The organism is Mucilaginibacter sp. CAU 1740 (assembly GCF_039839285.1).
GTDB lineage: Bacteria > Bacteroidota > Bacteroidia > Sphingobacteriales > Sphingobacteriaceae > Mucilaginibacter.
The window spans coordinates 519,042-576,712 of the sequence record NZ_JBDOQS010000002.1 but is presented as its reverse complement, the minus strand read 5'-3'; the positions used below and the strand labels follow the sequence as shown (position 1 = coordinate 576,712).

Sequence of the window (57,671 nt, the reverse complement as noted above, 5' to 3'; positions counted from 1 at the left end):
TTCGATGCAAAAACTTTACACCCTAAACTTCCGGAAGGCCTTTATTGCTGTTGTAACTATCCTGGCTACAACGCAGTTAGCTAAGGCGCAATCAGTTTATTTGCCAAACTCATACCAGTTATATCAAAAATTCAACAGCGATATTTATTCAGTAAAGAGCTCGACACATACTTCACTGAGGCCTTTTTTAATTGATAGTACTATTATCCATACTTACGATTCGGTGATGAACGTGGGTGTAAAAGAGCGTAAAACATGGGGCGGGCGCAAACTGTTCAATGAACATCTTTTTGATGTTAAAGATAAAGGTTACACATTTTATGCCGACTACATTACAGACGTACAGGTGGGCAGAGATTTTAATAATAGCAAAACTACCAACTTAAATACCCGCGGTTTTCAGATTGGAGGTACTGTTGGCGATAAGTTTTCTTTTTATACCAGCGGCTTTGAAAACTCGGCCAAATTTGCGTCTTACTACAACGACTACGTAAATGCCAATGTTTTTGTGCCTGGTCAGGCTTATGCAAGGCATTATAATGGCCAGCCTCAAAACTCGCAAGATTGGTCGTACGTTACGGCGATCCTGTCTTACTCCTTTAATAAAAACCTTAACATTACCCTGGGCGAAGATAAAATGTTTATTGGCGATGGTTACCGTTCGGTACTATTATCTGATTTTGCAGCTAATATGCCCTTACTCAGACTGACCGCAGATTTAGGACCAGTGCGTTATATGATAGCCTGGGCTTACATTGAAGACACGCAACAACCTAAATTTGATTTTTTTGGAAGTAACCGTCGCAAATGGGCATTATTTCACTACGTTGACTGGAATGTGACTAAACGTTTATCCTTTGGTATGTTCAATGCGCTTATCGCTCCCGAAGCCGACGCGCAAGGAAACAGAAGTGGATTTGATGCTAATTTTGTAAACCCTATATTATTTACAAGTTCGTTGGGGCCAAATGGGGTACAAAAAGACAATGTTTTTTTAGGTTTTACAGCTAAATATAAGGTATTTGATAAATCAGCGCTGTATGGGCAAATTATGTTCGACAGATTTAAAGCCAATAGTTTCTTTTCGGGCAACACTACCGATAATACCAATGGCTGGCAATTGGGTATCCGCGGTGCTGATATTTTTAAAGTTAAAAGATTAAATTATCTGTTTGAATTTAATACCGTTAAACCTTACACTTATACTGCCTCAAAATCAATAAGCAGCTATACGTTTTATGGAGATCCGTTAGCACATCCCTATGGCGCCAATTTCATGGAAGTTTTGGGTATTCTGAATTATTCTATCGGAAGGTTCGATTTTCAGGGACAAATTAATTATGCTAAATATGGTCTTGATGCAAATAGTTCCGATAATAACGGTAAGGCTATAATTAAGCCGTTTGTACCTTCTGCTGATAAAACAACTACTGTAGGGCAAGGGATCAGCACGCAACTATATTACGGTGAAGGAACTGTAGCTTATATACTCAACCCTAAATATAACTTACGCTTTGAACTTGGCGCGCTTTACCGTCAGGAAAAAAACGATCAAAAAAATTCGAAAAACGCATTGATCACATTCGGTTTAAGAAGTTCGTTCAGAAATCTATATCACGATTTTTAATGGCTGATGTTATAAGAACTTTCAACTATTTTAATACACAAAAAAGGGTTTCACGACGCTTTTTTGTGTATTAAACTTTAACTCTTTTCCTTCTTTCTTGAACCAAGCGACAACCCCATAGCTACACCAATAGCTACGCCCACCGCCAGGCTGTGCAAGGCTACTCCAATTGCAACACCTATAGCCAAGCCGCCTGCAAAATATTTCGAATCGATCCTGTTCATAACTCATTAAAACAACACCCAAATTAAAACATTTTTTTCTACGTATAAATAGCTTTCACACCTATAAACATCACTGTTTTCAACAAAAGCCTTATTTAAAATAAAAAGCGAGGCAAAAAGTTGATCAGATTATTTTTGTGCATCTTCGGAAACTTTAACATACTTTAACTTATTTATAAAGCTTGATTTTTTATTTTTAACCATGTTTCGTTCCGCCTTAGTACTCATATTATTATTTATAGCATCATTTGCTTACGCGCAGCATACCCAGGAAGGTATTGTTTATGAAATTAAAACGCACATCGCCCTCTCGGGGATCAAAGTAGAAAACCTGAACGGTAAGTTTAAAACCCAAACCGATAAGCAGGGGCATTTTTCTGTTCCGGCCAAGGGTGGCGATCTTTTGGTTTTTAGCGGGATGGCCTATAGAACAGATACGGTAGTAGTTACCAGCCTGGATGCCCGCTATTTTTACCTTACCCCATCGCAACAACAACTGAACGAGGTGGTGATTAACGGTAAAGGTGCTGCCGCGGTAAACCAATCGGCCTTTAACCAGCGGATAGACCCCCTGTTTCATAACCAAACCATGACCTATCAGCGTAATACCGATGGCCCTTATGGTGATGGTTCGGTAAAAGGCGGCGTAAGTTTGCGCGTATGGTCAAACAAATCAACTGAAAACAATGCGAGGAAGCAGGCCCAGTTAGAGGAACGGGATAGGAACATCACCAAAATTCAGCAAACCTTTAGCGATGACAACATTGGTAAATATGTACCCTTAAAAAACCAGGAGTTGCACGCCTTCACGGTACGATATACGCCGGATATTAAAACATTTACTGCCAAAGAATTTAACCTGGCCACATACCTCAGCAAATGTTACGAGGAGTTTCAGAAGCTTTCGCCGGAAGAAAAACTCAAAGTGCCCGTTTTTGAACACAAAGACGACTCGACATCTAACTGATTTATAAGCAGAAATTCATATTTCCCCCTATCCTGTTACCAACAACCAAAGTTTTGTAGTTTTAAGCAGATAACGGAAATATCATGACACCCAATAAATAAATGTTTAAACATTTATTTATTATCTTTGCTTATACTATTCACACATAAAAACTTATGAAAAAGATAGGATTTTTATCATTTGGACATTGGTCTGATCATCCGGCTTATCAAACCCGCACAGGTGGCGATACGCTGTTGCAATCAATTGACCTGGCTGTAGCCGCCGAAGAGCTTGGCATAGATGGTGCTTACTTTAGGGTGCATCATTTCGCGGCACAGTTGGCATCGCCATTTCCGTTGTTATCAGCTATCGGCGCTAAAACAAGTAAAATAGAAATTGGTACGGGCGTAATTGATATGCGTTACGAAAACCCGCTATACATGGTAGAAGATGCAGGCGCAGCCGACCTGATCTCGGGCGGGCGGTTACAATTAGGCATAAGCCGAGGTTCGCCGGAACAGGTTATTGATGGCTGGCGCTATTTTGGATATGAACCGGCTGAGGGAGAAACCGATGCAGAGATGGGCCGTAACAAAGCTTTACAATTTTTGCAGAGATTGGATGGAGAGGGCTTTGCAGAACCTAACCCATACCCTATGTTTCCTAATCCACCGGGCTTGTTACGTTTAGAGCCATACTCGGAAGGTTTGCGTGAGCGGATCTGGTGGGGTGCCGCATCAAACGCAACAGCTGTTTGGGCTGCCGAAAATGGCATGCACCTGCAAAGTTCTACGCTTAAATTTGACGAAAACGGCAAACCGTTCCATATCCAGCAAGCTGAGCAGATCAGGCTATATAAAGAAGCCTGGAAAAAAGCCGGACACACACGTGAGCCACGGGTGTCGGTAAGCCGTTCAATTTTTGCATTAGTGAACGAGCAAGACAGGTACCTGTTTGGACGCGAAGCGAAGCAAGCCGATAAAATTGGCTATATAGAAGCCGATAAACGAGCCATATTTGGCAGAAGCTACGCCGCCGAACCTGATCAATTGATCAAAGAGCTGGCGCAAGATGAAGCTATACAGGAAGCAGATACCCTGCTTTTAACCATCCCCAATACATTGGGCGTTGATTACAATGTACACGTGCTTGAATCTATTTTAAAACATATTGCGCCAGGTTTAGGTTGGCGTTAATATTATCCTTCTGCTTTGCCTGTTTTGGGCAAGGCAGAAGGATTCTCCAAATACTACCTCAGGAAACTACTGCCTGAAATTCCTTTTCAAAATCCCGCTCATAAATGGATTTGTAGGTTCTGCTAAAATTTTCGAAGGTATGCTTTGCCAGCGAGTGTTTACCTAAGGCCGAAAAAGCTTTGCACTTCAGCATCATCGCATCTTCGTTAACCGCATCGAAGTAAAAAATAAAATTGGCCAGCTCTATCAAAAACTCCGGATCGTGGCTAAACTCGGCCGAATGGGCGTGATAGAGATATGTATTGATCACCTCATTCGAGATCTCGGACTTGAAGCTTTCCAACCAATCGTAATCGCTATTGGAAAGGAACTGGCCGCGTTGCGTGATGCCCGATAATTCTTTGATTTTTTCTTTATTGAGCTTGCGCTTGTTTTTCACGAGGCTTAAATAGTTCCTGTAATCCACATATACCAGATCCGGGTCAAGGTTGATGGTCCAGGTTCCGGTTTCTTTAGATAGCTGGCAATGATCCATTCGCTCCAACAGCGTTTTCAGTTTTACGATACTTACCGAACGGTTATTCCTGGCGCTTTTTTCAGATTTATCTATCCAAAACATTTCGTTCAACCGTTCTGAGCTTATCCCCCGGCCAAGCCTGATGGTGTTTAACAATATCAGTAAAAACATCTCCTTAATAAGAGGCGTAAACAGCCTGGTCATCTCTATCCCCTGGGCATCAAATATCTGCAGGTCTCCAAACAGCAGGATAGCATTTTTTAAGGGTTGTTGATCTACAGATGCTGCTTCCGGTTCATCTTCCATTACTATTTCCGGATGATAACTGATTTGCTGTGTTTGTGCCACTGAAGGTTCAACTACCATAGATGGCGCTTCGGCAGGCACTGATGTAGTTATTTTCGCTCCTTTTCTGCGGATCAAATAAACAGCTCCACCGGCCGTCATTATAACAGCGGCTATTATCCAAACCATCGAAGCTCGATTGGCGCCCAACCCTGCAGGTTGCGTAACCTGAAAAAGCGGCGGCCCCAGTAAGGTGTACACGGCAATTTGTGTTTGCCCGGCGTCGCTCCGTAAAAGTGTTACCGCTATAAATTTATTTGACCGGGGTGCAAAGTACAGATCGGCAAAGGAATGTACATCATGAAACCTGTAAGGTATCCCGCTTTCAAGCACCTCGTAAGCCGGACTATTAAGTGAGCCGCGAATTAATTTTAATGTTGAATTATAAATATGCCGCGGAAAGATCAACCCATAATAGCTTTTACTGCCCTGATCAATAACAAGCGAGTTGGCAAAAGTAAAACCATCAGTACCGTGCGGCGCTATGTCGAATAACTTTTTAAATGTACGATCGCTTACCGTATAGCGCATCATATCGTACATATATTTGGGAGTGAGGATCTGCTTTCCGCTGGCATTGCCGTAACCGCCCAGGATGTAAGCGGTATCACCTTTTGCGGTAGCCCCAGTCGCAGCGAGGTAGCGGGGCATATAAAAATCCCCTTTATAAATAATGCTATCCCACTTATTGGTGTTAAAATGGTATTGAAGCACCTCGTTATGGTAAACCAAATAACCATATCCACCAAAAACATACATCGATGAATCGCGCTGCGAAATGATCTTATTAAGATGCCAGTAACGCGTTACCTGTCCCGGTTTAAAATTACTCGACCATGCGTTGGTATTAAAATCAAATTTCTCAGCCTGCTTGGCGTCGGTATAAAAGCTATATAAATTTTTATCGAGGGGATTAAATATGGCCCGATTACCCTGAACAAGATTAAGTTTTGTGGTAGCTGCATTTTTTTTGATGATACCACTGTTGATATCATAGGTATAAACGGTATCGCTTCCAATCACCAGCAAAGCTTCCTTATCTGCATCAAAACTTACACTGGCCATACCGTTAGCAGTGAAAGCCTGCGCCTTGCTCCAATTTTGGTGCATAGATGATACCCATATGGGGTTAATTATGGTGGCATCCTTGTGTTTTACCTGCTCATGCGCAATAGTTCCGTTGGTTTCGTTCAGTGGCCAGTTGTATTGAGTTGTACCACCCTGTTCAACCCGGATATCCCTGATCTTCATGGGCGGCACGTCGGTAGTTTCAAATTCGCCATGGTTATTGGTGCCAAACGTAATATGGTAACAGGCATTTTTATTTAGGGCGATGTTTTGTTGGGTATAGGTTTTTCCGGCAGAGATAACCTGTAAACGATTATGGCCGGCATCAAACAGTACCCTCACCCTGTTCCATTTATTATAGAGGTTATTTTGATCGATAGCGAAGCTGATCTGAGGCTCCTTATCGCCGGTTACCAACTCGAAATGGTTTTTGGCTGTGTTATAAACCAGGTCGAAATTGTGTTTATCATCAGAGATGATCCTCACCACATAGCCGAAGTAAACATTATAAGCCGGAAAAAAGGAAGCATCAAAAGAGAGTTCGAAGTTATCATTAAAGCAAAAACCTTTTTCGGGACTAAGCTCAAGCGATGTTCTTTTATCCTGCACCACCTCATGGCTCGCAAACCTTAAGCCATAGTTTTGCGCAAGACCATCGAGGCCCAAAAGACAAAAAAATATTACAAAAACAACTTTACTGTAAAGCAAATAAAACTTCCCCATGCTTGTCCCAAACAATTATCTGTTAATTGGCAATGCTGCAACTGCGCTTAAAATTGGCGGCCATAGGTAAATGGCATGGGTAAATTTAAATTAAAAACACGATGCTGCATAGCAAATTCATGCAAGGGGAAAAGAATTTCAATTTTCGTAAAAAAGGGGATAGTTAGGTTAAAAATGTATCAGCACTATAATTTAATGTAATAAAAATATCTATCACGGCATTACGAGTAAGCAAAAGCCGGTACCGAGAATATGTAGTTAGGCGGGCCTGTCACTCTGAGCCTGTCGAAGAGTCGCGCGCAGAGGCCCTGCCCACCATGCTTCGACAGGCTCAGCATGACACCAATTTTAATTACGTTCTCTAAGTGTAAGTCCTTCTACGGCTTTTGCACTGCCGAACCCAGCGTTTTAATAAACTCCGGCTGATTGGATGTTAGCTTACCTGCAAACTGCCAGTTGCTACCATTACGCACAAGTTTGATTAAAAAGTGGTTCCAGCCCCGCTTTAACTTAAGTTCTTTGGCTTCACCGCCGGTCTCCGTATCAAGTATTTGTTTTCCGTTCAGAAACACCGTCAAGCCTCCGCCTGCTTTAACCTGCAAATTTACAACCGGTAAATTTGGCTCGGCAAGCAGATCTTCGAGCGAACGTTGGCTTGATAACCAAAAACTTAAATACGCCACCTGCTGCCTGCCATTGACCGCACCACCATCCAACGCAGAAAGATCAAAAATTTCTTTATCAGCATGAAGTGAAGTCCAGATTTTACGATGTACTTCCATGCCATCCTTCATCTCGTCGGCAGCTCCTGGATCAATAAAATTTCTCGTTTTAGCTTCCTCTGTCGATCTCGCCATAAAGTTGCCAGCGTATAAGGCACCGGTAATGTTTCCATTGGCGTTCAGCACGCCAGCATCAACACCTTCGGACAAGGCCACTCCAGCATTACTGAGTAATTGCCTGATAAGCCTGATCCCTTTTAACAGTTTAGGGTTGGCAGGTAAAGTGGTAATAACCAGCCTGCCTGCACCTTTTTCATAAACTATCATTGTAGCCCCTGCCGGTTTAGCCTCAAATTCGGAACGTACCACCATAGCGGTTTTGGCATATTCAGGTTGCTTATTCCATTTTTGCCAATCGGTGTTGTTTGCGGTTAGCAATATTTTACTCTGTTTAACCAGCTCGCCATCCAAACCACTGCTAACTATATCTGCGGGGTTAAGTTCTGAGAAATACATATCGGCTGCGCCTATGCCGTTGGTTATGCCATCGGCAGACACCGGCAATAATGATGAACTTTTACGTTCTGTAACTGCTATCGTGGCGGGCAACAAACTGTTCAACGTCTCGGTTCCTGTATTGTTTATTCCCCAAACCAGTACGGTACCGCCGTTCGCCAGCATTTTATCAATAGTTGATTTACTTTGTACAGATGGCGGGGCATTGCCATCTATAAATAAAATACGTGGAGTAGATTTGCCACTTTGTTCAATTACCCCCAGCTTCTTCAAATCGGCGGCTAAGGTGCTACCAGCTCCTCCTATAATTGTTGCAGGCGAACTTTTACCTGAAGCCGTAGATTTAGCATCGTGGTTTACAATCGGTTTACCAACCTCATAAGGTTTATTTTCGGCAGCGGCTTTAATGGCATCAAACAATGACCAGGCTTGGTAAAGTGGTAGTGCAGGATCATAACCCGGATTTAGCGTGGTGCTGTAAGGGCCAAGCCTTTCGGGCTGGATTCCTGGGCTATCCTCCTTGTAATTTGTAAAATACACCCCATCTTCAAGCGTTGGTGTTTTGGTTTTATCTTTAAGCCCGATTGGCAGTGGTTTTAAGCCGTACCAAACCAGGTTAAATACGCTGTTATAGATCGATTCCCGATCACGCTGCTGCATCAGGTTTTGGTAGGATGATTGGGCAACGCCTTCCATCCGGCCTAAAAAAGATTCGTAAGCGCGGTTACCATTGGTTTCGGCTACCTGTTCGGGAGTACCATAGTAGGCGTTGCCGGCTTCGCCTACGCCCCAGGGTTTGCCACTTTTGCGCGCACGGTCCATGGTTCCCTGATCGCCATAATGTATAATGTAAGTAGGCAGTTTGCCTTCAGCATCATCCTCACCATCGGCCGAGATCCACGCGCGGGTTGGATCAAGTTTTCGGCAGATATCGGCCCAGATGCCATAATAGTTTATCAAAGTGTCTTTTATGCCGGTTGGGTTACGCATTACATTTACCACTACGGGCATTACTTCGTTGGATACACTCCAACCGAAAACCGATGGATGGTTACGATCACGCAATACCAGTTCGGCTACGTGGTGTTTGGTATCCTTCCAATATGCAGGATCATCCACTTTGGGGCCGCCATCGCTGGCCCAGATGGCTGTTTCATCTAACACCATGATACCCATTTCGTCGGCAACATCTATATAAAAGGAAGGATATGGCTGGGCATGGAGCCGAACAGTGTTCAACCCAGCATCGCGCATGGCTTTAAACCAGGCCACGGCATAACGCCGCGTCATTTGCGGGACACCCAGAAAGTGCCACGAATCGCCGCGCATAATTACTGGTTTACCATTCATCAACACCTGTCCGCCATTTATGCTAACTGTGCGCCAGCCAAAGCGGGTGTAATGCGTATCAACCTGTTGCTTGCCAGTGTTGATACGTGCCAGCAAAGCATATAAATTGGGGCTTTCCGGCGACCAGCGCGCAAGCTTGTCACCCACCTGTGTATTTAACGTAACAACCTTTTCAGTATGAGCCGGAAGTTTAATTTTCACAGCCGGTACATCCAACGCAGAAGCCGCTGCAAGCTTACCCGCTGGTTCAGCGGCATCGGTGGGATTATCGGCCTGCCATTTATAAGCTCCGGCATCTACGGTGAGGTTTGCTTCCCGGTCACCATCGTTTTTTATGGTGATCTCGGCCGCAAGATGATCACCCTGTACATCCGGCTTTACAAAAACATCTTTAATATAAATCTGCGGAACTGCTATCAAAGCAACATCCTGCCAGATCCCTGCGATATGCTGCCCCCAGAATGAACCCGCCTGGTAAGTGCGCCTGCCGTAATTACCATTTTTATCAAACAATGATGCCTTGCGAACGCCCACCGCTATTTCATTTTCGGCACTGGGTTTTATTAACGCGGTAACATCTAAATCAAACGGAAGAAATATACCGAAATGCTCACCGGCGGGTTTGCCGTTCACCAATATCCGGGCATCACCAGCAAGCGCCTCAAAATGCAACAATAAACGTTTACCGTTCCAATTGGCGGGTACGGTAAACTTGCGGCGCATCCAGCCCATTTTTATATGCTCCCATTCTTTAGGGTATGATGGGAAAGTACGAAAATCGCCGCCCTGCCCGTGCTCGTCGGCAAAGCTATTTACATTCCATGGGGATGGGATGCGGATGTGGGTTTTATCCCATTGATCAGGCTGCATGGCCGGTAACGCAGGCGCGGGATCGTTGCCCTCATGAAAACCGGCAGGCAATTCTATCGGCTGAAATTGCCAGGAGCCACTCAGGCTGAGTTCCTGGCGGTAAGGTTTTTCGGCATCTTTTACAAAGCCGGCAGAGGGGGCAAATATACCTGTGTATTGTAACCGCTGACTAAAAGTTTGCAGCGCGGTTGTGGTGAACAGGGTTAGCAGTAATAGTTTCTTTTTCATAGTGTGATCAATCCGCATGGGCGGGTTGAATTTTTTTGGGGAAAGCGGTTGAGGTAAAACGTCATTGTAACTAATAAAAGGCGGAGGCTCCTAACGAATAAAGATTTTGTCATCCTGAGGAACGAAGGATCTTCTTCGCCCTGTATAGCCGCTTTGCATGTTGTAGAAGATGCTTCGTTCCTCAGCATGACAAACGTTTATCCAGACTTACGAAGTTTTAAAAAACTTCGTAAGTCTTAGCTTGCAGTTTAGTGCACTGTAGCCTTAACCACCGGACTATAATTGTAGGTTGAGTTAGGCGAGTTGGCGGCCCTTGCCCCCATCCTGAAATAATACTCGCCTTTAGGCAGCCTTGTATCCGCCCAGTGGAAAGTAAAAGTTTGCGGTTTGTCAACTATTGATGCATCTGGTGTGCCATCGGTGGGTACCTTCCATAAATTAGCATAATATGTACCCGGCCCGGCTACATTCGAGCTTACGGCTTCGTTCACTACCGGATCTTTACTCACCATAAATATCAGTTCTATCAACTTCGAATTATTTTCGGGAGCTCTGTTTACCGTGTAGCTGAATGTGCTATCGGCTACAGCCGCGGTTATGCGGTAAAAAGGAACCACCTTAAAATCGAGTTGTGTTTTCTGGTTATGGTTTAGCACTACACCAACCGAATCGCCAGCATAAATAAACGGGCCGTTCAACGGGAAAGCTTTATAATTATCGGCGAAAAACTGTGTAGCCGAATACGAGCCATCGGCCTTAATAGATATATCAATAGGCTGCGGACTTGGGTATTTGGTTTTGTTATTTTGCAAAAACCGGATATCGCCACCACCGGGCTGCTTGGTTTCAATGCCACCGCCGGTTCCGGCATCTATTACTTTGCCGTACACGCCCGCATCGGGGGCCGCGTAATTATCGTATTTTTTGCATCCCGCGTAAAAAAGCAGCATGCAAGGGATTAAGGTATATATTATGGATGATCTCATGATTTCAATATTTTTTAGTAGCCAGGGTTATCAATAAGTGCAGTATTCAAGGAACGTTCGCCGCCCGGGATCTGTGAGTAGTAGTTGCGGGCCTGGTAAGTTTTGCCGCCGCCTACAGGTACTTTTTTAAATACGTAGTCTTTAGCGTTTACATCATAATAAATGTCCAGGCCGTACTCCTGCCTGATATTAAACTCGGTGGTAAGGGTGCGCCACCTAATGTAATCCCAAAATGTGCGGTTCTCGAACGATAGCTCAACCATACGCTCGTGCCTGATCTTTTCGCGGCTGATGGATGTAAGCGATGCCACTCCAGCCCTTACACGCAATTGGTTTACAGCGCCCAGGGCTTCGGATGGGTCTTTGCCTAATTCGAAAGATGCTTCGGCATAGTTCAATAGCACCTCGCCATAACGCAGATCGAGCCATGAGGTGCGCGATGAATAATCGTACAGTAGGTTACGATCTGTAACCGGATCGGTCCATTTTTTAAGCCAGAAGGTAAGCGAGTTGGAGTTGGAGTTACCTGTACCTACCACATTGGTTGGTGTTAAGGTGAACGATAACGTATTCACATCAAAATACTGAAGCACCTGGTTACCGGTATACTCTTTATTATTATAAATAACCCCACGCTGCCCGGTAATAGTTGCGCCGCGGAAGGATGTACCGGTAACCACCACAGTACCCATCAGCCTCGGGTCTTTATTTTCGAAAGGACCGCTTAGGGTTGGATAATGTACGTAGCTGGCAGGGGTGCCTATATTTAATGGTTCATTGGCACCGGCGGTACTTGTTTTCGATTCAAATTTCTCCACCAGATCGAGCGTTGGCTCCAGGCGGTTATCATAGCCTATGGGCGAGCGGATGTAATCGGGCAGTACCATCAGATCCTGCGAGTGGGTACGTTGCGTAGCCGCGTAATCATATCCCTTGCAAAATATGGCTTCGGTGTTCGAGTCGCCGGGTTTGCACTCGTAAAACAGGTATTGGAAGTTTTTGGATAGATCTGTAGGGTATTTATTAAATAGGCTGTACTTGCCGTCAGTAATTATGGTTTTAGCCGAGTTATAGGCCGCCGTTAAATACTCCGTAGCCTTTGCCGGGCTTACCCCTACTACGCCACCCAATTGCACGGTACCAAATTTACCTATCGAACCTGCGTGCAGCATCGCGCGTGATTCCAGCGCGAGGGCGGCATATTTATTAGCACGGCCGTAATCGCTGGTTTCCGGCAGATCAGCCGCCGCCTGTTCCAGGTCGTTTTTGATCAGGTCCCAAACTTCCTCTTCTTTGTTACGTGGTTGTTTGAGCAAAGCGTTTGGATCGGTTGGTGGTTCGGTAAGGATAGGTACCCCCCCGTAATATTTCACCAGCCCGAAATAATAGTAAGCCCTTACAAAATGCGCTTCAGCCGAGTAGCGTTTTTTGGTTGGCGCGTCAACATTGGTTACGGTAGCTATCTCCTGTATAAAAGTATTTACGTTGCGGATGGCCTTGTACAGGTTGCCCCAGTTCTCTTCGTTAATACCTGCGTTGTTGGAATTAAAAGCCTCGTCGCTCCAGTTGGCGGTGTATTGATGCCCATCGCCGGGAAACTGACCGAAACGGCCGTTGCAAAACGAATACTCCTCGATAGGCATATCTTTATACAGGGAAGCGAAGTAGGCCGTTACCCCGGCCGGGCTTCCGTAAATCTGGTCTTTGGTGAGCAGCGTGGTTGGCTGCACGTCGAGCAGGTTTTTGCGGCAGGCACTTAATCCCGCCAGCACAAAAATCGCGATGATATATTTATAGTTTTTCATGATATCGGGTTTAAAAAGTTGCCTGTACACCTGCGTTAACATTAAGGGTGATAGGATAGCTATAACTGTAAAGGCGTGTGCCCGACGATTCGGGATCGATAAAGTCAAGCCCCTTGCCTGTAAAGGTGTACAGGTTGTAAGCATTGGCAAATACCCTAAACCGACTGATACCTATTTTACTTAACAGCGTTTTACTAAAGGTGTAGCCCAGTTCAATGCTTTTGATCCGAACGTAGCTGGCATCAAAAGTGCTGAACGAGTTTGGCACGCCATCTTTATAATTTTGGCGCTGACCGGTTGAAGGGAACCTGCCAGGCACCCATGGGCTATTAGGATCAAATATGTCCTGACGGTGCCACCTATCAGCATAAATGGAAACCGGGTTGGCATACTGAAAATAAAAAGGCCGGGAAAGCTGATCGAGGTATGAAACGGAGTACATAGTAGCACCCTGTACCAGCATCGAAAAATCGAAACCTTTGTATCCCAACTCAAAATTGGCACCGAAGTAAATGGCCGGTTTACCGCCGTTGCGGGCAATAACGGTTTGGTCTTTACCGTCGATGATACCATCGCCGTTAAGGTCAACATAGTTTAAGTCGCCGGGAAGCAGGCTGCGGTTGCCTGCACCGTCCTGGATAGGTGCGGAATAGATCTGCTGGAAATTTTGGAACTGGCCAGCAACTTTGTAGCCCCATACAATATCATTATAACGGTATGCGTTTTTGTTGCGGTAGTTATCAGCATCACTGCTGGCAGGTGTTTGTTCAACATACCGGTTTTGCGTACGTGCGTACGACATATTGCCCGACACCGAAAAATCAACCGCGCCTATTTTACTGCGATGGCCTAATACAATCTCGAAGCCTTGGGTACGGTCACCATTTAGGTTTACCTGTGGCAGGTTAACACCGTAAGTACCGGGGATATTAGAGATTGGCGAACCTAACAGTCCGCTACGTTCTCTGCGGAAAACATCGCCCTCAAAAGTAAGCTTACCATTCCACAGTGAGAAATCCAGACCGATATCGGTTTGGGTAGAAGTGTACCAGGTAATATTGGCATTAGCAGCGTTTTTAAAATCGACACCTTTTACAAATCCCGGCCCGAATACCGAACCCGCCAACGAACCCGAGCCTGAGCTTGGATAAATGTAACCTGTCAAATAAGCAAAAGTATTAGCAGCTGCCTGGTCGTCACCTTCTTTACCGTAAGTAGCACGTAGTTTGATATTATCTACAAACTTCAGTTTATCCTTAATAAACGATTCTTCAGAGATACGCCAGCCTACTGATCCGTAAGGGAAAAATCCCCAGCGGCTTTTAGATGGAAAGTACGATGACCCATCTTCCCTGAAACCAAATTCAGCAAGATATTTACCGGCATAATCATAGTTAAACTTACCGGCATAGCTGCGGTTACCACTTTGGCTGTAGCCAGAGCCAACCACGTCGGTAGCGCGGTTACCTGCCGAAAGCTGGTCGATCGCATCGATCACGAATTGCGTTTGGGCGTTATTGCTGTTGCCCTGGCGATAAATTTGTTCATAGATCAACAACCCGGATACATTGCTTTTGCCGAAGCGATGATTATAATTTAGCGAAAGTTGGAGATCATTGGTGATCCCCTGACCAAAATACTCGTTCAATTGCGATGGCCCCTGGTGCGAGAATGCAGTTTGCAATTGCGTGGTGTTATCATACTGGTACTGGTAAAACTGCTTGCGGAAACTGCGGTTAAAGCTGTAGCTGTTATCGTAAGCAAAAAGGCCTTTTACGCTCAGTCCTTCAACAAAAGGCAGCTCATAATTTAAAGTGAATGTTGAGGTAAGCGCTTTATCGTTGGTTTTATTGTACCCGGCCAGATCTTCGCTGATCTGCCCCAATGGGTTATCATTAGGCTGATTGTAAAACTGGTTCAGGTAGCGGGTATCACCATTAGAGTAAAGCGATTGCGTAGGGCTGATTGACCACGCGTTTTTCATGAGCGACCATACAGCAACGTTAGGACTCTTACTCATTACATTGTTAAGGCCCAGGTTAATGCCAAAAGTCAAACCTTTACCCAACTGCCCGTCGATAGCTGTACGGAAGTTGTATTTTTTACCGTATTCAATATTGGTTTTCAGTAAGCCACCCTCGTCAAAATAACCACCCGATACAAAAAACCTTAATTTTTCGCTACCGCCGCTAACTGTGATGTTATGTTGCTGCTGCGAGGTGCTGTTATCAAGAATAGCTTTCAGGAAATCCGTACTTGGCGTTTTACCTGTACGAAAATCTTCAATTTGCTGCGGAGTGAACTGCGGCGGCGTTATTTGCTGGTTACCACTGATAAAATTGTTGATCTGTTGTTCATCAAACAACGTAGCGTATTGGTAAGCGCTCGATAGCTCAGGGTATTTGGTGATGAACTGCTTACCGAGGTGCATGGTGTATGATACCTGCGTAGTGCCTTGCTTACCTTTTTTGGTAGTTACCAAAATAACACCATTGGCCGCTTTAACACCATAGATGGCGGCGGTTGCATCTTTCAAAACACTCACGCTTTCAATCTCATTTGGGTCGAGGTGATCAAAGCCGGATTTATCGCGCTGTACCCCATCAATGATAAATAGCGGGCCACCCTGCTGCGTACCTTCCACGTTGTTAGGATCCACGTAGCTAAACCCACGGATATCGATCTGGCTGTCAAACTTACCCGGCTGGCTTGATAGCTGTGCCACCCTTACACCTGGTGCCCTTCCGGTTAGCGTATTGGTAACATCGTTATTGGAGTTTTTAACAATGTCTTTAGCCACAACGGTTGATACCGCACCCGTTAGGTTTGCCCGCTTTTGCGTACCATAGGCCACAACAACCACCTCCTCGAGGCTGCCTTGTTGCGCCGTTAGGGTTATGGTAATGGTTCGGTTGTTTTTCAGGTCTACGTCGGTAGTGTTATACCCGATGTAGCTCACCGTAAGCGTGGCTTTGGGATCACTCACTTTTAGCGCGAAGGCTCCCTTAGTATCGGTAACCACGCCCTGGCTACCTCCCTTTACTTTTACAGACGCTCCGATCAATGGCTCGCCCGATTGATCAATGACCTTACCGGTTATCGGTATGTCTTGCGCAAACAATGGCACCGAGAGGCACCATGCCAATAGCATTAATAAAATTTTCTTCATAGTACATAATTTTGGTTAACTGGTTATAGTTGATTATGAACCCAAAGAAATTTGCAGTAATTAATAAAAAGTTAATATTGAATTAGTTGGAATAATTTTATTCAACCCATCACAAACAACTCATTTACAGATCTATACAAAATACAAAAACAGATTATTTTGCAATTAATTAATCAATAAGGTGAAATTAACAGGCATTTTATGGCGGTTTCAGGCTGATATTAATGGAGGTTAAGCAAGGCAACCTATTTATTTCCCCGGTTAATGTGGCATTAATCAATTATTAATGGTCCCGGATAATTTTAGTTAACCAAGCATAAAAACCATTATGAACACTTTAACTAAAATCAAACCAGCCGTTTTAAATCCAGCGAGATTATTTAGCCTACTCCTCTCCTTACTCATTACAACGAGTATCCGTAGCGTAGCTTTCGCCGAAACAGGTAAACTGATGGCCGGTACCGCCAGGATCAACATCACCCCAAAAACAACCGAACCGCTGCATGATTCTGTTTATGCCCGAAGCCTGATTTTAGATGTAAAGGGAAAACGCCTTGCATTTGTATCAGTAGATCTTGCCATTTTTACCAGCGACCGGATCGAAAAGATCTGCAAAGAAAAATACAAGCTTGAAAAAGTAATTATCAGCTCGTCACACACCCACTCCGAACCGCAGACCAATGGCAAAATGGCCTTCCAGGGGAATCCTTTTGTAGCTTTTTATGAAGATCAGATCATTAAAGCAATAGGCATGGCGGCAGATCACATGTTTGAAGCACGGATAGCCGCCTGGCAAAGCACTTTTCCGCAATTAGGTTTTAACCGCCTTATTGTTCGCGAGAATGGGCATGCCAAAGAATCGTGGGTGGGCGATGCACATTACAAACCCGAAAACCCGGAGCGCATCCCCTTCGGCCCGGTTGATCCGGAACTCGGTGTAATTAAAATTGAAGATTTACAAGGAAACCCGCGGGCCATTATCATGAACTATGCTATGCATGCTGATATCGTGTGTTTCAACTATGCCATATCTGCCGATTATCCTGGCGTGGCCAGCCGTAAGGTTGAGGAAGCTTTCGGCAATAAAATAAATTGCCTTTTTATACAAGGCGCAGGTGGCAATATTGAATCGTTGCAGATAAGTCCACGCAGGTCTGGCCCTAACGATACGGTGAAAACCAATTACGCACCTATGGAACGCACCGGCGAACTTTTGGCCTGGGAAGTTATTAAACTGGCAAAAAGTATCAACCCGCCAACCGGTAATGAAACGGATATCAAGTTCATGACCGATTCAATGCGCTTTACCGGCAGGTACGATAAAAAGCTAACCTATAACCTAAACCTGGTAACTATCCTGCTAAACAACAAAATAGCGATAGCCGTATGCCCTGGCGAACTGTTTGTTCAGTTTCAATTGGATTGGAAGAAGAAAATGGAGCTGGCCTCTGCAACCGGATTTTTGTTTGGTTACTCGTGGAGTGGCGGCCATTGGCCCGGGTACATAGCCGATGTACGGTCGGCAGCTTTGGGTGGTTATGGTGCCGATGAAAGCGGAAGGTTAATAGAAGTAGGTGCCGGAGAGGCTATTATGACCCGGCAGCTTGAAAATTATTATAAGCTTACCGGGTTAATGCGCAAGGATCCGCCTAAGTAACATTAGGCGAAAGCATCTTTACATATTTAGCTGCTTAAACATAAACACATACTGATCGGCATGGGTATAATCCATCGATTCGTAAAAATCATATACGGGCAGGTATTTATTGGTCATCAATACCATCAGCTCAATTTGGTTGGTATTAGCGTACTCTTCGCTAAACTGAAGCAGTTTTTTGCCGTACCCTTTTTTCTGGAAAGCGGGCGAAACAAACAATTCATCTATCATCAATTGGTTGTTTGTCCACCATGTTTTTCTGTGGCCTAAGATTGCCCCGGCTGGCTGGTTATCGTTATAGATCATAAAGCCAACAAAGTCTTTATGATCAATTAGTTCGGATATGTATTGTTGAGCTTTTTCGCTTGTCCACTGGCAATTCCAGGGCGGGGCATTGTAGGCATCTATCATTACGGCGGCACAGTGGGCCAGGTGAGTTTCGTTAATAGCGATAATTTCCATTAATATTATTTTAGTTGACCGAGCGGTTCCTGCGCAAATACAACTTCTTCGCCGTATGCGGCGGAGAGTTGTTTATGCAAAGCTTTTTCATCGTAAACCTGCTCATAATACAAAGTCGCGGCTTCGGTTATCTTTTGTCGGTCGGTATGTTCCAGGTTCCGTATCTTTTGCATCAAGGCCACGGGATCATCATTATCAAAACTGATGCTGGTTACACCATCTACCATCAACTCCTTAAAGAATGGAATATCCGAAACCAGCGACGGCACTTTGAAATAATAAGGAATTGATAAAATTCCCGATTGCGTACCAGATATATAAGGAAAAACCACACAAAAGGCATTTTCAAACAGTAACCTTATCTCTTCGTCATCAATGTAACGGTTAACAAAAGTTACGTTGGCTTCTTTTTGCAGATCGCGCTCAAAGTAAATAAAACCCTTGCCCGCTATTACCAATGGCCTTTTTTCGGCTGTATTGTTGATATAGGCGTTGTACAATTTCTCAACCCCTTTATATTGCTCTACCTGGCCAAAAAATAAAATGTATTGATCAATGCCGGCCAGCTCGGGTACCGGTTTGTTCCCGGATTTGATAACATCGGTAACCAAGGTGGGGAAATTATGGTAATAAACGTTTTTGTTTATAAACTCCCGCTTCATCCAATCGTACTGATAACGGCTTGAGGTTATCAGGTTATCGGTGTGTTTTATCAGATAAGTTACCCGTTTTTTAACCAGCACCGTACGCAAAAGCCAGCTAATAGCGTTTTTATAGGCCTTTTCATGAAAAAAGAGATCATGTACAGTATAATATACTTTAGCCAGTTTTTTAAGCTGATGGATGTGCAGCGCGAGTGATGAATCCTCGGTTAAAAGATGGATCACCTCGATATTATGCTTTTTGCAAACATCAGCTATAGCCTTTAATAAAGGGCGCGGGTAAATGTTGTGCTTCAGGCCCGCTATCCTACCCGCCGGAAAATCTAAAAACAAGTAGTTGTCTCCATTGGGTACAAGCGCTTTGCGGTAATCGCATTTATTGGTACACATAAATATACCGTAGCTATCATCGCCGCGCATAGCGTTCACTATGGTAGCGGCAAATGGCAACAACCCCGCGTAAAATTCCGAACAAACAAATAATTTCTTCATCAAAAATAGATATCAGCTGATTGTTCAGGCCGAAACGGCTTCGGTTTTATAATACGCGCTATCATACTCGTACCCGTAGCCAGTTCTTTTAACATCTACCCCGTTAAACACAAATTGCATATTAGGCAGCCTGTTTTCTTTAAGCAAGGTTTTAATAAACGGCAGTTCGCTTTTTTGTGTTACACCTTGCCTTACCACATATAAAGTAACATCGCTAAGGCGGGCAATTACATAAGCATCAGCCACTAAGTGCACCGGCGGACTATCAATAATGATATCACTGTAAATATTTTTGAGTTCGGCGATAAGCTCAGCAAGTTTACCGTTCTCCAACAATTCAGTCGGGTTTGAAACCGCCGAACCGCTGCTAATGATATCAAGCGTAGGGTTAACACCCGATGGCTGGATAATTTTTGAAAGTGTAGCATTACCCCTCAAATAATCAGAAATACCGACTTGCTTTTTTGAAAGCTTGAAGATGTCTTTAATGGCCGATCTCCTCAGATCAAGCTCCAGTATCACTGTTTTTTTACCGGTATTGGCCAGTGTGTTGCCAATATTGCCCGCTATAAAACTTTTACCCTCGCTGGATACACTGGAGGTGATCAGCGTAACATTTGATGCACGGGTATCGCCGTGAAGATCGTACAGTTGAGTTCTCAAATTCCTGAGCTGCTCTACCACCAATCCGCCTTTGGCCAAACCCGCGGCGGGTGCAGCAGCTATCTCGCCAAATACAGGCATTTCTGTAGCATTTTCAACTTCGGCGGGATCTAAAACAACACCTTTAAACAGCTGCTTTAAATAAATGCCGATGGCAGGCAGAATAATGCCCAACAACAAAGCTGCCGGGAAAATGATCTTTTTGCTTGGCCATTTTGATGGCAAACTGTGTGCGGCATCTAATATTTTATAGTTTGATACCGTAGTGGCGTAGCTTAATGAAACCTCCTCGCGTTTTTGCAGCAAATACACATACAGGTTTTCTTTAATAGATTGCTGACGTTTTATGCTGATAAACTTTTGCTCCTGGCCAGGTAGGTTAGCAATAGAAGATTCGGACGACGAACTTTGCGATTGTAACTTGCTTTGCGCGTTTAATAACGACGACTTGATGTTCCTAACGTTATCTTTTATCGTTGCTTTAGTTGTTTTGATCTGCGCGTTGATCTCCTCAAAATCCGGGTTGGTTTCGGGAGTTGTGGCCGCTAACTGGTCACGTTTCAATTGTAATTCAGAAAGCTTTTCTACCGAGCTTACCAACGACGGATCATTGATACCGATAACAGCCGGAGCTTTATCAGCAGTATGCGGCGAGTTTACAAATGATTCGATCCCACTGATCACGCTTAACTGCACATTGATCTCGCTTAAACGGCTATCGTTGGTTTGTAGTTTCTCCAACTCAAATTTGGCATCTGATGTAATATCGGTAAGCCTGTTGGAGCTTTTGAAATCAGAGATGCTTTTTTCAACGCCCGATAACTCGCCGGTTAATGATGCCAGGCGCTGATCGATAAAATTTATCGTATTCTGTGTTTCTTTATTCTTATCAGCTATTTCATCATCATTATATACTTTGATAAGCTGATTGATCACATCTTTACCTTTTTGCTTATCGGTTGTATTCATAGATAGATCAACTGCGGTAGCGAGCTTATCTTCTAAACTGGCATCTATATTTTTTTGGTAATAATCTGTCAGCTTATCGGCATCTAATAAAGATACCCTGATAGGTTCACCTGCAAACGAAGCAGCATTAGCGGTAGGGATCAGTTTCCATGTTCCCCAGTCGGTGTGCATTACGTCATTAACCGGATATTGCTTTTCGCCATCATCTGTTTTTAGCACAAACGATTTGCTATCTTTTAACTGGATAAATACCTTCGCTTTAGGATCGGCATCGGGGTTATGTTTTATAAACAGGATCTTGAAGGGCCTTGTAGCATAAAGGTCTTTATACGTCAATCCGTTTTTTTTCTCATAGCTCAACTCCAATTGAAGATCGCTGATAACCTGGTTAATTAATTTGGCCGATTTTAGTTTAGCTATCTCGTTCTCAACCGCATCGGCAGATTTTGGCAGGTCTATCTTATCTAATACCGATTGATTGGCATCAGGTTTATCCGCATCTTTAGGTGTGTTTACCAATAAAGTAGCTTTAACCTGGTAAACCGGATCGGCAATTTGCGTGTAGGCAAAGGCGATGATCAGCATAACAACTATGGTTGCTACAATAACGCGCCAGTTATATAAGTATTTAGCAAAAAGCGACTTTAAACTTACTGTTGAGTTTTTCTCCTTTTCGGTAGCGAAAGTTAAAAACTGTAGGGGATTTGTACTCATTACGCTATTAATTACGTGTTAACAATATGGCAACTACCGATAAGGCCGAGATCACTATACCCAAAACAGGCAGCCCGTTGGCTGTAAGTTTTGACCGGCCCGGTGTTACATATATTTCATCGTTATTTTTTAAATAGAAATAAGGCGACTGGAAAAGGTTTTTCGAGGTCAGGTCGAGCGGGATAAATTTGCGCTCGCCATCTTGTGTTCTGATCAATACCACTTTTTTACGCAACCCTGTGATGTTCAGGTCACCAGCCATAGTTAGTGCCTGGGTAACGGTTGGATGCTCATCCGTAATGTTATAAACATTAGGGCGGGCCACATCGCCGTAAACATAAACCTTAAAATTCACTACCCGCACGTTAACTACGGGATCTTTTAAGTAGGTAAGCAGATCTTTACCAAGTTTTTCGGTGATCTGCTGGGTAGTTAAACCCGAAACTTTGATCTGTCCGGCCAATGGCAGGTGGATGTTTCCACTTTCATCTACGCGATAACCAATAACCGGGTTGTCGGGAGTAGTATTATAGGCGTTGCCGTTTACGCGGGCAAGGTTATAATTAAATACCGCTGCCGATTCGGGGTTACGGCTTGTAATGTTAATACCCAAAATATCGCCGGTATGCACTACGTAATCGGTGCTATTGGTTACCTCTTCGGTCACTATACCGGTTTTATCAAGGTCTTTATAGTAAGGAACATTTTTATAAGTTTGGCATGAGGACAATGCAAAAACCGTAACTAACAGCGCGAGGAAGGCTTTTTGTATCTTAGAGGTTACCATTGATTTTTTTCTGGTGATGTTTTTAAATTAATGTTTTTGTTATTTTTTGGTGATGTTGGAGTTAACCGCCCCTTCTGAGTTTATCAGCATTACATCGCCTAAGTTTCTGCCCTTAAGAATATTGTGCCTGGCAGTAACCTTTTTGTATTTATAAAACACTATACCGTTGCCGGGGATAGATGATCTTATATAATTACTATCGATAACAACATTTTCCAACCCGGTTGTATTGCGGGCATCAGAAACGTTTATTGCCGGTGTACTAACATGAAGTACACCTTTAAGGTTTTCAAAATTGTTAATTATAGTATTCCTGGTAATTGTAACGTTTAAATGGCCAAAGCAATCAATCTGGCCCTGGTATATAGTGTTGTTATAAATTTTATGATGCCCGCTCAATGAATCGGCAGCGCCATTTTGGTAGCCATCGTAAAAATATCCAATGGTTATGGCGCGCCTGTATTTCAGGATCCGGCCACGTTCAATAGGGCCATAGCCATCTCTAAAATCAAAGGTATTGTCATGTACGGCTACATTTAACACAGTTTCGTTGGCGCTGTGGCGCTCAATATCAACACCGCCAACCAGGTAACCGTTGCCGTGTACCCAGTTATTATAAAATGCCGCGCCGTTTACAGCGCAAAACATAGTGCCCTCGCGGTATATATCAACAAATTCGCAATGGTGCACTTTTACATTCAGTACCATGCGGGCATTCAGGCTTGCCTCGAATGTGTCGCCAAAAAGCAAGCCATCGCCCCTAAAGCTTTGAAATTTACAGTTTTTAACTTCGATGTTTTTACCGTTGTTGATGCTTAGCGCATGGCAAAACTGGTATTTGGCTTCAAAAGTTTGCTTGCTTAGGTTACCATCAAAATCAATGCCCTGAATGGTAATATTATCAACTGATGGCTCCTCCCTCCACTCCTGGTAAAAGATAGAAACCGGGTTAAACCTTCCGCCAGATAAAACAATATGGGTTTTGGCAGGCCCGTCGCCAATAAGGCTCACGCCGTTGGCTAATTTGATAATACCGGGCTTGGTACCAGCCCCTCCTATCATGTAATGGCCTTCAGGAAAATACACGGTAGCAATTCCATTAGCTTTGGCAACGGCTATAGCATCTTTAATGGCTTCGGTATCATCTGTCAGACCATCACCTTTAGCCCCATTGGTTTTAACATTTACCAGATCGGGAAGGTTATCGTCAGCATGGCCAGTAGCTTTTACAGAACGCACATTGGCCTCTTTAGCAAATAGCTTTTGCTGTAGAGGCTTAATGAACAACGCGTTAAGCATAACCATAATTAATAATAGCTTCCGGATCAATTTGTAGCGCGTTAAGTTTAATCTGTTACAGTGTAGCTGTAGCTGGCTGTACTGCCCGAACCACTGGTTTTTACCTGAACCGGATTAAGATAATTGCCTTTATACAATGCAGATGCCTTGATCTGGCCATTTTCGCTTTGGATATTAAATGTTATTTTATGGCCAATTACCGGGGTAAAGCCGTAATCAAACTGGGTTGTTTGATCAGCATTTATAGTATTGTAAGGAGTTGTTCCGTCACTATTATACTCAATAATAACCAGTTTAAAAACGGCCGACGAACTTGCCTTTACCCTGAAAATTTGGTTATTGGCATCGTAGTTAGGGTCATTGTTGCCCGGTGCAACCTCATCTTTTGCTGCTAATTTTTTACATGATGCGAAGGCCACCATCACCATAAGTAGTATAAAAGAGATCTTTTTCATATTGTATGTTTTTATAGATAGATTTTAGTATTTATTATCTCAACTTTTGATCAAACATGTGCAAACCTGTAGGCAATAACCCATTTTTACAATATTTATGCCTTTACCATGCCAAAGCAGCTAAAACAACTTGCGGTTGTTTCAATGTCGCTTAAGTAAAGTCCAATATCCATTTCAGTTAATTTTTTGTCGTTTCATCAATATTCTTTTGTAAAACTGCGCCCAACTCGGTTACATTAGGCGTTTGCAGCATAGAAAAGTGGTCACCCGGAATCTCGAAAAGTTCAACGCCCTGCTTAGCATACTTTTCCCAACCCAGGTACTTACCATACTCAATATAATGCACGCTTATTTTTGCGCGGTATAGATACAGCTTGCCATCAAACTGCTCAAGTGGATAATTTCTGAAGGCTGTGATGTGTTTGTTTTTAATTTTTTGGATGAGCTTATAAAACTCTTTCGAATCTTTCTTCTTCTCTACAATCAACTCAGGCTGACTCGACTTGCCTTTAAACCACTGACTGATAGATAGCCTGATGGCCTGGATCATCCTTGGCAAATGGCGCTTAGCCTTTTTAGGCAACAGTGAGTACCAATCCTTATATTCGGTTTTTTCGGCATCAGTATCAAAAATGATCAGCATTTTCACCTCCCGGCCCTGGGCTACCATCTGCTTCCTTATTTCCATCGCCACATAACCTCCTGACGAATAGCCGGCCAATAAATATGGTCCACGCGGGTTATGCTTGATGATCTCCTGCATATAATGATAAGCGATAACCGGCAAGCTATCTATAGGCTCATCAATACCGTTAAGGCCGAGGGCCTGCAAACCATAAACCGGCTGATCTTTACTTACATGATCTGCCAGTTTGCTAAAATTGAGTACGTTCAGCCCATCGCCATGAATAATATAAAGCGGATTTTTTGAACCCGATGGCTTTATAGCTACCAACGATTTAAAATTGTAATCCTCAGTTTCTTTATCAATAAAATGGGCAAGCAACCTCACACTTGGATATTTATAAAAAACCGAGATAGGCAAATTTTTACCTGTTAGCTTTTTAAGCTTAGATAAGATCTGGACAGCCATTAGCGAATGACCTCCGATATCAAAAAAATTGCTCAGCACATCAATATTATTGTTCCTGAACCCTTCTTTCCATAGGTTTATTAATGTACGCTCGGTTTCAGTTTCCGGTTCAACTTGCGGGCGCTCGGCTTCGCGTTGCTCGTTAACATCGGGTAGCCCGTTCCTGTCTATCTTTCCATTCGCAGTTAGTGGGAGCCTGTCTAACTCAACCCAAACAGCGGGAACCATATATGCAGGTAAAAATTTGTGCAGATATGATTTCAGCTCTTCAATATTATTATCGCCGTTTTTACCGACCACGTAGGCTATTAAACGCTTATTTCCATCGCTATCTGGTTTGGCTAAAACTACAGCGGCGCTAACCTGCTCGTTACCGTTCAATACGCTTTCAATTTCACCCAGTTCAACCCTAAAGCCCTGTATTTTAACCTGATTGTCTTTACGGCCAATAAACTCCATTTTGTAGTCGGGCATCATCCGGCCCAAATCGCCGGTGCGGTACATCATCCCTCCGCTATTTGGATGGAATGGATCCGGAACGAATGAGCGCGCTGTTTTTTCGCTATCGTTAGCATACCCCCTGGCCACACCTACGCCGCCAATGTACAGATCGCCAACAGTGCCAACCGGTACCGGCTGCAGATATTCGTTCAGGATATAGAAAAAATTATTGTCGATAGGTTTTCCATATGGAATACTATTCCAGCTTTTTTCGGTTTTATCAACCACAAAATAGTTAGACCAAACAGTGCCTTCAGTAGCACCGCCTAAGCTGACCACCTGCGTTTCGGGGAAAAAAGTTTTGATCCTATCAGGTAGGCTTACCGGGATCCAGTCGCCGCTCATGAAAACTGTTTTTAAACCAGCGTAGTTATAGGCAGGGTTTTCAGTCTCGAGGGTTTTTACCAAAAAATCGAGTGTTGTTGGTACCGAATCCCAAAATGTTACCCGGTGCTTTACCAGCATATCGGCCAGTATCTGAACATTTTGGATCTCATTTTTTTCGGCAATAACAATGGCCGCGCCGGCAGATAGCATGCCGAAAATATCATACACTGATAGATCGAAGCACATGGAGGTGATGAACAACAACCTATCGGCAGCAGTAATATTGAAGCGTTTGTTTACCCATGCTACCAAATTCACTGCCGAATAATGTGCAATCATCACTCCTTTAGGTTTCCCGGTAGAACCTGACGTATAAATAGTGTACGCCAACTGCTCGCTATCTATTTTTAAAGCGGGATTGGTATCTGCAGTTTGCTCCAGTTGCTGCTGATTGATCACTTTAAAATTATCAGCGCCAATTATCACCTTTAAAGGATAGTCATGATCGGCAACTACCGTTTTTAAAGCGGATTGTGTGTAGATATATTCCTGCCTTTCCAGTGGGTAATCCGGATCGACCGGCACATACGCCCCTCCTGCTTTTAATATACCCAGCATGCCTATGATCATGTCAAAATCGCGGTTGGTGAGGAGGCCTACGTTATCGCCTGGCTTTACGCCTTCGGCAATAAGATAATTGGCCAGTCGGTTGGCCTGCCTGTTCAGGGCTTCGTAGCTCAGTGCCTTATCTCCTTTAACTAAGGCAACGGCGTCGGGCTTATTGGCCGCGTGCTGTTCAAAAAGTTCAAAAATGGTTTGCTGGTAAGCGTATGGAGTAACGGTATCATTAAATTTATTGATCAGTTCATGGTATTCCGCGTTGCCTAATACATTGTACTCGCCCAGTTTTAATGAATAATTGTTGGCGGCAGCTTGTAGTAAAACAAGCAAACGTTCGGCAAAAACCTCGAAAAAAGCATTGTTGAATTTAGCGGGGGCATAAAAAAACGACAAGTGGAGGTCACTATCCTGTTCATTAATATATAAGCCGAAATGAAAATCATCCAACTGCTTTATCAAAGTTTCAATAAGCGCAGGCTTATCAACCTCGCCATCTGTTGATGAAATAAAGAACACCTGGAACAGTGCTTTATTTACATGCGCACTGGACAGGTTGAGATCGGCGTTCAATTCTACGTTGTCGGTTGTGCCGGTTATGTTAGTGTTGATCTGTCGGCATACATCGGCAAACAAACTTTCGCTGTTAAACTCGTTCCATAGCTCGGCAATTTGTAAGCTCTCGCCTCCGGCCTTTACAAAGGCCTGTCCTAATAGCACATTGTGCTGGCCCGAATACCTTTGTAAAACCGCGTTCAGGGCCGTTATTAAAAAGGCACTGAACCCTACGTTATTATCAGCCGCTGCTTCCAATATAGTTTCTTTTAAACCAACAGGGACGTTAAAATCAAAAGAGGCAAAGGTTTCAGGGGCCTTACCATGAGTTGACTGCTTACTGCCATTTACAGAGTTACTTTTATGTAGCGAGGTGAGATTAAATTGTTCGGTTTCGGTAGATAATAAAATGGACATGCTTTATAGTGATTATTAAGGTTGTATGTATGCTGTTGGGTATTCAGTGCATTTTTTGCTATTCATTTTGTTCACACCCGTAAACCGGGAGAAAAAGATGCCAAAAATGTTTTCTGCGCAAAAAGAAACAGGACTGTTACACTATCAGACTGATAACACCCATATATATCCAGAAAAACGATTTAGTAATAAACCTTTTATTTTCAAGCAATTAAAGTCAAATAGTCAAAAAACGTAGTATCTCTTTATTGAACTAAGCTTTAGGTAAAACTATTTTACTCCAAAAATTCATACTCCTAAAAGGAATAGCGAGAAAATTTCACAATAAAAGTCCATCTAACAGTAGATTTTGTACCTTTTTTGTAACAATTGGTGTATAAAATTTTAGAACAACAATTAAAATATTTTCCCCTGTCGATATGATTGGTAATTATTAGATAACAAAAACGTGACAATCTTCAATAATCGCACTCCTTAAAGTTTTAAGTCACTTCCTGGTGCTATAATTTATATTGGGGCAGCTATAAAGCCACTTATAGCAAATTTGAAACTGGCGTTGTGTTTGCGAGGCTATGAACAAAATGAATAGAATAACTAACGCAACTAAAATTTTCACCCCTACAATAAAATCATAATGGATATCTATAATATTTTCACCTCCAAAATACCCCGCTCCATTGAAGATTTTGATCCGAGGAACAGGAAACTCATCACGTTTTTAAATCCACACTCATATACACTGGCTGTAAAAGAAGCCGACTCATTTGAAGCTTTCGACTTCATAGCTCCGGACGGCATACTGGTTGTAACCGTATTGAACTGGTTAAAAGCTGCCTCGTTTAAAATCAAACGTTTTTCGTGCGATATGACATCGGTTGTGCCCTACGTATTTGACATAGCTATCAAAAATAAACTAAGCGCATTTTTTTTGGGTACAGATGCCAGCGGCATCAAAGAATCGGTAAGCGTATTCAGAACAAACTTTCCCGAACTGAAAATATCAGGTTTTAGAAACGGTTATTTTTCGGGCGATAATGACAGGAATGAGGCCATACAATCAATAGTTGAATTAAGGCCCGACATGATATTTATTGGTATGGGTGCCGTTTTGCAGGAAGCCATGGCGCTTGATTTACGAAAGGCCGGCTATGCCGGAGCGGTTTACACATGCGGAGGATTTTTACACCAAACCAAACGCGAGATCAATTTTTATCCAGCGTTTATTGATAAAATGAACCTTAGATTTTTTTACCGCATTTTTAAAGAAGAAGGTATCCTGAAAAGATCTGTAAAAACATACCCTAAATTTGTTTACCTCATGTTCCGCAGGTTGTTTACAAGCAATGCCAAGAACATGGCTAACGACGAAATGCAAATAAACGCAGCCCGCAAAAACCTTAAGATCGTATCAAAAAACGAGTCGTTTATCGAACTGAAAAAAAAGATCGTTTAGCTAATAATTCAAATTAAGCTGTTACCTGTAAATGAATTTGATTTAGATTGATATAAGCTATTAACGGAACTATAAGGCGATTTTTTTAGGACCTTCAGTAGCAGCAGGATGTTGTACAACTTTAGAAGAATGACTTGTGTCATTCTTCTTTTTTTTGAAACTTATTTTAACCCCGTTCTTCCAATACTTCTCCAGCGATATAATACTCAAAACGTTAATCACCTTGAGTAATGTCTTAAACTTTTTATCATTCATGCTCAAAATTGGTTAATACCAATACATCCTTTATACGGGATACTGTGCTATAAAGTTCGCTTATCGGCTGCTAAATGAAATAGTATGGATGATTCCTGGTATGCGAGGCTTAAAGCTATCAAAAAGTCTGAACTACAGCAAGTTAATTTATCATATTTAAAAACAGAAACAACTACTTAAAAAGTGCATTCGTTTCAATCTCAAATAAAAATAAATTAATAATAATATAAGGCAATAAGTTGGTTTGCAACGGCAGGCTTATTAACGCCATTTGTTCAGCTATTACCCAGGAAATGGCTTGCTTGTTTACGCCGCGCTCATAGCAACAATATTAACAGGCCTTGAGGAAAGGCTGTACTTATTAAAGAAATACGTAAATAGAAGGAATAACGGAAAGGTAGAGTGCGAAACCGGTGCCCAGTCAGTACAACCATAAATTATGTAAATGGTTATCAAAGCTATCTGGGTGAGCGATAGTATAGTATTTACGTTTTGAGCTATATTGCTTTTGGCTTGCCGCAGTGTTATGATTATAAAAATGAGCCATAAGGCAAAGCCTATAATACCCGTTTCGCAAAGGATAATAAGATGAGTGTTATGGATAGGATTTGATGTCAAAAACTCATTATGAATAACCTTACTCATCTCGGGCGACCGGTTGACAAACTCAAGGTGGCTGTTTATACCAACACCGATAACGGGCGAATGATGAAATATGTCCATCCCCATGGTCCAGTGGTCAAGGCGGGCCTGGTACATATCGTCAGCATCAGTTTTTAAAAACGTGGCGCTAAAAGGTGATAGAAATACCAGCCAGTATAGCACTATAGCTGCGGGCAACACGCCTAAAAAGAAGCTTTTGAGGGATAATAGTGGCTTATCGGCATTTTTAAAAATGTAAAACAGCATGATCAGGATCACCACCAGCGTGATGTATGATGTACGCGAATAGGTGAGTATGATGGTTATCCCCGTAATAACGAGCACTATCAAACTCAGTTTCTTTTTAAAACCATTTAGATAACTCGCAAAGAAAAATCCAGAAGCAATAACCGAAAACAGGCCAAGGTTGGCCGGGGTAACAAAAATACCTATAGCCCCTGCCCTTGTTCCGTTCCGGGTAGCCCACATATCGCCGCCTTCCTGAAAAATAGTTGTAACAAACGAAACGTTCAGTACCGGATACAAAATGGCCAGGCAAAAATTCAGCACGCACAGCAATAAAAAACTACCGAAAATACCATTCAATATTTGCAGCGGGTTAAGCTTATTATAGATGAGCCTGAAAAATAAAATGTATGATAACAGCGCTATGGCGAAAGCCACCGTTCCCCAGCGGGCCACATTAAAGGGGTTGATAAATGATATGGCTATCAAAATTACGATCCACATCACCCATCGTTCGTTTTTATATAGATAGAACAGGTTTTTATTTTTTTGCAAAACAAGTAATACTACCGAAGCTATGAGTGGTAGCATCAAAAATATCTTCCCGGTAAAAGATCCTATACCATCTACCGATACATAGGTAGGCGTATATAACGGAAACGACATTTGGAAAGGGATACAAGTAACTATAAAACTAAAAAGCAGGTGCGATGAATCCCTTTTGTTAAGCAGGTTACTTACATACCAGCCAAGGTACACGGCAATAAGGGCAAAGAAGACAAGGATTTTCAGCAGCATAGCTCAATAACTCGTATTATCAAATGGCCTTATATCCGGAGTTTTTCACACCATCAACTTAAAGCCACGGTTGAACTATAATAACTATCCAGCAAAAAAGTTTGGGAAAGCTTAACATTGTTGCAATAATTCTTAGCTGTTTATGGAATATGAAGCAAAAAAGAGGATACGCTTCCGTATCCTCTTTTTAACTAAAACATTTATTTATGCTGATTATCCCGCAAGGTTATTAAGAAGCTCGGCAAAGGTTGATTGCAGCCAGTATAACGATACAACACCCGCAGTCATGTTTTTGCCTTTATTGTTTTGAATTTTAGGGGCAACTTTACCATTATTAATACCGGCTATCTTTACCACATAATCCATAGTACGGGCCGCCCCCGACAGGGTGTTGGTAGCCTGGTTGGTAGTAATGATCAAACCGGATGAGTTACCGCTAACAATAAAGCCAGATGCTTTTTGTGCTGTTGTACCCGCATCGGCAATGGTATTTCCGTAAAAGTAGCCGCTGGTACCTATCAGATTTATTCCATCAGTACGTGTACCGGTAATGGTATTTGCGTTAGCCTGCGCCTGGGTATAATTATGGAACATAATTCCGTTCCCCATAGCCGATTTAATCACGTTATTATCTGCAGATACATTAACAAGGCCTTTGGTATTGGCCGGATCGGCAACGTTAATGGCCGGCGCGGTGATGAACTGAACACCGGTAATGTTTTCGTAAGTATTTGTAAAGCAATTGCCTGAGATGCTGATATTGATCATGCCCCAGCAATCTATCTGGCCCTGGTAAATTTTGTTGTTATAAATTTTGTGATTGCCGCTTAATTCGTCGGCAACACCGTTTTTATAACCATTGTAAAAGAAGCCCATAGTAACTGCCCTGCGGTAGCGAACTTTTGGACCGCCACGCTCAACCGGGCCGTAACCATCGGCAAAGTTGAACATGTTATTATAAACAGACACATTGAGTACAGTTTCGTTTACACTGTGCCTTTCAATATCTACACCACCTACCAGGTAACCATCGCCATGTACATTGTTATTGTAAAATGAAGCGCCGTTAACACAGCAAAACATGGTGCCTTCGCGATAAATATTAAAAAATTCGCTATCGTGAACGTTTACATTGGTTACAATTCGTTTGTTAAGCGATGTTTCAAACACATCGCCAAACAATAAACCATCGCCCCTGAAGCTTTGGAACTTGCAATTTTTAACTTCGATGTTTTTACCGTTATTGATGCTCAAGGCGTGGCAAAACTGGTAATCGGCGTCAAATTTTTGTAGCGGCAGATTGCCGTTAAAATCAATACCCTGTATGGTAAGGTTGCCTATAGAAGGCATGCCCACGTAATCCTGATAAAATATTGAATTAGGGTTATAACGCCCCGGAGTTAACTTAATATGGCAGGTTGCCGGGCCGTTGCCCATCATACCAACACCATCAACTAATTTAATAATACCGCCACCGTTACCGATCTGCCCTATCATGTAACTGCCATCCGGAAAATAGATATTAGGAACACCGTGGGCCTTAGCATATAGCAAAGCATTAGTAATGGCTTTGGTATCATCAGTAACACCATCCCCTTTTGCTCCCTGATCTTTAACGTTAACAACATTTGTAGGTACAGCCGTAGCAGCTAATGATTGTGCCGGAGTAGTAACCGAGATCTCGGCTTGTTTTTGGGGAACTACAACCACATCGTCCTTTTTGCAAGACACTAATAATAATAGTGCCAAAGCAAGATAATTTCTTTTCATTAGGGGTTATTTTTAATCAATATGCCAACTTTTACGCCTGACGGATAAAATTGTTACATAAATGAGAAAATATTTTTCCTTTTAGAAAATTTTGGCACGATAATTAATAAGCAAAATATTTCTTTTAGAGAAATTACGTAGAATTACAACCCCATTATTCCCCAAATCGGGGCAAAAAAATGGGAGATAGCTGTTTTTAACAGCTATCTCCCATCAAACTTGTTGATCAAGAGTTTAATTAAAGGGCTACGTTATTTGAAGCAACAACATAATCCGATTGATAATAATATTCAGATAAAATGCCCTTAAGCATATTTTTTCCTTTGTTATTTAAAATCTGCGGGGCAATAGCACCATTGTTTGCACTCCCTATTTTGATCACATAATCCATCGTACGATTGGCACCGGCAGTAGTATTAATGGCTTCGTTAGTGGATACATATAAAGCAGAAGCGTTTCCATTGATCAAAATTCCGGAACGCGGACTTGCCGCAGAACCGGCATCGGTTATCTTATTGCCGTAAAAACATCCACTTGTACTTAACACGGTTATGCCATCAAGCGGCGTACCTATAACGGTATTACCATTCGCGGTAACTTTATTATAGTTTTTAAACGCGATACCGTTGCCAATGTCGCTATCGATAGTGTTATTATCAGCAAATACATTGATCAGACCTTTAGTGGTTACATTGTCAGAAACATTGATAGCAGGCGTTGTTAAAAAGCTTACACCTGTTATATTTTCATAGCTATTTTTAAAGCTATTACCCGATATACTCACGTTAAGCATGCCCCAGCAATCAATTTGGCCCTGGTAAATTTTGTTGTTGTAAACTTTGTAGTGGCCGCTTAACGAATCGGCAACACCATTTTTATAACCATCGTAAAAAAAGCCCATGGTAACAGCCCGACGGTATCTAACCTTTGGGCCGCCCCGCTCAACCGGACCATAGCCGTCGGTAAAATTAAAAGTGTTGTTATAAACAGACACATTCAATACAGTTTCGTTTACACTGTGCCTTTCAATATCTACACCACCTACCAGGTAACCATCGCCATGTACGTTATTATTATAGAAGGTGGCATCGTTTACCGCACAAAACATAGTTCCTTCGCGATAGATGTTATAAAACTCGCAATCGTGTACATCAACATTGGTAACCATCCGGGCATTTAACGATGGCTCAAAAACATCACCAAACAAAAGTCCATCACCCCTAAGGCTTTGAAACTTACAGTTTTTAATTTCGATATTTTTACCGTTGTGAAAGTTAAAAGCGCTTCCGTACTGATAATCGGCATCAAAAGTTTGCAATGAGGAGTTGCCGTTAAAATCAATGCCCTGTATGGTCACGTTGCTCACCGTGGGCATATTTACATAATCCTGGCAAAACATGGGATTAGGATTTTTGCGTCCGCCGGTTAATTTGATATGGCAAGTTGCGGGGCCGTTACCCATCAGGCCTACGCCATTCAGCAACTTAATAATACCACCACCATCGCCGGTTTCGCCTACCATGTATGATCCATCTGGAAAATAAACATTAGGGATGCCCTGTTTTTGGGCTGCAGCCATGGCGGCTTTAATAGCATTGGTATCATCAGTAGTACCATCGCCTTTAGCCCCATAATTTTTTACGTTAACGTAAGTGGATGAATTTGAGGCCGCAAATGAAGCAACTGTTAAGGAATTACTAAATTTTTCGGAGTTATTAACTGTAAGTAGAGAATTGGCTTCCTTTTTGCAGCTAAAAAAACATAGCAAAGCCAAAAAAACGGAAATTTTTCGCATAGGCAGGGGTATTAAATTACACTAAATAAGAATATTTTATTTAAAACGACCAAAAATAACAATTATGCTGAAAACTTTTTAATCTTCAGTTTGTATTAACGGGAAAATTTGAAATAAAATATGATTTTCTTCAAAAAAAAGACTCTAATTAACTTACTACTTAAATAATGGCTTTAGATATTGTTGCAACTACCTCCAATCTTGATGAATACGCAGGCGCACAAAAAGTTCTTTTAGATATACACAATGGCATCAAACACCGCTACAATTGCAAAATATTAGGCTTTATCCCCTTCGAAAAGGTACATCCGAAGTATAAAATTCCCGCGACCGAATATGTAAAGTTTGGCAATCCATTTTACCTTAATAACAAAATCCTGCTGGTGCATGCCCGCAACCTGATGGCCGTAATTTGGGTGATAAAACGTATTTTCTTTTTAAATACGAAGATCATATACATTGCCCATAATGTTTACGATACTCATAAAAACATCTCATTCTTTCCTCGCAATATCGTTTCCATCTCAAAAAAGGTAACCGAAAACCTGCTTGGCTACTTTAACTTAAAAAACAGGGACATCACTTTAATATACAATGGGATAAAAGACGAGGGTGAAGCCCAACCAGCTATCTCATTTAAACAAAGCGCTAAAATCAAGATCCTATACCCCGCCAGGGTAATTGATGTTAAGCGCCAGCTAATGATTGTTGATAAGCTAAAAGGAAAGTTGCACAAGGATATCGAGATTCTGTTTGCAGGCTATGGCCCAGATCTGGCCCAACTGCAGGAAAAATGTAAGGATGATGAAAACTTTACCGCGCTGGGCTTTGTTGATGGCGTGAACGAGTTGATAAAACAAGTAGATTTTTTAATGCTTTTTTCTGTTCAGGAAGGCCTGCCCATATCTTTAATTGAAGGCATAATGCACGGCAAACCATTGTTGGTTAATAATGTGGGTGGTAACCTGGAGATAGGCGTTCCCGGAGTTAACGGCATTGAGTTAGCCGAAGACTGGGACGATCTGGCTGTTAAACTCAACAGTCTGATTAATCTTCCGGTTGATGAGTACACAAAAATGAGCGTTGAAAGCAGGGCCAGGTACGAAAAAATGTTCACTTACAATGCCATGTTAAACAGCTACACAAAACTTATCGATTCGTTTCAGCCACAACCTTTATTAAACACTTATCGCGGTAGTACAGAAAAACAAACCCCTAAAGTATATACAGCCGAGTAAATGAACATTGCTTATAATTCCCTCAAAACAAAAATCTCAGGTTTATTTCAAAGCTCCCTTTTCAAAAACAGTAGCTGGGGGGTGATCTCCCAAATGTCGCAAACTTTGTTTTTGAGTTTGTTTTTTGTGATCCTGGCCAGGGTGTACCCTACGGGCATTTTTGCAAAATATATTGTGGCAAATGCCATTTACCAGCTGGTGACCGCATTCTCGACCATGGGCCTGAGCCAATGGTTTATCAGGGAATACATGCACGTTGAGGATAAGCCCACCATGATCAGCAAATTCATTAAAATGCAGATCTACTTCGGGTTGATATTTTACGCGGTTAACATAGCGCTGGCATTTTTAATTTATGGCGATCAATTTACCCGTGTGCTCATCATACTAATGGGTGTTAACGTAATTTTTGATAACTTGATAAACGGCATCAAATCATTAAACATCGCCAATTTTGAGCAAAAGAAAACGGCCATTATCCTCACTATCGAGTCTGTTTTAAAGTTTGTTGCAGGTTGCGTTCTGTTTGTATATCCTTTTTCAATCATTACCCTATCGGCTATATTGATAGCGCTTCGTTTTTTAACACTTAACCTGTTCCTGGTTATTGGTTCATCAAATATGATCACCGTAAAAACCTTGTGGCGCAGCTCCGTTACCTACCTCGATCTTAAGGCTATGGTTATTATGAACTGGGCCTTTGTGATTATTGGCGGCGTATCCATCATCAACTGGCGCATGTCGAACATCATCATATCAAAAGTGTTAACCGCCTTTGATGTGGCCAATTATGAGATCTCGTTCAAAATATTTTCCATAGCGCAGATCTTGCCCGTGGTGATATCAACCTCGGTATTCCCGGCGCTGGTTAAGCATTATTCCAAACCCAACAAAACAGACTTTTTCGCTTTTTATAAAAAGGTACACATATACTACCTGCTGTTTGGCTGGTTAGCTTATACTTTTATTTATTCGTTTTCGGATAAGCTGATCCCCCTTGCTTTTGGAAACACCTACCTTAACAATGCCGAATATACCCGGCAGATGTTTTTAACCATCCTGGTATTCCCTACCGCCCTGCTTCAAGCCAATGTTTTGATAGCCATGAAAATGGAAAAGCAGGATATGTTGTTTAACATTATAGCGCTGATAGTGAACTTAACGGTATGCCTGGCTGGCGTGCTATACATTAAATCGTTAAGCGTAGTTAACTATTCCATTTTTATATCGTTCCTGGTGTTCCATATCTCGCAGGATGTATTGTTACTGGGCCGCAAAATGGTTTCGCTGGCATCGGTAATTAAATTTTATGTGATAACTGCGCTATTTATAGGCGGATATATTTTGCTGAGTAAAGTGGTTAATCCTTACATTTTATTCCCGCTTGTATGGGCAGTGACTTTAGCGGTTACTTTTATGGGTAATAAGTTTCAGTATCCGCGTAATGCTGTTTTGAGTAAGAATATTAGTAGGTAAGAATACCTTCGAACTGGCAAAATCAAAAGCCTCAAAAGCGTCAAGACTTACGAAGTTTTAAAAACTTCGTAAGTCTGAACTGCCCAGCTTTCTAACGAAAAAAGCATCACAGGCCAGCATCTTTGTTAGATATAAGTACCTATTGGATAAATATGCTTTTATATTAATCTACACACCTTCCTCAACACTCGCCACCTTCCGTTTTTTATTGAAACCAAAAATATTTTCCTGCTTTATCCATTCTATTTGCTGTATGGGTTTCCGGTAACTAAATAGCCACCAAAAGTTATATCGCAAACAAAGGTTATAGAAAAATATAGGCAACACCACCCCTGCCGACCAAATAATGATAATGAGCAAAGGCACATTGCTTACATGAAAAGCACTCATTAAAACGGTACGTACAACCGTCATTACGATGATCTGTACGCAGTATATATATAAGGAGTGATAACCTACAATACGCAAAAAGTTAAGGACATTCAACTTTTGCAAAAAAAACGAACAGTTGATGGATAGCGCGCAACCGATGATAGCCTGCAAAAAGAATAAGTAATGCCGGGTAACCTCCACATTGCGGATCCCATAATCAGAAGCTTGCAGGTTTATAGGTGTACAGTAATATTGGATAGCGATGAATGCTATAAGCAGCGGTACAAAAAATTTCCATGATGTGTACATCTGCATTTTCCTGTCATCCAACATCAGGCGGGATAACAGATCGCCCAAGGCAAAAAACACATAATATTCAAAAATATCGATAAGCAATCCGGCTTTGAGCTGGTGCATTAGCGGGAACAAAGCATACAGCACAGCACCAATGCATAATTGCGCCAATGCAGGAAGTTTAAATTTGACATGTAAAACTGCATATATGGCCCCAATGCAATACAGTGCATTCAGGTACCAGAAAATACCGGTGCGGCGCGGGTTGATGATCAGGTTCAGATAATCAATAGGCGTATAACCGTTATGTGTAAACCGGTTCATGATAATTTGTAGTGAAACCTGTATCACCCCCCAAATCAGCAGCGGATATAAAATATTGTTACCCCTATCACCTATATAGCCCTTTAATCCTTTTTTATTCAGGCTTTTTACAACCAACAAGCCTGATATAATGAAAAACAAAGGCATCCTGAAGCCATATAAAAACACACCGATGTAATTAAAAAAGGGATATTGATCAAGCGCCAGGCCATGATCTTTCAATGTTTCGTAGCAATGGCCGTAGGCAACCAGTATAATGCTGATGCCTTTATCATAATCGATCCAAGGCCAGCGTTTTTGGCTTTTAATAAAACGGGCGTTAAATGGATCCATGAAAAAAGTTAAGGTGTTTAGTTTTGCAGGTAATAGGGCTAATCATATAACAACACAATTAAAACCGGCAAAAATTGTTTGTTTGTAATTTGAAAATTACGTGTTGTTATTTCCTTTAAATCATGAATAACGCCTGGTATTATTTTTTTGATAAAACAAGGGAGATACGCCTGTTTGCTTTTTAAAACGACGGTTGAAATAGGAAATATTGTTAAACCCACTTTCAAAACAAACCTGTAAAACACTCATTTCCTTTTGATGCAGCAGACTGCAGGCATAGCCAATACGCAGGTCGTTCACAAATTCCGACAGGGTTTTGCGGGTGTGTTGTTTAAAATACCGGCAAAAAGCGGCCACAGTCAGATTAGCCATAGCGGCAACGTCTTCCAGCACAATATCATTCCTGAAATTATCAAGCAGGTAGTGATAAATAAGGTTCATGCGGACGGTATCTTTTTGTACGCTGGCGGCTATTTGCTTTTGTATAGATAGTACCTCGTGATCTGTTGATTTGGCCAGCAGACCAAGCACGCTGATCAAACCTGCCACAGCCTCAGCTTCATCGGCGTTTACCATGGCTTTTATTTTTTCTTCGGCGATATCGCGCGTTGGGCCAGTAAAATTTATGCCATGCTGCGATCTCTGTAATAATGTTTTTATTGCCGCGAATTGCGGTCTGTCAAAAAAGCCGGGGCCAAGGCAATTTTCATCAAACTGGATCACCACCTGGTGTACCTCCCTATCGGCAGGCATGTGCTTATTATAAAATGTATGAGGAAGGTTTGGCCCGAACAAGCACAGGTCACCAGGGAAGAAATCTGCTATATGATCGCCTACGTAGCGGGTGCCGCTGCTTTTCATCACCAGTATAATTTCGTATTCAGGATGGGTATGCAAAGGAAAGTCATTAAAAGGAAAACGTTCCTCCTTGATCACAAACAGCCTGTCGCCCGGTAATATTTTCTCCTCAAAAAACTTCATATATCAATATAGTACCATAATTCGATAACGTGGTGCTAAATTATTGACCTTATACCCCACATTTTTGCACTACATTACCAACAAACATAATAATTATTTACCTGCTCCATGTTTTTTAAAAATTCGGCCGCGAGGCTTTTTTTGCCAGCTTTACTTGTCTTTCCGTTGTTTACCCTTGCCCAAAGCGCGCAAATAACCGTTGATGCAGGCAAAGTACTTAACAAGATTCCCACTAAGCTTTACGGAGCCTGTATTGAAGATGTAAACCATGAAATTTACGGAGGGCTTTATGATCAGCGAATTTTTGGAGAAAGCTTTGAAGAACCTGCCGCGGCACCTGTTATTAACGGCTGGAAAAACTATGACGGTTACTGGCAGCCTAATAAAAACGTTATAAAGGTTAACGCAGGCGAAGGGTTTAAGCTGATAAAACAGCAGTTGCCCGGCAATATTTATACAGCCGAAGTATCGATAAAATTTGGCAAACGAAACGATAACGCGGGCATCATACTCAATGTAAACAATCCGCACAATGGTGCCGATAGCTTTACGGGCTACGAGATCAGCCTTGATCCCAACAAAAAAGTACTGGTATTTGGCAAGCACAAGGATAATTGGACACCAATAAGCGAAACAAAGCTTGCTATCGATTTTAAAAGCTGGATAAAGCTTAAAGTTGAAAATAATAACGGGGTGTTCAAGGTTTATCTTAATGATGATAAACAAGCCGTAGCTGTGCTAACCGACGGCAAATCCCCTTTATCTCCGGGTAGTTTCGGGCTGCGAACTTACAATGCCGATGTGGAGTTTAAAGATCTGACCATAACCCATAATGATAAATCCTCGACAGAAAACTTTTACACCAAACCCACACCGCAGGTAAGTGGCGCGTGGGATGCTGTAAACTTTAACGGCGTTGGTTCATACTCGATAGATACTACCAATGCTTATAATGGCAGGCAATCTCAGGTCATCATACATAACGGGGGCAAGGGATCAATCGGCATAGCCAATGGCGGATTGAACCGTTGGGGAATAGCGATCCGCAACGGGAATAGTTACTCTGGTACATTATTAATGAAGGGCGAGGTCTTGAGCGGCGGCGTAACCCTATCGCTACAAAGCACTGATGGCAAACAAGTTTATACCACGCAGGTGATCAAGCATATTACGCGGGATTGGGCATCTTACCCATTTAACCTTAAAGCATCACAAACTTACCCCAAAGCCCGCTTTGTCATCAGCGTAAACAGCAAGGGAAAACTTTGGATCGACCAGGCAACATTAATGTGCAAACAGGAGCAATTTAAAGGCTTGCCCCTACGTAGCGACATTGGTACCGCCATGCAGCGCGAAGGCCTCAACTTTTTGCGTTATGGAGGTACTATGGTTAATGCCACTGGCTATCGTTTTAAAAAGATGATTGGTCCGCGAGCAAAGCGGCCTCCTTATACCGGTCACTGGTACCCTTACAGTACCAATGGTTTTGGCATTGAAGATTTTCTTCAGTTTTGCGAAGCGGCTGGTTTTGAAGCGGCGTTTGCGATCAACATTGAAGAAACACCTCAGGATGTTACCGATATGATAGAATACCTGAAAGGTGATGCCGCTACTACCTGGGGTAAAATGCGCGCCGCAAACGGCCACCCCGCTCCCTACAAAGTAAAATATATTGAAATAGGCAACGAAGAGGTAATTTTTAACGGCGATGTTAAATCAGAATACGAACACTATACCGAACGTTTTAACCTGTTGCAAGGTGCCATGCACGCCAAAGATCCGTCGCTTAAATTTGTATGCTCGGCCTGGTGGCGACCAGAATCGCCTAATATGGAACTGGTTTTCAAAGCCGTAGATGGCAAGGCCGATTATTGGGATTTGCACACCGATGCGGATAACCCTGATGCCGGATTTAAAGTAGATAGTTCGCTAACCCGGATGCAAGCGCTATTTACTTCATGGAACCCTAATACCCAGATGAAGTGTACCATATTTGAAGAAAACGGCGGCCGTCATGATGTATCAAGGGCATTAGGCCACGCAAGTACATTGAATGCAGTACGCAGGCATGGCGATTTTGTGCTCACTTCCTGCGCGGCAAACGCGTTGCAAGCCTTAGGGCAAAACGATAACGGCTGGGACCAGGGACAAGTGTTTTTTACGCCCGATAAAGTTTGGGGCATGCCCCCGTTTTATTCACAGCAAATGGCATCGGCAAATCATTTGCCTTTAAATATTGCAGCCACAGCTAAGGGCAAAATTGATGTAAGCGCCACCCTCAGCGAGGATGGCAAACAGTTAATATTGCACATCGTTAACCCCACAGAGCAACCAGTACCCGCAAAAATTGATCTGCATAATTTTGAAAAGCGGAACGCGCAGGTGACGATAACACAATTAGCCGGAAAGCTAAAAGATGTTGATACCGTAGCAAAACCTGCAGCAATTATCCCTAAAACAACCAAAGTGTTATTGCCCGACAATGCTATTAATTATACCTTGCCTGCAACATCGTACACCATTATTCGCCTTAACCGATAAGTAATAATGAAAGCTAAAAACATAATACAGATATTGTTGACCAGCGCATCTTTTGCAACGCTAAATATCGCAACAGGCAACGCGCAAAAACTAACTCCGGTTGATATAAAACAGGTTACTGTAAATGATGCGTTTTGGTCGCCCAAATTGAATACTTTTCATACTGTTACGGTTTATGATGTGTTGGATAAACTGGAAGGTAATTACGAACCTGATCGTGAGGACCTCATCAAAGAAAAAGAAAAACTGGGCCATACCCGCAATGCCTTTCTTAATTTCGACAGGGTTGCACAAGGCAAAAAGAATACCGCCGAAAGTGATGGCCCACCTTGGTACGATGGATTAGTTTACGAAAGCATTCGTGGCGCGGCAGATCTGCTGGTGAGCCATCCTGATAAGCAACTGGAGAAAAAGCTTGACGGCTATATCGATCGTATAGCAGCCGCGCAAGCTGCCGATCCCGACGGTTACATTAACACCTATACCACACTTAACCGCCCCACCCAACGCTGGGGCACAAACGGAGGTGACGACCGTTGGCAGCACGACCTATACAACGCAGGTATGCTGGTTGAAGCAGGCGTACACTACTATAATGCCACGGGTAAAACCAAACTATTAACCGTTGCGGTTAAAATGGCCGGCTATATGTGTAAAGTAATGGGCGACGCACCAAAATTGAACCTGATTCCAGGCCATGCAGGCCCGGAAGAAGCTTTCTTTAAACTATACCTGTTATTTAAAACCCAGTCCGCTATAGCTGCCAAAGTACAGGCACCGGTAACACCTGACGCTTACCTTCACCTCGCCAAATATTGGACAGAACACCGTGGTGCACCTGCCGATGCAGATGGATCGCGCCAAAGGCAACAATACGGAAGCTACAACCAGGATGATCAATCTGTTTTTACCCAACAAACCATCGAAGGCCATGCGGTAAGGGCTACCTTATTAGGCACGGGGATAGCAACTATCGGCGCGTATGAAAATGATCCGCGATATATCCAAACCGCCAACCGCTATTGGGATAACATGATAGGCAAACGCACCTTTATTACCGGAGGCCAGGGTGCCATTGCTGATGATGAAAAGTTTGGCAAAGATTATTACCTGCCGCAATCAGCTTATCTCGAAACCTGCGCATCGGTAAGCGCCTCGTTTTTCAGCGAGCGCATGAATGAGCTACAGGCAGATGGTAAATATATGGATGAATTTGAGCGGGCACTTTATAATAATATCCTCTCTGGTATCTCGCTGGATGGCACTCATTATAATTACGAAAATCCGCTCATTGCTACCAATCACCCGCGTTGGGTATGGCATAGCTGCCCATGCTGCCCTCCTATGCTGTTAAAAATGGCTGGCGCGTTGCCGGGTTATATTTATGCTACAGATAAGCAAAAGGGTATTTATGTAAACCTGTTTATCGGCAGTACCGCAAATATCGGTAGTGGAATGGGCAAACTAACCATCAGTCAACATACCGGCTACCCCTGGAATGGGAAGATCCAGATCAATATCGATCCGGCTAAAGCTGATAATTTTGCCCTGCATGTTCGCATTCCGGGATGGGCTACAGGTCAGGAAAATCCTTTCGGCCTGTATAATTCCGCATCGCAGGGAAAACCTACTCTTACGGTAAACGGCAAATCCATTCCTTTACTTATTGAAAATGGTTATGCAGTTATCAACCGTAAATGGAAAAAAGGAGATCAGATCAGTTTAGACCTGCCCGTGCAACCACGTATTGTTACACCCAACACACAGGTTGCCGAGTTGAGTAATAAATTGGCTATCGCAGCCGGGCCTTTGGTTTACGCGTTCGAGACTAAAGGGAACCCGCCGCTTACTCAAAGTACATTACCGGCAAGTGGCGGTGGGCAATTACAGCAAAGCAAAAATGCGAACGGCGTTAATGTGGTAAAAGTAACATCAGCCGCCAATAAAGAAACACTCACCGCGGTTCCGTTCTATTCGGTTGGTAATGATGGTAAAGCCAGCTACCAGGTTTGGATGAATGGCGTTGGCCAGCATTAAGACAGGATAATGTGATCAGCACAAAACAAAAGCGGGCGACCATAACCGGTCGGCCCGCTTTTTAATTAACCAATAAAACTGATCTGCTATTAATTTACATCCCACCAAAGGCGTTTACCCGGACTATCATCTCCGCCAAACTCTTTAGAAACCGCGGCATCAACCTGCGCTTTTGATGAGTTGGTGAATGATGAAGAGTAAGGCATACGTTTTACAAAATCGCCATTGGCAATTTTGCCCTTGCTATCGTTATTCCTAACCGGGTATTGCTTAGGATAGCCTGTTCTGCGAAACTCTGCCCAGCCCTCATAACCTTCAGGGAACATGGCTATCCATTTTTGGGTAATGATGCGCTCCATCTTTTTATCCATGGTATCGCCATCGTTCCATTTAATGGTGATGTTGGATAATGCAGGCGCGTCGTTATCATGATTTTTAGGATCTACATAAGCAGCCGGAGTTGAGGTAGCATCGGCCAGATAGGTATCAACCCCTCCTGCCCCATATTCGCTGAACGATGTTTTCACGCCATTTTCGTAAAAGCTTTGGGCCGATCCTCCGCCCATATTCCAGCCACGTACTACCCCTTCCGAACGTAGAAAATAACTTTCTGCCACATCAACAATTTTCAGCGGCGCGCTGAATGAAGTTGCGAGTTTTGAGTACTTGCTGTAAACGCCAACCACCAGGGGGATACCAGTACGGATGCCTTTGATCTGCCCGCCAAGAGCCGGATCTTCGGCAGGTAAACCCATCTTAGCTAATCGCGGATCTTTCAAACCGCCTAATATGCTGCTCACCGGGGCACCAAGACGCATATCGCCCCATGAAGTTACGATCTCATCAATAGGGTTTTGGCCCGATACTTTCATCAGGAAGCCACCATCAGCGCTTTCCAAAACACCATATTTGTTACTTACTGCAGATTCGGCCTCGGTTTTAGCCTTAGCCGGGGCTATATTGGAGATCCTGATAGCCAAACGCAGCTTTAAGGTGTTAGCGGTTTTTATCCATTTAGCATAGTCGCCATTGAAGGTACTGTTATCAAAAGCTTTAAAACGAAGCTGATCGGCATCTGGTTCCTTATCTTCAATAGCGGATAACAGGGCAATCGCCTGGTCAAGATCGGCAAAAAAAGCGTTATACGCCTCTTCCACAGTATCAAACTGTACAGTAGCCGAACTGCCGAATTTGCTGTACGGGATCGGTCCGAAGGTATCTGCCGCGCGGCTGGCGCCAAATACTTTACAGATCAGGGCAATGCCGTACAGATCAGGATATTTGGTATCGTATTTTTTCAGCTTCCACTGCAGCCAGGTGTTCAGGATATTTTGCTGCGGAACGTCCCAGCAGTAATTCACCCAATCATCCACAAAACTATAGGTAAAATTATTTACGTTGCCCACAAAAACCGAAGGCACTGCTGTATAACCGGCATATTCGTCCTGCCCCAAATCTTGCTGACCTTGATAAATATAGTTCACTGCCGATTCGATATTGGTCATCATGCCTGGCAATAAAATACTTGCCTCCTTACCATCTATGGCCAGTAAAGGCTGCGGCAGTAGTTTCAGATCCTGATTAAGGCCGTTCATGTCTTTTCTGCACGATGTGCTGAGCGATAACAGGGCCAACATGCTTAGCGCGAATTTAGCGCCCTTTATATTTTTAAGTTTTTTCATTGTTGTAGAGATTATTAAAGTGACGCTTTAACACTGAAACCAAAAGAACGGGTAGCAGGTACACCAAAACCATCAATACCCATGGTATTGGTTGATGATGAAATGGCTTGCTCAGGATCATAAGGTGCTTTTTTATAGAAGAAAAACATATTGCGCCCATTTACCGCGATACTTACATTTTTAACCGTTTTGTTGGTGAACGGGAATGTGTAGCCAAGGCTCAATTCGCGCAAACGGATGTTTGTAGCGCTGTAGGTATATTCAGGCACCGCGCCACCATCAGCACCGCCCGAAATACGGGCATAATAGTCTTTGGCATCAACTGTTTTGCCGTTTACTTTTACACCGCCTGCGTTACGTGCATCGGCTGTACGTTGCGAAATACCTTTATAATCAAACCAGGTTTGGGTCATGGAGAAAGTTTGACCTCCAAAGCGGCTATCAACCAGGAATGAAAAATTGATGTTTTTATAGCGGAAAGTGTTATTGAAACCGGCCAGGAACTTAGGGTTAGGATTACCAACATAAGTTGAGTTGGCGTCAGATAACACCGGCAAACCTTTGTCATCTACCTTGACAGATCCATCTGCATTTTTCAGGATAGACCGGCCGTAGTAATCACCAAACGCCCCGTATTTACCATCCTTAGGGCGGGTTAAATAAGTTGCCACCAGGCGGGTATTATCAGATGAAGATATTACATAACGATCGGCAGTGAACAGCGGACTTAGCGCCCTAACCTGGTTTATATTGCGCGAAAAGTTAAGTGCCGGTGTCCATTTCAAATCGCCAAAACTGGCGTTGTAGCTAACGCTACCTTCAAAACCATAGTTACGGATCTCGCCACCGTTTAAGATGAAGCTTTGAGCACCCGCGCCAGATGGTGCGGCAATGGTAATGATCTGATCGGAGGTACGGGCGTCGTAATAAGCCAGGTCAATATTCAGGTTATTCAATAGCGTAAACTGGCCACCTACCTCAAAAGTTTTGGTACGTTCAGGTTTGATATTGGTAACTACATTGCCCGAGAAAAACGGCAACTGACCAATAGCGTTTGCGCCTACTATATTTTGAATATTATTAAGCGAATAAGGTGGATTGCTGTTATTATCGCCCATGCCCGGCGCTTTACCTACGTTAGCATATGAGGCACGCAGTTTGGCGTATGATAATATCTCTGATTTGCCAATGGTATTGGTTAACACATACGATAAACCTACTGAAGGATAAAAGAATGATTTTGGCGTAGTGTACGACCATTCGTTACGGGCCGTAGCATTCAAAAACAAGGTTTCTTTATAGCCAATAGTAGCAGTACCTAAAACAGATTGGGTAAGGCCTTTATACTCATGCTCGGCAACGGCCAGCGGGTGGGTAAGGTCATAGTTATTGGCCGAGAAGTAGTTGGCAAGGCTTAAACCATAGTTGTTAGTGCTTTGCAATTCGGTATTATAATCAAACGTTCTGTCGTCGGTTGCGCCCAAAGTAGCCTCGAGCGAAAAGTCCCTGGTTACTTTGGTATTGATCAGCAAAAGCAGGTCCGAGTACAAGTGTGTACCATAGCCCTGGTTGGTATAGTACGAACCATTGATGCTTTGCTGCGAACTTTGGGCAAGTGGATCGGTAGTAGCGTAGTTTTTATTCTCTGTACGGCTGTTATAACCATCTAAAGTTGTACGGGCTTGCAAGGAGATCCATTTTGCAAAATCATATTTGGCTTTAAATGATGATATATAACGACTCGAAAAACGCTCCTGCAGATCGCGATATACTATCCAATAAGGATTTTGGTTCGAGCTGAACTCATTTTTTTCGTAAGGCCAGTTTTGCTCGTAAATACCGCGGGTTGCGTCATACTTTTCAAAGTTGTTTTTATCGTATTTGCTAAAATCATCATCGGTAGGGAATTGGTATAAACCAAACATCGGGCTGAAAGTTAGGCCTGCCCTTGGCGGGTTTTCCTGTTTCTGGTAGATGTAGTTCACCGAACCATCCAACGTCAATTTATTATCCAGGAATTTACCAGTGCCCCTTAAGGTGAAATTATGCTTTAACAAGGTGTTGTTTGGTACGATGCCTTTAGCCTTGGTATTTGCGTAAGACGCATAAAACTGGGCAGTTTCGTTACCGCTTGAAAGCGAAACACCGTTGATGTAGTTAGTACCGGTGTTAAAAAAGTTTTTGATGAAAGCATTACTCGCTCCTTTTGATTTTGCGCCCCACATATCATTTGCGCCCTGGGTTGTGCGGCCATATTCGGTTTGAGGTTCTGGCAAACCTATAGGCGTATCAAAAGTAGTTGTAGAGTTGAAATCGATACGGGTGGCACCGGCTTTGCCTTTTTTAGTAACGATGAGTAACGCACCATTGGCGGCGGCACTACCATATAAGGCTGCAGCGCTTGCACCCTTCAACACCTGGATACTTTCAATATCATCGGGGTTAAGGTTTGATAGCGGATCGATACCCGAACCATCGCCCAGGCCTGCATTGGTACCGCCAGCGCCCTGGCCAATAGGGATACCATCAATTACATAAAGAGGGGCGCTATTGCCGCCTATAGATTTAGCTCCCCTAAGCTCTATCCTCGACGCGCTACCTACGCCCCCTGTGCCTTTAGTGATCACCAAACCGGCGGCCTTACCTGCAAGCGAGTTCACAAAGTTTGGGTCTTTTGCTTTTTCAAGCTCGGCACCACCTACATTTTGGGTGGCGTAACTAAGTGTTTTGGTTTTTTGTTCGATACCGAGAGCGGTTACAGTAACCATCTCCAGCATTTTTGAATCGTTGGCCAGCGTAACGTTTACAAGTGTTTTACCGCCGATGTTTACCGTTTGACTAATATAGCCAATGTACGAAAATGTTAAAGTGCCGTTACCTGAAACTGCCAGGCTAAATTTACCATTAACATCGGTTGTGGTGCCTTTACTGGTACCTGTAAGGCGAACGTTAACTCCCGGCAGGGGTAAGTTCTGTGAGTCGGTCACAGTACCTTTAACGGTTATTTCCTGGGCTGACGCGTACATAATACAGCATGCCAGAAAAACCACTAACATGTAGAGTTTTTTCATAAACAATTAATTTAAGAGGTGAAATGAGTTATGTTGTACAGACCGAACTTACAATGAAAAACTAATGCCTGTACACGTTTTAGGGGCAGGTAGTGGTGATGTAGTGGTGTATTGAAATAATAATTGTAATGGCTATGTTACGTACCGAAAACAAATAAAAAACCGCCCGGAACTGTAAGTTTGACGTTAGTTATCATTTTTATTTAAAAAGCACCAGCACTTGTTGTTTATTTTTAAAAACTTAAAGCTTAATCGCATTAAATTTAACCGGCAGAGATAAGGCAAAATTTAATTTTGGCTACAACACAACTAACTGCTCTACTTTACCACTACTTTTTAAGCGTTTAGCCATCAAATTAAAAGTTTCATCTATCATTGCAGCACACCGCACTGTAAACAAAGCGTTCTCCGTCGGTTAAACCAATGTTACCTGAATTATCCATCCGTTATTGAAATGAAGAAACTTATTATTCTAACTCTTTTTTGTTTAACACACCTATATTATAGTATAACAACAAAAGCCCAACAACAAACGCGCCCCCGTTTTAAAGCCATCGCGATAGCCGAAAACGGCGGTGGCCACGCCCTGTTTGATGTTGCGGCCAAAGCCTGGCTCAATAAACTGGCTATTGACAGCAATTTTACGGTTGATTATATCAGCGACACCAAACAGATCAATAAAGAGTTCCTGAAACAATACCAGCTATTCATCCAGCTTGATTATCCTCCCTATCCCTGGGAAAAAGAAGCGCAGGAAGCGTTTACCGACTATATAGAAAATGCCCGCGGTGGTTGGGTTGGTTTCCATCATCCCACTCTTTTAGGCGTATTTGATGGTTACCCCATGTGGCAATGGTATTCGGATTTTATGGGAGGGATCGAGTTTAAACTTCACATCCCCGGCGGTACCGCTGCCCAGTTACATGTAGAGGATGCCAAACACCCGGCAATGAAAAACCTGCCGTTAAGCTTTATTACTGAAGATGAGTGGTACATCTATAATAAAAGCCCGCGCCCAAATGTACACGTATTGGCCAGTATTGACGAGACTACCTACTTGCCTAATAAAGATGTAAAAATGGGCGACCACCCGGTGATTTGGACCAATGAGCATGTTAAAGCCCGTAATGTGTATATAGCCATGGGCCACTTTCCCCAGCTATTTGACGATGTAGCTTTTACCACACTGTTTCGCAATGCCATATTTTGGGCCGCAGGTAAGCCTTGATCAGCTTGCCACATCCTTTAAAAAGTATCGATTACTGTTATTTTAACACTATTTTTTGTGCCCCTACAATACCACTACAGCAATCGGTTGTGCCTTTAAAACGAGGCAAATACAGCAATTAAGGCCATTTTAAGGGTATTTTACTATGTAGTATATGTAAAATGTTGATTAAATTACGGCTCTTAACCGGCAAGCCCCTAACCAGGCCAACCGTATTATAAACTGAGTTTTACTCAACCACCACAGTAATTTTTTGATGAAGAAGTGCATTCTGTTAATTCTTGTTCTTCGTGCTTTTGTTTGCACTTCTACCGCTCAGATCACCCTTGGCACACCTGCCATCAAAAACTACACACACGATGAGTATAATGCCGGTAGCGAAATGTGGGATATTAAACAGGGCAAAAACGGCCTGCTTTATCTTGCCAACGAGGATGGTTTGCTCACTTTCGACGGGAGTTATTGGAAAACTTATCCCCTGCCCAATCGCAGTGGAATTAAATCAATAGCTATCGACGCCGCGGGCAGAATTTATGTAGGTGGGCAGGATGAGGTTGGTTACTTTTTCCCGGACGAGACAGGGATCCTGAAATTCCATTCACTGAAACAACTACTCCCTAAAAAAGCCCGCCAGTTTGCCGATATCTGGGATATTGTTATTTATAATGATGAAGTTTTTTTCCGTACGATAGAGTGTATCTTCGAACTAAAAAACAACGTGATGCGCACCTTTGATGCCCCCGGCGGCTGGATGCTGTTGAGCCGGGCAGGCGGGCGCTTATTCGCGCATGATAAGGATATCGGCCTTGTGGAGTTTAAAGATACGCGCTGGCAAGCCTGTGTTGGGCAGCCAACAAACACCATCAGGGTTACCGGCATTACCGAATTTAGCCGCGATAGCCTGTTGGTTACTACCCGCAAAAACGGGCTGTTTTTTTTAAGCGGGGCTAATCTGCTTAAGGCACCTACAGCTATCGACGCCACCCTGCATACCGATCTTGTAAACTTTGGCAAAAAGATAGACCATAACCGTTATGCCATAGGCACCGCCGCGAAGGGTGTATTTATTATAGATGATAAGGGCGCATTGGTTGAGCAGTTTTCGAACAAGCAAGGTCTGCAAAACAACAACATTCACAGCCTGCTGCTTGATAGCGACCATAACCTTTGGCTCGGCCTCGAAAACGGGCTCGATTTTGTTAACTATAATACATCAGTTAAGCACATCTACCCCAACCGCGAGAACCAGGTAAAAAGTAACGCGGTTAGTATTTTTAACAATAAGCTTTATATAGGCACATCAAACGGCTTGTATGCTGTGCCATTGAACTCTCCGCAAAAAGATATCAGCATGGCTACAGGCGTGTTTACCGAAGTGGAAAACACCAAAGGCCCGGTTATGAGTTTAACGCAAATTGGGGGGCATCTATTGGCCGGCCACCAGGATGGCGTTTTGCTGATAGATAATAACCAGGCCAAGCCTATCACCCCCGGCCCCGGTGCCTGGATGCTGAAAGCTTTTCCCTCATCGCCGGATATTATTGCGGGTACTTATACCGGTTTTCAGCTGCTAAAAAACAACAACGGAAACTTCAGTTTTGAAGGTAAGGTAGATGGCATCTACGAATCGTTAGGGAACCTTGCCCGCGATAACAGCAACAATATCTGGGCTACACATCCCTACCGGGGCATCTTTAAAGTGCAGTTATCTGCAGATAGAAAAAAAGTAGCCCTCTATACCCAATATGCCGAAAAAAGCGGGTTGCCATCAGCCCTTAACAACCACGTATATTTTATCAAAGGCAAGATCATCGCCGTTACCGAAAAAGGAGTTTATGAATACAATGCCAATAAGAATAACTTCACATCATCCCCATTCTATCAACCCATTTTTGCCGACGCGAGAATAGAGTTTTTAACCGAAGATGGTAGGGGCAATATCTGGTTTATCAGCAACCAACGGGTAGGCGTTATCGACTTCAGTAAAAAAACAAATTCGCGCCCCTACACGGTGATCTATTTCCCCGAACTTGCCGGACAAACAGTTAAAGGTGCCGAATACATTTACCCGCACGACCAGGAGAATATTTTTGTAGGCTCGAATAACGGTGTGTTCCATCTAAATTATCGGCAATACGTATCGTCAGAAAATAAACTGAACGTTTTGCTTACCTCTGTAAAAGCCATTGCCGAAAAAGACAGTCTTATTTTTGGGGGATATTTTGTTAAAGGAGATCAGATAACATCGGCCCAAAACTCCAAACAAATAGTAAGCCTGTCCAACCATTGGAACTCCTTTCATTTTGAATATACCTCCACCCTTTACGCGCAAAAAAGCAACGAGGAGTTTACTTATAAGCTGATGGGTTTTGATAAGGATTGGTCGAAATGGTCGGTTAAAACAGAGAAGGATTATACCAACCTGCCTTACGGTAAATACACGTTTTCGGTAAGGGCGCGTAATAATTTAGGCGCGGCATCGGCCCCGGTCAATTATACTTTTATTGTTGAACCTGCCTGGTACCAAACTATCTGGGCGTACCTAATTTATTTCGCGATTTTTGCTTACCTCGTTTACCTCGGCATAAAATATCAGCAAAAACGTTTTGACCTGCACCAACAGAAGCACGAGGAAGAACAAAAACGACTAAGCTACCTGCACAGTCTTGAACTTGACAGGAATGATAAAGAGATCATGACCCTGAAAAACGACAAGTTGGAAGCCGAACTCAACTACAAAAACAAAGAACTCGCCACCCTAACCATGCAAATGGTTGATCGTGGAAAGCTAATGCTCAACATTAAAGATGAGCTGATGCTACTGATCAAAAAGCTCAATATCCCAGATGCATCGTACCAGTTCAGGAGCGTTTTTAAATTACTGAGCGATACCGAAAAAAGCGATGATGATTGGGATAACTTCTCGCTGTATTTTGACCAGGTGCATAATAACTTTTTAACCACCATGAAGGCCAAATTCCCGGGGTTAAGTTCAACAGATCTGAAGCTTTGCGCCTATTTGCGTTTAAACCTGTCATCTAAAGAGATAGCACAGTTGCTCAATATTTCGTTAAAGGGTGTGGAGATCAGCCGCTACCGGGTACGTAAAAAATTGCAACTCGCTACCGAGGTAAATCTTTATGATTTTTTGATAGAGGTTACTAAATAATGATTAACTGCGCTTATCGAGGCGTATATAGGAGGCACCTACGGAGCCAAAAATACATTTCCGGTTTTCTATAAACACGATACTCCTACGGAGTTTGGGATATTCGTTTTACAACTCCGTAGGAGTATCGTGTTTGTAGATAAAACTCTTAACAATTGAAGACTCCGTAGGTGTCTCCTACCCACCTGCTATATCTTCGATCAGATCAGCAAAACTTTAAGTGCCCTATCTGCTATAATGATACTCCCCGCTTTGTACCGAATACTTTTGATAGGTTTTACCCTGCGCATCCGGAACAAAAATATCCGCGGTGGTGTTTGGAGGGATCACAACCGTCATATCAAGTTTGCCCGCATCTATTTTCCATTTACTGTTAATGTGGCCATAAGGGCAATCATAACCCGCCTCAGCCCAGGTTAAATTACCGCCGATGATGGGTTTAATGATGATCTTTTTATAACCTGCCTCCGCAGCCTGGATACCTGTAATATTTTGATACATCCAATCGCCAATGGCACCATAAGCGTAGTGGTTATACGAGTTCATAGATGCTTCTTCAAAACTGCCATCGGTACGGATGCCATCCCATCGTTCCCAGATGGTGGTGGCACCGGCCTTTATTGGATATAACCATGATGGATAGGTGTCCTGCAATAATAGTTTATAAGCCACGTCGGCATGGTTGAATTTGCTCAATACATCGCATAAATACGGTGTACCTAAAAAGCCTGTGGTAAGGTGATAATTGTATAACTTGATATTTTTAACCAACCGATCAGCCGCTTGCTGACGAAGACTGGCAGGCAGCATATCAAACTCGAGCGCAAGTACATAAGCTGTTTGGGTATCTGACGAGATCAATCCATTTGGTGTAACATATTCCCTCTGGTAAGCACTTTTAATTTTCTGCAGCAGCTGTGTATAAAACTGCTCATCGGCTTTTTTATTTAAGAGTTTGGCGCTGTTGAGCAAAATTTGTGTTGAGCGGGCATAAAAGCACTGCGCTATCAGGTATTTATTGGTAATAGCCGAGTTACCATCCCTATCATCATTTACGCTGTAAAAAAGCCAGTCGCCAAAGTGGTTTCCGGTAACCCATAGGTTATTGCGGCTTTGTTTGGTGATAAAATCAACCCAGGCTTTCATGCTTTTGTATTGTGTTTCCAGCACCTGCTTATCGCCGTAAGCGGTATAAACGGTCCATGGAACAATAGTTGATACATCTCCCCAGCCCGAGCTGCCGCCAACCTCGTTGTTGCCGGTTTTTAATATATCAGGAATCACGTACGGGATGCTACCGGTTGGATATTGGTCGGCAGCTACATCTTTAAGCCACTTGGTAAAAAAGTCATGCACGTTCATGTTATATGAAGCCGTGCGCGAAAAAACCTGGGCATCGCCCGTCCAGCCTAAACGCTCATCGCGTTGCGGGCAATCCGTTGGTACATCCAAAAAGTTGCCCCTTTGCCCCCATTGTATATTGTGTTGCAGCTGATTAAGCAGCGGATTTGAGCAGGAAAAGCTCCCGGTAACCTTCATATCCGAGTATAAAGATATCGCCGTAAAATCATCAGGGTTCAAATCGCCTTTTATGCCTTGTACTTTGATATATCTAAAGCCCTGCCAGGTAAACTGGGGTTCGAAGGTATGCGTTTCGTTATCATTTAAAATATAGATGTTCTGAGCTTTGGCAGCGCGAAGGTTTTCGGTATAAAAATTACCGGGTTTATCCAATACTTCGGCGTGCGATATCCGGATCGAATCGCCTGCGTGGCCTTTTACAGTTACGCGCACCCAACCTACAAGGTTCTGGCCAAAATCAATTATCTTTTCGCCTTTTGGAGTAGTGATAACTTTAATGGGTTTAAAAGTTTCGTGCTGCCTTACAGGTTCGTTAACTGTTGCTACGAGGTTACTATTATCATGAGATTGCACTTTTACGCCTTGCCAGTTATGATCATCAAACCCGGCAGTAGCCCAGCCTTTTTGATCAAGCCGGGTATCTGTAATGCTGCCATCATAAATTTCGGCAAAACGCAGCGCGCCGGTTGATGATTTCCAGCTTCCGTCCGAAACGATCAGTTTTTCGGTACCATCTGTATAAATTACTTTGATCTGTAACAGAAGGCCAAGTTCTTTTCCATAAAAATTAGGGCGCGGCTGTACCGGCCCAAGCGGGCTTCGATACCAACCACTACCCAACGTAACACCAATAGCGTTATCGCCCTGTGTTAGCAAAGGTTTTACGTCGTAAGCCTGATATTGTAAACGCTTATTATAGCTTGTCCAGCCGGGAGTAAGGTAAGCATCTCCTACCTTTTTGCCGTTTATCTGGGCTTCGTAGAAACCGTAAGAGGTTATGTAAGCTGTAGCCTCGCGAATTTCTTTATTTATCGCGAACCCGTTTCGCAACAATGGCGAAGGCCCGTTAACAACATCCTGAGAGGATGGGCCTATCCATTGCGCCTTCCAATCATTTGGAGATAAAAGTCCCATTTTCCATGATGCCGTCTCGCTCCAGGGTGATTGCTTGCCGCTATTATCCCAAAGCCTTACTTTCCAAAAGTAAGTATGGCCAGATCGTAACGCTTTACCCTGGTAAAATATGAACAATGATTGAGCGGATAATACTTTACCTGTCGACCAATACTTACCCATCTTATCGCTTGTTGAACCGAGCGTATCAACCTCAATTTCATAAGCGATTTGGGCAATATTTTTATAAGCAGCCAATTGCCAGCTGAACCTGGGGTTAAGCGCATCAATGCTGATAGGATTTTTCTGACCTTCGGTTAAAAGGTTTGTTGCGGTAATTTGTGCCGAACTTATTTTGCACAAGGATAGCAGGGCGAGCGTGGTGATAGTTAATCTCATAGTTTAAGGCAGCGTAAGGCTAATAATTGGTTTCCGAAGCTAAGTCAATTGCATTAATAAACTATCCCTGTCTGTCTGACATTTATGTAAACGATCTCACATCTTTAAGCCACGAAGGCATTTATCGATATACAGATCTGTTTGCCTACGCCATTCTTTTTTTATACTTTCGCCGCCCGCATTTTTAGAGATTTATCCCCTCCTGTTATGAGTAATTTTTTATACGGAATTGATTTTGGAACGACTAACTCGGCTTTGGTTATTTACAATGAAGATACCAACCAGGTACATGGCACTATAATTATACCATCGCTCATTTATTTTTACCAGCACACAGGGCCGGGTAATTCGCCTAATTATGTGGTAGGCGAAGCGGCTATTTCTGCTTACCTGGAAGATGATATGAAGGGGCGATTCATCAAATCGGTAAAACAAATTTTACCGCGAAGCAGTTTTATCGAAACCCGCATACAGGGTAAAAAGTATAATGCTTCAGACCTGGTTGCGATCATTTTAAAGGAACTGAAAGGCCGGGCCGATGAACTGATCAGTCAGGATTGCCGCAAAGCCGTTATCGGTCGCCCGGTGTTTTTTGATGACGACGATGTTAAAAAGGATACCCTTGCGCAAACCCGCCTAAGCAAAGCGGCTGATCTGGCTGGTTTTGAACAGATCCGTTTTCAGTTTGAACCTATCGGTGCAGCTTTTGCTTACGAAAAAAGCCTCACCCAAAAAGAAAATGTATTGGTAGCCGATTTAGGTGGCGGTACTACCGACTTTACCTATTTAGTACTCGACCCGAAAAAAACAGGGCTTAAGGACAGGAAAGACGATATCCTGGCCAACGGCGGTATTTATATAGGCGGCGATAGCTTTGATTCGGCTTTTATGTGGGAAAAGGGGACGCCTTACTTTGGCAAAAACACTCAATACGAAGCTACTCCGGGCAAGGTGCTAACCGTACCAAAATCTCTTTTCGCCAATATTTGCTCGTGGGAGCAAATGAACTTCTTTAATAGCCTACGGATTCAGCGGGATATTGAAGATTATTATTACTATTCGGGTAATGATCCGCTGTTCAAAAACCTGATGACGCTGCTTGAAAACAACCTGGGCTATTCGGTAT

General features: G+C 43.0%; 34 protein-coding genes (1 of these 34 only partly in view). 12 read left to right on the top strand and 22 right to left on the bottom strand.

What is annotated here, in order from left to right:
- The first annotated feature begins 4 nt into the window (after nucleotides 1-4).
- Complete coding sequence (locus tag AAFN85_RS06625; protein WP_347526267.1) at nucleotides 5-1,627, top strand: gliding motility protein RemB; 1,623 nt, start codon at nucleotides 5-7, stop codon at nucleotides 1,625-1,627.
- A gap of 77 nt (nucleotides 1,628-1,704) precedes the next feature.
- On the opposite strand, the gene AAFN85_RS06620 is transcribed toward AAFN85_RS06625, so the two are convergent.
- Complete coding sequence (locus AAFN85_RS06620; RefSeq protein ID WP_347526266.1) at nucleotides 1,705-1,851, bottom strand: hypothetical protein; 147 nt, start codon at nucleotides 1,849-1,851, stop codon at nucleotides 1,705-1,707.
- A 202-nt stretch (nucleotides 1,852-2,053) separates the two neighbouring features.
- Here AAFN85_RS06620 and AAFN85_RS06615 point away from each other — a divergent pair, with 202 nt between their 5' ends.
- Together AAFN85_RS06615 and AAFN85_RS06610 are read left to right on the top strand one after the other, a co-directional pair.
- Entirely contained in the window at nucleotides 2,054-2,818 is a 765-nt protein-coding gene (locus AAFN85_RS06615; RefSeq protein ID WP_347526264.1) for a hypothetical protein, read from the top strand.
- A 155-nt stretch (nucleotides 2,819-2,973) separates the two neighbouring features.
- Nucleotides 2,974-3,996: an LLM class flavin-dependent oxidoreductase gene (locus AAFN85_RS06610; RefSeq protein WP_347526263.1), complete on the top strand. Its 1,023-nt coding sequence runs from the start codon at nucleotides 2,974-2,976 to the stop codon at nucleotides 3,994-3,996.
- Nucleotides 3,997-4,054: 58 nt separating this feature from the next.
- On the opposite strand, the gene AAFN85_RS06605 is transcribed toward AAFN85_RS06610, so the two are convergent.
- The 5 genes from AAFN85_RS06605 to AAFN85_RS06585 form a co-directional block, all read right to left on the bottom strand.
- The gene (locus AAFN85_RS06605) at nucleotides 4,055-6,649 is read right to left on the bottom strand and encodes a galactose oxidase (protein ID WP_347526262.1); all 2,595 of its coding nucleotides are present in this window, start codon (nucleotides 6,647-6,649) and stop codon (nucleotides 4,055-4,057) included.
- Between the two features lie 377 nt (nucleotides 6,650-7,026).
- Nucleotides 7,027-10,335: a glycoside hydrolase family 2 TIM barrel-domain containing protein gene (locus AAFN85_RS06600; protein ID WP_347526261.1), complete on the bottom strand. Its 3,309-nt coding sequence runs from the start codon at nucleotides 10,333-10,335 to the stop codon at nucleotides 7,027-7,029.
- Nucleotides 10,336-10,583: 248 nt separating this feature from the next.
- On the bottom strand, nucleotides 10,584-11,321 hold the full coding sequence (locus AAFN85_RS06595) for a DUF3823 domain-containing protein (protein ID WP_347526259.1): 738 nt from the start codon (nucleotides 11,319-11,321) through the stop codon (nucleotides 10,584-10,586).
- A 14-nt stretch (nucleotides 11,322-11,335) separates the two neighbouring features.
- Entirely contained in the window at nucleotides 11,336-13,126 is a 1,791-nt protein-coding gene (locus AAFN85_RS06590) for a RagB/SusD family nutrient uptake outer membrane protein (RefSeq protein ID WP_347526258.1), read from the bottom strand.
- A 10-nt stretch (nucleotides 13,127-13,136) separates the two neighbouring features.
- A complete protein-coding gene (locus AAFN85_RS06585) occupies nucleotides 13,137-16,295 on the bottom strand; it encodes a TonB-dependent receptor (RefSeq protein ID WP_347526256.1) in 3,159 nt (1,052 codons plus the stop codon).
- A gap of 328 nt (nucleotides 16,296-16,623) precedes the next feature.
- Between AAFN85_RS06585 and AAFN85_RS06580 the strand changes: the two genes are divergently transcribed.
- On the top strand, nucleotides 16,624-17,952 hold the full coding sequence (locus tag AAFN85_RS06580) for a neutral/alkaline non-lysosomal ceramidase N-terminal domain-containing protein (RefSeq protein WP_347526255.1): 1,329 nt from the start codon (nucleotides 16,624-16,626) through the stop codon (nucleotides 17,950-17,952).
- Between the two features lie 18 nt (nucleotides 17,953-17,970).
- Here AAFN85_RS06580 and AAFN85_RS06575 read toward each other — a convergent pair whose 3' ends face one another.
- The 7 genes from AAFN85_RS06575 to AAFN85_RS06545 form a co-directional block, all read right to left on the bottom strand.
- Nucleotides 17,971-18,414 (bottom strand): GNAT family N-acetyltransferase, encoded by a 444-nt coding sequence (locus tag AAFN85_RS06575; protein ID WP_347526254.1) that lies wholly within the window; start codon nucleotides 18,412-18,414, stop codon nucleotides 17,971-17,973.
- Nucleotides 18,415-18,419: 5 nt separating this feature from the next.
- A complete protein-coding gene (locus AAFN85_RS06570) occupies nucleotides 18,420-19,568 on the bottom strand; it encodes a glycosyltransferase (protein WP_347526253.1) in 1,149 nt (382 codons plus the stop codon).
- Between the two features lie 24 nt (nucleotides 19,569-19,592).
- Entirely contained in the window at nucleotides 19,593-21,914 is a 2,322-nt protein-coding gene (locus tag AAFN85_RS06565; protein WP_347526251.1) for a polysaccharide biosynthesis tyrosine autokinase, read from the bottom strand.
- A 7-nt stretch (nucleotides 21,915-21,921) separates the two neighbouring features.
- Nucleotides 21,922-22,701, bottom strand: coding sequence for a polysaccharide biosynthesis/export family protein (locus AAFN85_RS06560; protein ID WP_347526250.1), 780 nt, complete (start codon nucleotides 22,699-22,701; stop codon nucleotides 21,922-21,924).
- A 39-nt stretch (nucleotides 22,702-22,740) separates the two neighbouring features.
- The gene (locus AAFN85_RS06555; protein WP_347526249.1) at nucleotides 22,741-24,006 is read right to left on the bottom strand and encodes a glycosyl hydrolase family 28-related protein; all 1,266 of its coding nucleotides are present in this window, start codon (nucleotides 24,004-24,006) and stop codon (nucleotides 22,741-22,743) included.
- A 41-nt stretch (nucleotides 24,007-24,047) separates the two neighbouring features.
- Nucleotides 24,048-24,455: a hypothetical protein gene (locus AAFN85_RS06550; protein WP_347526247.1), complete on the bottom strand. Its 408-nt coding sequence runs from the start codon at nucleotides 24,453-24,455 to the stop codon at nucleotides 24,048-24,050.
- 178 nt (nucleotides 24,456-24,633) lie between these two features.
- The gene (locus tag AAFN85_RS06545; protein ID WP_347526246.1) at nucleotides 24,634-27,966 is read right to left on the bottom strand and encodes an amino acid adenylation domain-containing protein; all 3,333 of its coding nucleotides are present in this window, start codon (nucleotides 27,964-27,966) and stop codon (nucleotides 24,634-24,636) included.
- A gap of 634 nt (nucleotides 27,967-28,600) precedes the next feature.
- Here AAFN85_RS06545 and AAFN85_RS06540 point away from each other — a divergent pair.
- A complete protein-coding gene (locus tag AAFN85_RS06540; RefSeq protein WP_347526245.1) occupies nucleotides 28,601-29,419 on the top strand; it encodes a WecB/TagA/CpsF family glycosyltransferase in 819 nt (272 codons plus the stop codon).
- A gap of 69 nt (nucleotides 29,420-29,488) precedes the next feature.
- Here the strand turns inward: AAFN85_RS06540 and AAFN85_RS06535 are convergent, their stop codons facing one another.
- The 4 genes from AAFN85_RS06535 to AAFN85_RS06520 all read right to left on the bottom strand — a co-directional run bounded on the left by AAFN85_RS06535 (nucleotide 29,489) and on the right by AAFN85_RS06520 (nucleotide 34,925).
- On the bottom strand, nucleotides 29,489-29,674 hold the full coding sequence (locus AAFN85_RS06535) for a hypothetical protein (protein WP_347526244.1): 186 nt from the start codon (nucleotides 29,672-29,674) through the stop codon (nucleotides 29,489-29,491).
- 306 nt (nucleotides 29,675-29,980) lie between these two features.
- The gene (locus tag AAFN85_RS06530; protein ID WP_347526242.1) at nucleotides 29,981-31,360 is read right to left on the bottom strand and encodes an O-antigen ligase family protein; all 1,380 of its coding nucleotides are present in this window, start codon (nucleotides 31,358-31,360) and stop codon (nucleotides 29,981-29,983) included.
- Between the two features lie 213 nt (nucleotides 31,361-31,573).
- Nucleotides 31,574-33,130, bottom strand: coding sequence for a glycosyl hydrolase family 28-related protein (locus AAFN85_RS06525; protein ID WP_347526241.1), 1,557 nt, complete (start codon nucleotides 33,128-33,130; stop codon nucleotides 31,574-31,576).
- A 238-nt stretch (nucleotides 33,131-33,368) separates the two neighbouring features.
- Nucleotides 33,369-34,925: a glycosyl hydrolase family 28-related protein gene (locus AAFN85_RS06520; RefSeq protein WP_347526240.1), complete on the bottom strand. Its 1,557-nt coding sequence runs from the start codon at nucleotides 34,923-34,925 to the stop codon at nucleotides 33,369-33,371.
- Nucleotides 34,926-35,092: 167 nt separating this feature from the next.
- Here AAFN85_RS06520 and AAFN85_RS06515 point away from each other — a divergent pair, with 167 nt between their 5' ends.
- Nucleotides 35,093-36,163: a glycosyltransferase family 4 protein gene (locus tag AAFN85_RS06515; RefSeq protein ID WP_347526239.1), complete on the top strand. Its 1,071-nt coding sequence runs from the start codon at nucleotides 35,093-35,095 to the stop codon at nucleotides 36,161-36,163.
- Nucleotides 36,164-37,639 carry an oligosaccharide flippase family protein gene (locus AAFN85_RS06510; RefSeq protein WP_347526237.1) on the top strand — a complete coding sequence of 492 codons (1,476 nt, stop codon included), beginning with the start codon at nucleotides 36,164-36,166 and terminating at the stop codon, nucleotides 37,637-37,639.
- A gap of 168 nt (nucleotides 37,640-37,807) precedes the next feature.
- Here AAFN85_RS06510 and AAFN85_RS06505 read toward each other — a convergent pair whose 3' ends face one another.
- A complete protein-coding gene (locus AAFN85_RS06505) occupies nucleotides 37,808-38,962 on the bottom strand; it encodes an acyltransferase (protein ID WP_347526235.1) in 1,155 nt (384 codons plus the stop codon).
- Between the two features lie 120 nt (nucleotides 38,963-39,082).
- Nucleotides 39,083-39,943 carry an AraC family transcriptional regulator gene (locus tag AAFN85_RS06500; RefSeq protein ID WP_347526234.1) on the bottom strand — a complete coding sequence of 287 codons (861 nt, stop codon included), beginning with the start codon at nucleotides 39,941-39,943 and terminating at the stop codon, nucleotides 39,083-39,085.
- 108 nt (nucleotides 39,944-40,051) lie between these two features.
- Here AAFN85_RS06500 and AAFN85_RS06495 point away from each other — a divergent pair, with 108 nt between their 5' ends.
- Entirely contained in the window at nucleotides 40,052-42,484 is a 2,433-nt protein-coding gene (locus tag AAFN85_RS06495; protein WP_347526233.1) for an alpha-L-arabinofuranosidase C-terminal domain-containing protein, read from the top strand.
- 6 nt (nucleotides 42,485-42,490) lie between these two features.
- Nucleotides 42,491-44,521, top strand: a complete 2,031-nt coding sequence (locus tag AAFN85_RS06490; RefSeq protein ID WP_347526231.1) for a beta-L-arabinofuranosidase domain-containing protein — start codon at nucleotides 42,491-42,493, stop codon at nucleotides 44,519-44,521.
- A gap of 89 nt (nucleotides 44,522-44,610) precedes the next feature.
- On the opposite strand, the gene AAFN85_RS06485 is transcribed toward AAFN85_RS06490, so the two are convergent.
- Together AAFN85_RS06485 and AAFN85_RS06480 are read right to left on the bottom strand one after the other, a co-directional pair.
- Nucleotides 44,611-46,203 (bottom strand): SusD/RagB family nutrient-binding outer membrane lipoprotein, encoded by a 1,593-nt coding sequence (locus tag AAFN85_RS06485; RefSeq protein WP_347526230.1) that lies wholly within the window; start codon nucleotides 46,201-46,203, stop codon nucleotides 44,611-44,613.
- A 14-nt stretch (nucleotides 46,204-46,217) separates the two neighbouring features.
- Complete coding sequence (locus AAFN85_RS06480; protein ID WP_347526229.1) at nucleotides 46,218-49,274, bottom strand: SusC/RagA family TonB-linked outer membrane protein; 3,057 nt, start codon at nucleotides 49,272-49,274, stop codon at nucleotides 46,218-46,220.
- A gap of 454 nt (nucleotides 49,275-49,728) precedes the next feature.
- Here AAFN85_RS06480 and AAFN85_RS06475 point away from each other — a divergent pair, with 454 nt between their 5' ends.
- Entirely contained in the window at nucleotides 49,729-50,502 is a 774-nt protein-coding gene (locus AAFN85_RS06475) for a ThuA domain-containing protein (protein ID WP_347526227.1), read from the top strand.
- A 256-nt stretch (nucleotides 50,503-50,758) separates the two neighbouring features.
- Nucleotides 50,759-53,671: a two-component regulator propeller domain-containing protein gene (locus tag AAFN85_RS06470; RefSeq protein ID WP_347526226.1), complete on the top strand. Its 2,913-nt coding sequence runs from the start codon at nucleotides 50,759-50,761 to the stop codon at nucleotides 53,669-53,671.
- Nucleotides 53,672-53,896: 225 nt separating this feature from the next.
- On the opposite strand, the gene AAFN85_RS06465 is transcribed toward AAFN85_RS06470, so the two are convergent.
- Entirely contained in the window at nucleotides 53,897-56,545 is a 2,649-nt protein-coding gene (locus AAFN85_RS06465; RefSeq protein ID WP_347526225.1) for a family 78 glycoside hydrolase catalytic domain, read from the bottom strand.
- A 207-nt stretch (nucleotides 56,546-56,752) separates the two neighbouring features.
- Here AAFN85_RS06465 and AAFN85_RS06460 point away from each other — a divergent pair, with 207 nt between their 5' ends.
- Nucleotides 56,753-57,671, top strand: partial view of an Hsp70 family protein gene (locus AAFN85_RS06460; RefSeq protein ID WP_347526223.1) — the 5' portion only. The gene runs 350 nt beyond the window's last position; only the first 919 of its 1,269 coding nucleotides appear in the window; its start codon is at nucleotides 56,753-56,755; its stop codon lies off the right edge, out of view.

What these genes read in the sequence shown, in the direction of transcription:
- AAFN85_RS06625 (WP_347526267.1), top strand. Translation starts at nt 5, where the DNA reads ATGCAAAAACTTTACACCCTAAACTTCCGGAAGGCCTTTATTGCTGTT.
- AAFN85_RS06620 (WP_347526266.1), bottom strand. Translation starts at nt 1,851, where the DNA reads ATGAACAGGATCGATTCGAAATATTTTGCAGGCGGCTTGGCTATAGGT.
- AAFN85_RS06615 (WP_347526264.1), top strand. Translation starts at nt 2,054, where the DNA reads ATGTTTCGTTCCGCCTTAGTACTCATATTATTATTTATAGCATCATTT.
- AAFN85_RS06610 (WP_347526263.1), top strand. Translation starts at nt 2,974, where the DNA reads ATGAAAAAGATAGGATTTTTATCATTTGGACATTGGTCTGATCATCCG.
- AAFN85_RS06605 (WP_347526262.1), bottom strand. Translation starts at nt 6,649, where the DNA reads ATGGGGAAGTTTTATTTGCTTTACAGTAAAGTTGTTTTTGTAATATTT.
- AAFN85_RS06600 (WP_347526261.1), bottom strand. Translation starts at nt 10,335, where the DNA reads ATGAAAAAGAAACTATTACTGCTAACCCTGTTCACCACAACCGCGCTG.
- AAFN85_RS06595 (WP_347526259.1), bottom strand. Translation starts at nt 11,321, where the DNA reads ATGAGATCATCCATAATATATACCTTAATCCCTTGCATGCTGCTTTTT.
- AAFN85_RS06590 (WP_347526258.1), bottom strand. Translation starts at nt 13,126, where the DNA reads ATGAAAAACTATAAATATATCATCGCGATTTTTGTGCTGGCGGGATTA.
- AAFN85_RS06585 (WP_347526256.1), bottom strand. Translation starts at nt 16,295, where the DNA reads ATGAAGAAAATTTTATTAATGCTATTGGCATGGTGCCTCTCGGTGCCA.
- AAFN85_RS06580 (WP_347526255.1), top strand. Translation starts at nt 16,624, where the DNA reads ATGAACACTTTAACTAAAATCAAACCAGCCGTTTTAAATCCAGCGAGA.
- AAFN85_RS06575 (WP_347526254.1), bottom strand. Translation starts at nt 18,414, where the DNA reads ATGGAAATTATCGCTATTAACGAAACTCACCTGGCCCACTGTGCCGCC.
- AAFN85_RS06570 (WP_347526253.1), bottom strand. Translation starts at nt 19,568, where the DNA reads ATGAAGAAATTATTTGTTTGTTCGGAATTTTACGCGGGGTTGTTGCCA.
- AAFN85_RS06565 (WP_347526251.1), bottom strand. Translation starts at nt 21,914, where the DNA reads ATGAGTACAAATCCCCTACAGTTTTTAACTTTCGCTACCGAAAAGGAG.
- AAFN85_RS06560 (WP_347526250.1), bottom strand. Translation starts at nt 22,701, where the DNA reads ATGGTAACCTCTAAGATACAAAAAGCCTTCCTCGCGCTGTTAGTTACG.
- AAFN85_RS06555 (WP_347526249.1), bottom strand. Translation starts at nt 24,006, where the DNA reads ATGGTTATGCTTAACGCGTTGTTCATTAAGCCTCTACAGCAAAAGCTA.
- AAFN85_RS06550 (WP_347526247.1), bottom strand. Translation starts at nt 24,455, where the DNA reads ATGAAAAAGATCTCTTTTATACTACTTATGGTGATGGTGGCCTTCGCA.
- AAFN85_RS06545 (WP_347526246.1), bottom strand. Translation starts at nt 27,966, where the DNA reads ATGTCCATTTTATTATCTACCGAAACCGAACAATTTAATCTCACCTCG.
- AAFN85_RS06540 (WP_347526245.1), top strand. Translation starts at nt 28,601, where the DNA reads ATGGATATCTATAATATTTTCACCTCCAAAATACCCCGCTCCATTGAA.
- AAFN85_RS06535 (WP_347526244.1), bottom strand. Translation starts at nt 29,674, where the DNA reads ATGAATGATAAAAAGTTTAAGACATTACTCAAGGTGATTAACGTTTTG.
- AAFN85_RS06530 (WP_347526242.1), bottom strand. Translation starts at nt 31,360, where the DNA reads ATGCTGCTGAAAATCCTTGTCTTCTTTGCCCTTATTGCCGTGTACCTT.
- AAFN85_RS06525 (WP_347526241.1), bottom strand. Translation starts at nt 33,130, where the DNA reads ATGAAAAGAAATTATCTTGCTTTGGCACTATTATTATTAGTGTCTTGC.
- AAFN85_RS06520 (WP_347526240.1), bottom strand. Translation starts at nt 34,925, where the DNA reads ATGCGAAAAATTTCCGTTTTTTTGGCTTTGCTATGTTTTTTTAGCTGC.
- AAFN85_RS06515 (WP_347526239.1), top strand. Translation starts at nt 35,093, where the DNA reads ATGGCTTTAGATATTGTTGCAACTACCTCCAATCTTGATGAATACGCA.
- AAFN85_RS06510 (WP_347526237.1), top strand. Translation starts at nt 36,164, where the DNA reads ATGAACATTGCTTATAATTCCCTCAAAACAAAAATCTCAGGTTTATTT.
- AAFN85_RS06505 (WP_347526235.1), bottom strand. Translation starts at nt 38,962, where the DNA reads ATGGATCCATTTAACGCCCGTTTTATTAAAAGCCAAAAACGCTGGCCT.
- AAFN85_RS06500 (WP_347526234.1), bottom strand. Translation starts at nt 39,943, where the DNA reads ATGAAGTTTTTTGAGGAGAAAATATTACCGGGCGACAGGCTGTTTGTG.
- AAFN85_RS06495 (WP_347526233.1), top strand. Translation starts at nt 40,052, where the DNA reads ATGTTTTTTAAAAATTCGGCCGCGAGGCTTTTTTTGCCAGCTTTACTT.
- AAFN85_RS06490 (WP_347526231.1), top strand. Translation starts at nt 42,491, where the DNA reads ATGAAAGCTAAAAACATAATACAGATATTGTTGACCAGCGCATCTTTT.
- AAFN85_RS06485 (WP_347526230.1), bottom strand. Translation starts at nt 46,203, where the DNA reads ATGAAAAAACTTAAAAATATAAAGGGCGCTAAATTCGCGCTAAGCATG.
- AAFN85_RS06480 (WP_347526229.1), bottom strand. Translation starts at nt 49,274, where the DNA reads ATGAAAAAACTCTACATGTTAGTGGTTTTTCTGGCATGCTGTATTATG.
- AAFN85_RS06475 (WP_347526227.1), top strand. Translation starts at nt 49,729, where the DNA reads ATGAAGAAACTTATTATTCTAACTCTTTTTTGTTTAACACACCTATAT.
- AAFN85_RS06470 (WP_347526226.1), top strand. Translation starts at nt 50,759, where the DNA reads ATGAAGAAGTGCATTCTGTTAATTCTTGTTCTTCGTGCTTTTGTTTGC.
- AAFN85_RS06465 (WP_347526225.1), bottom strand. Translation starts at nt 56,545, where the DNA reads ATGAGATTAACTATCACCACGCTCGCCCTGCTATCCTTGTGCAAAATA.